Raw genomic sequence first — 57,671 nt, 5'->3', positions numbered from 1 at the left:
ACCGTGCGAACCCCACCTCCGACCCCGAGGCGACGAAGATCGCCATGGATGAAATGGTCGGCGAGGCGGGCGTTCGCGTGCTGTTCCACTGCTGGGCGACCGACGTGGTGATGGACGGTGACCGCCCCTGCGGCGTGGTGGTGGATGGCAAGTCGGGGCGACAGGCGGTGCTGGGGAAGGTGCTGGTTGATGCCACCGGCGATGGCGACGTGTTTGCGGCCGCGGGCGCCGAACACGAACAGCGCCTGCATGCGATCGGGCTGGTGCACCGGCTCGGCAACGTGGATCGGGTGGACCGCGAACGGCTGCGCGCCGCCGGCGTCACCCATCTTGGAGGGGTCACGCCGCTGCCGTCGGTGACGTGGGTCAACCTGCGAGGGCCGAGCGCGAACGCGCTGGACATACGGGAGCTCACACGGCTGGAGATCGAGCACCGTCGCGCGATCTGGCGGCGAGTCGTCTCGCTGCGCCAGAAACCGGGCGGCGAGCCGCTCTTTTTGCTCGACACCGCACCCCAGCTCGGCGTACGCATCAGCCGGATCCTGGCCGGCGAGCAGACGCTTACGCGCGCGGAGGCGCGAACGAGCCGCCGGTTCCCCAACACGATCGGCGTCGGCGGCGACGAGGCAGGGAAAGGGTGCGAATGGCCAATTCCATATGGCGTGCTCGTCCCCAAGAAGCTCGACGGCCTGCTCGCGGCGGGTCGGTGCGTCAGTGTGGACGAGAAGTTGATCGAAAGCATGCGTCTGATCGCCGCCTGCCTCGTCACCGGCCACGCCGCCGGGGCGGCGGCGGCGCTCGCGGTGAAGGACCGATGCGAGCCGCGGCAGGTGGACATTCCGAAGCTGCAGGCGCTGCTGCGCGAGCAGGGCGCCTATCTCGGCTGATGTGCGGGTGGGCGCTCGCCGGCCGCGACCCCACCCCCGCCAGTGGACCGCCCCGCCCTTCTCGCCAGCCCGCGTTCACGCGGCTATCGTAGGTTCACGTTTGCCGCCGGAGAACGCTATGAGCAAACCAGCCATTCGTTCCACCGTGGTCGGTCGCGTGCGGGAGGATGTGCTCGCCTACACCGCGAGTCGCGACGTCGAACTCGACCGCGAGCTGCTCGTCTACGACTGTGCCGGCACCGCCGCGCACGCGATCATGCTCTCGGAAATGAAAATCCGTCCGCCGGTGCTCCGGCGCCGTGATGCGCGCGCGGCCGTCGAGGTGCTCGCCGAGCTCGCGGAGGAGGCCACTCGCGGCCGGTTTCAAATCCGGCCGGAGGACCAGGACGGGCACCTCGCCATCGAGCGACGTCTCACCCAGCGGCTCGGCGAGATCGGACGGCGCATCCACACCGGCCGCAGCCGCAACGACCAGGTGGCGACTGCGCTGCGTCTGCACACCCGTGACCATCTGCTCGCCGCCGCGTTAGAGATTGCAGATCTCGCAGACGCGCTGCTGACGCTCGGGGAAGCGCACCGGGACGTGCCGATGGTCGGCCGGACCCATCTTCAGCCGGCGATGCCGTCGTCCGTTGGCCTGTGGGCCGCCGCGTGGGCCGAAGACCTGCTCGACGACGCCGCGATCGCGCTGGATGCGGCGGACCTCGCGGACCAGTGTCCGCTGGGCTCCGCGGCCAGTTACGGCGTGCCGCTGCCGATTGACCGCGAACGGACCGCGGAGCTGCTGGGTTTCTCCCGAGCAACCCACACCGTGCTCTATGCCAACCACACCCGCGGAAAGATCGAGGCACTCGCCCTGCACGCCGCCGCGCAAACGATGACGACGCTCTCGCGGCTGGCGGAAGACCTCGTTCTGTTTTCGATGCCGGAGTTCGGGTACTTCGAGCTGCCGGAGGGGTTCTGCACCGGCAGCAGCATCATGCCGCAGAAGCGTAACCCCGACGTGCTCGAACTGGTACGGGCGCGCGCCGCGCGCGTCGCCGCCGACGCCGCCGTTACGCTCGAAATCCTGCGAGCGGCTCCCTCAGGGTACCAGCGCGATCTGCAGGAGACCAAAGAACCGTACCTGCGCGGCATGGCAACGACCCGCGCCTCACTGCGGATTCTTGCGCCCCTGGTCCGCGGTCTGAAGGTCTGCGCGGACCGCCTGCGAGCGTCCTTTGATCCCTCTGTGTTCGCGACGGACCGCGCGCTCGAGCTGGTCGCCTCGGGCATGCCCTTCCGGGATGCTTATGGCGCGATCCGGCAGCGCCTCGGGGAGCTGCGCGCGGAGGATCCGGGCGCCGCGATCGCGCGCAAAACTCACCTCGGCGCTCCGGCCGGTATTCGCTGGGACGAGTTGCGCCGCCGGGCTTCGGCCGTCCGTGAAGAGGCAGCAGGTGAACGAGCGCATCTGCACCGCGCGCTCTCTCGGCTGTTCCGGCGGCCATTTGCGGGCGGCGACGATCCCACCTGATGCACGCACCACCTCCCACTGTTCCGCCGCCGTTGGGCGGGGGCGGCCTCCAGCCGGATCCGTTGGAGCGGCTGCGGCAGTTGACAATGCGAGAAGCGGGCGGATCGCCACCCCCCGCTCTACCCGCAACGCCCGCCCCTGCGCCCCCGCCCCTGCCCGTCATGCGCCCGCCGGTGCCGCCCTCCCCCCGCCGGCGCCGATGGCTGTGGACCGCGTTGACTGCCGTGCTGCTCGCCGTCTTCATCGGTACCGCACTGGCCTTTCGGCAGCGCTGGCAGCCGGTTGTTTGGCCGGAGCCCCGGCCGGGTGTGCGCGTTCTGCCCAGCGCCCCGCCGGTTTCCTCGCACGCGCTGCCAAGGGATTCGGCACCCGCTCTGCTCCGTTCTATTCGCGGTGCCGCGCGCGCTCTGGCGAACGTACCGGCCGCCGAACGCAGCCGGTTTCGAACCGACGGTATCGCCGAGGGTTCCGCCGCGCTGTGGACGAGGGCTCTGCAGACGGTCTCGCCGCACCGCCCCGCATGGAGTCGCGCAGCCCGCGCGCGCTGGGTCTACTGCGAAGATGAATCTAGCGATGAGCTGGCCGGCTGGCTGGCCGAAACGGTCGCGATGGCGACGCTCGAAGCCGCGCGCGCGGAGCTGGAGTGGGTCAACGGCCGGACGAACGTCGCCTGGGGGGCTCTCGATGACCTCTTCCACATCGGCAGAGGACTGTCGGCCGGTGGGCCTCTGCCCGAGGTGATCGCGGGGTGGGCGGTCAGCGCGCAGGCACTGCGGGGCGCGCGCCGTCTTGCACGGCGTGCCCCCGCGGTCGCGGAGATTGATCGCCTCGACCAACTGGTGCAATCGATTCCGAGCTCCGCCGCTACCGCGGCGCTGGAGGGTCTGCGGTACGAAGCCGCGATGGTGATGAACGCGGCGCAGCAGATCCACTCGTTGCTGTGGCTGGGCCACCCGCCGGTGGAGGGGGTGCGTCGCCTGCCGCGCTGGTTGCGGGCCATCAACCGGCGGTTGCTCGTTCGTTTCGGCAGCGAGCCCTCGGCAACCCAGCGGCGCATCGTCGCCGCGATGTCCCTGCTGATCGGTGCGATGGAGGGTGCGCCGGAGGTCGAACGCCAGTACCTGGAGCTGCGACACCGTCTGCGCGCGCCCGGAGCACTGTTCAGCGATCCGGTCGCGGTGTCGGTTCTGCGTGCCTTTTTGCCGAACCTCACCGCGTTGCGACAACGCGTGGCGGAAATGGACGAGGAACTGGCCGCCACGCGCTGGGTGCTCGCGGTGCGCCGCTTCGCGCTCGCGGAGGGACGCCTGCCGGCGACTCTGGAAGAGGCCGCCACCGCGATCGCGCACCATGGTGGGCCGCTGCCGCCGGCGAGGGGGTTTTCGCTGCGCACGAGTGGCCGTGCGTGGGTGATCGCCGCCGACAGCGGCCGCGTGTACGGCCTTCGGGACCTCGCGCCGGAGCGCTAACAGCGCAGCGGACCGCGGCACCCTCAGGCTGAAGCGCGTCCTCGCACCACGATCAGCGGCGGGTCCCCCGGGCTCGTTCGGACCTCCGCCTCCACGCCGTAAACTGCCCGCAGCAGCTCGGCGGTTAGCGCGGTGGCCGGCGGCCCGTCCGCGACCAGCCTTCCGCGATCCAGCACCAGCACGCGGTCGGCGAAGCGAGCGGCGAGATTCGGATCGTGCATCACCGCCAGTACCGCGAGCGGCCAGTCGTGAGCCACGCGCCGCAGCATTTCGCCAATGCGCAGCTGCTGATGCAGGTCGAGGTGGCTGGTGGGCTCGTCGAGCAGCAGGATCGCGGGCTGCTGCGCGAGCGCGCGCGCGATCGCGACGCGTTGAAGCTCCCCGGCGGACAACTCGCTCAGCGGCCGGTCCGCGACCGCCGCGGTGCCGGTCATCTCCATCGCGGCCGTGACCACCGCCAGATCCCCCTGGCCCGGCACACCCAGCCACCCCATGCGCGCATGCCGCCCCAGCAGCACCAGATCCCGCGCGCGGAAACCCGGCGCGGCCACTGTCGCTTGCGGCACGTACGCGAGCTGGCGCGCGACCACCGCCCGCGGTAGGCGCCGGATCGGCCGGCCGTCTACCCGCACCTCACCGGACGTGGGCGCGCGCAGTGCGGCCAGACACCGCAACAGCGTGGTCTTTCCTGCGCCGTTCGGGCCCAACAGCGCGGCGAGCTCGCCCGCGCGCAACTCGAAGCTCACCGAATCGAGGATCGTCGCCGCGCCGGCACAAACGACCACCCGTCGTGCTTCGAGTGCCGCGTTCATCCACCGTCGGCTTCCGTTCGAATCGCGGATCTCAGCACGGCGAAAAACAGCGGCGCGCCGATCAGGGCCATCATCAACCCCACCGGCAGCCGGCCAACGCCCAGCCGAGCGCCAAGCCAGCGACAGAACGCGTCGGCCAGCATCATCCATACCGCCCCTCCCCACAACGACCACGGCAGCAACCGACGGTGATCTGGCCCCACCGCCCACCGCCCCAGGTGCGGCACCAGCAGCCCGACGAAGCTCACCGGCCCGGCCAGGGAAACCGCCGCCGCCGTCGTGACGCCCGCGGCAACCGCCGCCGCCCGCCGCACCGCCTCAACCGACACCCCCACCGACATCGCCGTTTCATCCCCCATGGCGATGGCGTTCAGCGGCGCCGCCTGCCCGCAGAGCACCACCGTTCCCAGTGCCAGCATGCCTCCAGCCGCCACCAGCAACACTGGCTCCACGGTTTCGGGCACCTCCCCCATCGTCCAGCGCGCAAACTCGTCGAGCTTCCACGGGTCGCTCCAAAGATATAGCGCCATAATGACCGCGCCGTTCACCACGTTCATCATCACACCGGCCAGTACCAGCGACCACGGGTCCCGCCACCCCCCCCGCCAGGCCACCGCGTACACGATCGCCCCCGCGGCCAGTGCGCCAGCCAGCGCCAGCAGCGGCGTCCGCCATGCGAGCCAGCCCGCCCCCCATCCCAACAGCCCGCCCAATCGCACACCGACGCCCGCTCCACTGGACATTCCCAGCAGGTACGGCTCGCCCAACGGATTACGCAGCAGCCCCTGCATCGCCGCGCCCGCGATTCCCAGCCCGCCGCCCACGATGCCTGCCGCCACCGCCCGAGCTGCTCGAAGCCGCCACACCGGGTCCGCCCAGGGCGACCCCGATCCCAGCGGCAACGGCCCCAGTCGCGTCGCCAGCCAGAACGCGGCCGCCGCCACCGCCAGCCCGCCCACCCATAAGCCCCACCACGAGCGCCACGTCAGCGGAGCGCCCCCCGCCTGTCCGATCCCGCTCATCGCCGCCGCGCACTATCCCAAAGCGGACGACTACGCACACGCCGCGACCACACCTCCCTCACTCCTCCAACACGACCGTGCCAAAGCGGCTCGGATCGGTTGCGTTGTCCTTCGTCCCCTGCCAGACCACCACAGACCGGGCGCCCTGTTCGCCGGCGCCGTCCACCAGCATCACATCCAGCCCGATCGTTCGCCCGGGCTCCATCGGCAAGGGCAGCCCGAGGCCCTTCCATGACACTTCGAACACCGCCAAATACCCCCCCTCGAGCTCCGCCGGATGGCACGCATGACCGAGCGCCGGTCCGATCATCGTCTCGCGGTGCGGATACCGCTGGCCACGCGGATAGGGCAGATACCGATCGTCCGCATTGTATGCCGACTCCCGGTTGTTGAACGCATCCAGACACAGGATCACGTGATCGCCGCGGAGCCGTGAGCCGCCGGGGAACCTGTCGTTCGTCGAGTCCTCCACCCGAACGGCCACATACAGCGCCTCCGCGGTCCATGCCACGTCGAACCGGCCCCCGACAGTCGTCGCTTCGCCCTCCACCCGTTTGTGGATCGGATACTGGAAACACCACGTGCGCTCCGTCACGAGCGCCTCCCGCGCCGGTGCGCTCGCCAAACGTCGCGCACGAGCGATCTCCCGTCGAGCTGCTCCGACCAACACGGCGAACCGCCGCTGCGCCCGTTCCGGTCGCGCGCTGTCGCCGTCCTCCGCAACCACGGTGAACTCGAAGCGGCCCTCGCGGCCCGGCGCGCCCCACAGCCGACCGTCCGGATCCAGCGTCAACCCGGGCGGCAGACGCTCGCCCTCCGCGACCGACCACCGCTGTACGCCGTTGCCACCCTCGCCGTACAGGCGGTGCTCCACAAACTCGCCCAGCGCCAGTTCCGGCATCGGCTGCTCCGGAATCGTCGGCGCACGGTCCGGTTCGACCACCAGTGCCAAGTGCGCGGTCGCCGTGGCGCCGGCGGCGTCGGCAACGCGCACGAGTAGTTCCGCCCGCGTGGCCTCCACAGCGGTTCCCGTGATCACACCCGCACGCGTGAGCATTAGCCCGGCGGGCAATGTCGCGCCGATCGTTGCCCACTCGTACGGCCCCCGGCCGAAAGCGGGCAGCAGCTCCATCCGGTAGGGCTCGCCCGCGACCGCCGGCCCCAGCGCGGGCGTGGCGACCCGCAACGGCGCCGACGACGTCACGCCACTGAGCGGATGCGTCGCGACGACCTCCCACACCGTCTCTTGAATCGTCCGCGCTGTCTCCGGCGAGATCTTTACGCCGTCCGCGCCCAGCCCAGGCCGTCCCTGGTAGCCGGCCACCGGCAGCCCCACCGGACTGCGTCGGAAGATGGTCGCGAAGAAAGTGCAGGCAACGAGATAGGAGCCGTCGTTGTTCACGTGAATGCCGTCGGAATAGAAGTCCCACGGCGTCCGATAGCCCGGCATCATGCCGGCCCGCATTTTCTGCGCCAGCAACTGCATCACGTGACCTGCGGGAATTAGTCGCACCGGCCGGCGCATCGCGCGCTCCGCGTTCAGCGAGACCACGATCAGTTCGTACTCATTGCGCAGCGACCGTTCTGCCAGAAGCTCGCGCCAGGGCGGTGGTGCGGCGGCGGCGCGCACGGCATAGGCGTTCGGGTCAGCCGCACGTGCACGGGCAGTGCGCTCCGGCCCGGCGAACGCCAGCTCCCAGTCGGCCCCGCGCCGGCGTCCGGGCCACTGCGCGTAGATCAGCACTTCCGCGGCCGGACTTCTCCGCGCGATTTCCTCGCAGAACCGCTGCGCATGAGGGAACTCGCTTTCAAACGGGTTGAACGGCTGCAGGGTGACGACGTCCCACTCAAACTCCCGCAGCGCGGTGGTCCACGGGCCGAACGGCCGCTCGGTGAAGCCGTTCGTCGCCCCCCACATCCAGCGGATCGGCGCGCCCGGAATCATGTGCCGGCCCCACACGACCCGTTCGCCGGCCAGCTGCGCCAATGCTGCAAACTCTCCGTACTTTAGCTCGTCGGTGAGGCTGTTGCCGATGTAGTAGATCCGCAGTGCCGTTTCCTCCGCACCGGCCGCGGTGATCGCCGCCATCACGATTGCCAGTCGAAGCGTCCGCATCGAGATCACTCCTTTCCGTCGAGATGTCGCGCTGCCGCAGTTCGCCCGCGCGGTGCCGCTCAGCTCAGCGAAGATCTCCACGACTCCGCCGCCGCGAACACCCGCCGGCGGCGCTCGCGGTCGAGCCGTTCAAACTGCCGCGCCAGCATGCGAAGCCGCGGATGTCGCTCCAGCTCCGCGCGACGGCGCTCCACAAACCGCCAGAACAAACCGTCCCAGACTTCGCACCATCGGCCGGGCACATGATCGCTCATCTGCCGCAGATACGCCGACGCGCTGAAGTAGGGCTTCGTCGCCATCCGGCCACCATCCGCATACTGGCTCATTCCGTACACGTTCGGCACCATCACCCAGTCGTACGCATCCAGGCACATCTCCATGAACCACCGATAGACGGCGTCCGGCGCCACTTCGAGCATCATCATCGCAGCGCCGATCACCATCAACCGCTCGATGTGGTGACACCAGCCGAGCCGCAACAGGCGGCCAATCGCGCAGTCGAGCGGTTCAAGACCCGTCTGGGCGGTGTAGAACGCGCGCGGCAGTGGCGCGCGATGCCCCCAGTGGTTCGCGGTACGCATCGCGACGCCATAGCGGCGGTACATCGCGCGCACGAACTCGCGCCAGCCGAGCACCTGCCGCACAAAGCCCTCCACCGAGTTCAATGGCGCGCGGCCGGAGCGCCCGGCCTCCAGCACCGCCTCGAGCACCTCGCCGGGTCGCAGCAGCCCCGCGTTCAGCAGCGGGGACAGCACCGAGTGACACAGCACGTCGTGCCGCGCGGCAATCGCATCCTCGTACGGCCCAAAACCCGCGAGGCGGTGCTCAACAAAGTCGCCCAGCCAGCGGCGCGCACCGGCAGGGTCCGTCGGGATCCAAAGGTCCGCTGCGCGCCCCGGATTCGCGGAAAACTCCGCCGCGATCGCCTCCGCCAGCGGGCGATCCTCGGGACGCAGCGCCTCGCGCGGGACACACGGCGGCAGGCGGCCCCGCGGCCACCGACGGCGGTTGTCCGCATCGAAACTCCACCGTCCGCCCACCGGCCGGCCCGCATGGTCGAGCAACAGCCCGCGCTCACGCCGTTGCGCGATGTAGTAGTCCGCCAGGCGCGGCCGCGGATGCGCATCGAGCCATCCGTCGTTCCAGGCGTTGGACACCAGAAAGGCCGGCGTATCCAACCATTGGACATTCGCGCCGGTCTCGCGCGCCGCGCGGCGGATTCGCCGTTCGAGCCAGTCATCCACCGGATCCACGATCCACCATCGAGTGATGCCCTCGCGGGCCAGCGCGGAGAGCGCCTCGACCGCAGTCACGCCGGCCGCATGGCGAATCAGCCGCACCGCATAGCCGTTGCGCCGCAGCCGCTCCTCGAAGCGGCGCATCGCAATGCGGTGAAACGCGAGCTTCTGCTGGTGGAACCGCGCCGGCGCGTGCGGGTCGCCGAAGAACAGCGAATCCTCGATCAGCACCACCGGCCGGCCCCGCTCGACCGCGGGATGCCGCTCGAAGAGTTGATGGGGGAACACGATCGCCGCATCGCCACGCGCGACCTCGACGTGCGGTGCGCTCGCCCGCTCGGCCCTGGCGGCGGTCATTGCGGCGCAGCGGCGTGCCCTCGGCCGAGGTCCGCGGCCCACAGATCGTGCGCCCGCCGCAACCGCGCGACGAGCTCCGGTTGCCGCGCGGCAAGGTTCTGCCGTTCGGCCGGGTCGGACCCGAGGTTGAAGAGCCACAACCCCTCCAGACGCACCGGCGGCACCTCGCCGGTATCGTGCGGATTCGCAATGAGCTTCCATTCGCCCTCGATTACCGCCCACTGCTCTCCGTGTTCGAAGTGCAGCACACGGGTGGGCGGCGGTTGCTCACCACACAGCACCGCCGCGAGGCTGACGCCGTCCAACCGGCGCGCCGGCAGCGGCACGCCGGCAAGCTCCGCGAGCGTCGGCAACCAATCCACCGCGTGCGCGGGTGCCGCGATCACCCGACCCGCCGGCACGCGGCCGGGCCACCGTACGATCGCCGGTACGCGGATGCCGCCCTCGAACAGGCTGAACTTCGCCCCCCGGTGCTGCCCCGCCGACCCGCCGCCAAAATGGGCTCGCTCCTCGCGGGAGTGGCCGTTGTCCGACTGGAATACCACGATAGTGGAGCGGGCGAGGCCAAGCTCATCGAGCCGGTTCAGCAGTCGGCCGATTCGCTCGTCCATCGTTGACACGACCGCCGCGTACAGGTTGCGCGGGTACGGCAGCTGCGCGTAGCGACGCAGCCACCGTTCGTCGGGCTGGTAGGGGTAGTGCGGGAGATTGAACGCGACATACAAGAACCACGGATGGTCTCGCCAAGATCGCAGCAACGCCTCCGCCTCGTCAACAATGAGGTCGGGAAAAAAGCGGCCGTCCCGGAGGATTTCCGCGCCGTCGCGGTGCAAATCGTGACGGTTTGGCCCTTCCCAGTAGAAAAAGTGTGACCAGTTGTCAATGCACCCACCCATGTGGCCGACGGAGACGTCGAACCCTTGCGCGTTGGGCATCGTGTCGGGGGTGTAGCCGAGGTGCCATTTGCCCAAATGCGCGGTGCGGTAGCCGGCCGACCGGAACACCTCGGCGAGGGTCAGCTCGTCGCCTGGCATGCCGGCGCGGCCACGCTGGGAGCTAACGTTGGCGGGCACGCCCGCGCGCCGGGGCCATCGCCCGGTCAGCACGCTGGCACGAGACGGCGAGCACACCGGCGCGGCCGCATAAAAACGTTCGAACCGGGCGCCCTCGAGCGCCAGGCGATCGAGTGCGGGGGTCTCGAGGTCCGTCGCCCCGTAGCCGGCGACATCGCCGACACCTTGATCGTCGCTGAGGATGAGCAGCACGTTGGGGTGCCGCGGCGCCGCGTACGCAGCGACCACCACGAACGCCAACGCAAACACGCCAATCAGCGAGGTTCGCCCCTTCATCGCGCTGTAGCTCACCACCCGGGGGCGCTCCCTGACCCTCCACCCGCGCCGCGGCGTGGCGTACCTGGCAGGAGTCGAACCTGCAACCCCCAGATCCGTAGTCTGGTGCTCTGTCCAATTGAGCTACAGGTACGCAGACCGGCTCATTATCCGGCCCGGCTGGCGCACCGTCAAGTTAGGGGACCTCGAGCCATGCGCGAACGCGCTGGATACGAAATCTCCCGTTTGTCAGCACGACCGGCAGTGGCACGGACAACCAGCGGTTCGATCCAATCAGCTCCTCCGCCCCGGACACCGCGGTCCACCCGCCGGTGGACCAGCCCGTCGGCGCACCCTCGACCGCATAACGCCGCTGGAGCCCCTCATAGCCCGCCCCCGTCGCCGCCCGGCCGAAAAACACCACCGCCGGTACTCCATTCGAGAGAGTGATCGAGATGCGAAACAGATCGTTGGAGTCGGCCGGATCGGTGCCGGCCAAATATTCCTCGGTATCCGACATCCCGTCGCCATCACGGTCGAGGCCCGGCGGCTCAAACCGGTCCGGCGCACGTCCCCGCGCCGCCTCCCAGCGGTCGGGCAGGCCATCGCCATCGCTGTCCTCGCGGGGCTTCGGACCGGCCGCGCCGCCGGATGGGCCCGCCGTCCAGTTCGCGGGATCATTCCCAAACTGCGCGAGCCGGATGCGGCGGAGACTCTCGCCCGCCCCGGACAACACCGGCCACGGCGCTTTATCGTTGTACTCGATCTCTTCCACCGTCTCGTACGGCTGCGCGGCAGGGTCAAAGGAAAGGGGGCGTTCGAGCCGGAGCAGATCGCCCGCATTGTCGAGACGGCCGGTGAACGGACCGTACACCGGATAGCTTTCGGGCAGACCACGCATCGCGCGGAACGCGGCCGGATTTGTGCCGGTGAGCACAAACGTGTCAAACGCCCGCGCGACCGCGCCTGAAGGAAACACGAAGGTTCCGGCGCCACGGAAACGCCATCGGTTCGTGGGCGTAGCGGGATCGAACAGCGGGACGTTCGTCGGCGCAAGACAGTAGAACTCCACGTGCTCCGGCACCGCGCCGGTGGGTGCGTACAGAATCTCGGAGATCACAATCGGCCCCACCCGCGGTCCCGCGTTCGGGGCACCGGGCGTCGGCCACTTCTGGATCACGAACACCTCCCGGCCGTCGCTGCGCACATGTCGGCCGAAGGTGGTTTCCCGGTCCGAGGCGCCAAACGAACGAACCTCCCGGTAGCCGGTGGGATTGCCAAACTCGTCCCACGCCGAGGACAGCACCGCCTTCTCGCCGTACTCGCTGAACGAGAACGCGTTCGACGCGCCGGCCGCACCGAAGTGATTTGTGGTGTTGAAGACGAGAAAACCGCCCGCCGGCAGCACGGTGCCGTCGGGTATTCGGTACTTGAACGGCTCGGATTCGCTGTCGCTCAGCCACCATCCGCCAAGGTTCAGGTTGGAGCTGGTCGTGTTATGGAGTTCCACCCAATCGCCGACCGGGGAAGTGTCGGTGTGGGCGAGAACCTCATTGATGACGACCGAACCGGGCGGCGGCACATCGCCGAGATCGGGTCCGCCGGGGCTACCGCCGAGCTTCGCGCTGGCGGCCCACCCCTCCCGCCGGCCCCACATCTGCCGGTCCGCGTGGATCGCCCGGATCACCAGCGAAAACCCTTCGCCATCGGTTTGCGGGTACCAGTCGTCGTCATAATCGAAGGAGTGGATCGCGCCAAAGTACGCATGGCGCAACTCGAGGCGTTCGCCCGCATTGTCGAGACGTCCGGAGAATGTGCCCGCGATCGCGAGCCCGTTGGTATTGAATCGAGCTGCAAACGCGGCGAGGTCCTGGACCACCAGCACATACTGACGGGGCCCCAGCCGGGTGACCGCGCCGGTTGCAAACGAAAACTGGATGCCGGCGGTGAACGAGAGGGGCCAGAGCTCCACCGGTCGGTCACCGGCATTGTAGAGCTCGACGAACTCCCACGCCGCGTTGCCGGGCGGGTGATACATGATCTCGGTGATGTAGATCGGCGGCGGGTCCTCGGTGGAATACACGCCCTCCGTCAGCGCGCTCCACTCGCCACCGGGCGAGCGCACACGCGCAAGCAGCCGCGCCGGTTCGGTAAGCACAACGCCATTGGTGTAGAGCGTGCCCGCGATCGCCCCTCCGGGCGCGCGCGGATCGGTTCCGTCCAGCGTATAGTACACCGCGCCACCGGCGTTCGTGTTCGCGATCTGCACCACCGTGCCGTTCGACACAATCCCCGGCGGCGTCAGCAGCAGCGGCGGTCCCGTCGCAGGCCATACCAGGTTCGTCACAAACTGTGTGAACATGTGCGGCAACCGATAGCTGATCCAGTTTGTAAAAACGGTCATGTGCGCGTTGGTGATCCCGCTGCCGCGCACGTAAATGATTAACGGATCCGCCTCCGCCTTCAGCTCGAGGAACCGGCGCATCGCGTTGTTCGTCGTGAACGCACCATTGTTGAAGAAATGACGATGGATGCGATCGGCCATCAGCAACCGGAACTCGGGGCTTGCCCACAGCGCCCGGTACAGGATCGCCGCGCGCGCCGCGGTGCTCCGGTTGGTCATGCATTCGTAGAGAATGTCAAAGCGGATGTCGTTCTTGAAATTCATACCGAAGGCGCCTTCGGCATCCCACATGTAGAACCGAAACCGGCCGCGGGCGGACCGTTCGCGCGCCATGTAGTAGTTGTTGTGCGGCCAGTCCCAGGTCGCGCCGTAGGCGTTCGCGAGGATATAGTCGGCGAGATTCGTCGGATCGAGCTTCTCGACGATGGCCAGATAGTTCGACAGCACCGCCATGTTGCTGTTCGTCGCCTGCTGGATCAGGGCGGTCAGCGCCACCGCGTCGCCCTCGGTGACACCGCCGTGGCTGATGATGTCCCACCGCCCCGTTCCCCCGTGCCAGTACTGCAGGTAACCCACGTCGTACCGCTCAACGGGATTGTAGTAACAGCGAAAAATGCCATTCACATACAACGCCGCAATGCAGCCCACGCTCGAGGGCTGACCGGTGTCCGCATACAAACGCCGCATCAGCTCGTCGCGAATGAACGGGCGGTCATAGTCATTCTTCCCGGCCCGGAGGCGAAGACTTTCGTACGGACGCACCGGCCACAAAGGTGCATTCAGCGAGATCTGCCAGGGCTCCTCCCCGTACATGCTCCGGAAGTAGGTGTTGAACTGCGGCTTCGACGTCCATGAACCGTACCAGGTGCCGGTCATCTGCTGCAGCTCGTACCGCGACCGGGCGTGGTTGCTGCCGGCGATCCGGACGCCGGCATCGGTCTGTTTCACCGCATTGCTGGCCGGATCCCACCATTCGATCGAAATCACGCGTTCGTACGCTCGGCCGCGCTTCAGCGGGATGTTGTAATCATCCAGCGACGTCGCATTCCAGAGACCGCCGCTCCACACCCCGCCGACGATCGCCATCACTCCGTTGGGCTTGTGCCATGCTGTCTCCCACGGGCCGGCCAACAACACCGCCGGCGAGCCACGCAGCAGTGCCGGCGGATTGACCAAATACGACCGGGTCACCGTCGGCGAGGGGATCCAGCCGGCCAGAAATGCGCGGGCGCGCAGCGTCGCGGTCGTCGTCAGTGTGAACGGACCGCTGTACGCGAAGCCATTCGTCAGGTCCGGCTCCTCGCCATTGATCGTCACCCGGATCGTCGCGCCGGGCACCGCGGAGGTGATCGCGACCGTGAGATTGTTCGTGTAGAGACCCGCGGCGGGCACAAACCCGGGCGGCGCGAGAATCCCCGGCCAGGTCGGGCCGGCGTTCGGCTCGCCCGGCGTCGCGACCTCGAAGTACCGCCAGCCCCCATGCGATTCACTCCACCCGTAGCTGTAAAACGGCGACTGCGGCGGAAATCCGGGAGCTATTTCACTCACCACATTTCCGCTCGCGTCGTACAGTCCCAAGTATTCACCGTGTCGGCTCAGGCCAAAACTCGTGTGCAGCGTTTTGGAGGGATCGCGCAGGTTCCGGCCCGTGCACAAAACGACGAGATAGCCGCCCGGTGGAATCACCACCCCGGCCGGAAACGTCCATCGCGCCGGCGCGCGAGGATCGTCCGTGAGGCTCCAGCCGCTGAGCGAGACCGGCGCGGTGCCGTCGTTGTACAGCTCCACCCAGTCCGCGAAGTCCGGCTCCAACGGCTCGGGGTCATCTTCTCCCTCTTCCTCATCGCCGCTGGCGAGAGGCGCGCGCACGCCGACGAAATAACGCCACAGGTCCCCCGCCGCGACCAGCGTCGGACCGCCTCGCAAACGCAAATACGGGATCATCGAGAGGTCCGAGCTCGTTGCGCTGGTGTTGTGCGTCTGGATCGCCAACAGGTTGGTACCGGCCACCAGAAAGTTCGACGCAATACCGACCGTGATCGTCACCGGCGCCCCCGCCTCTCGGCTGCGGGTCGCCGGCATGTTGTAGGGCACCAGCATCCCCACCGAACCCAGGTTCGACCTCGCAATCTCGACGCCGTTCAGATACGCGACAAAGCCGTCGTCGAAGTCCACCTGAAACTCGAGCAGGTTCGTGGAGGCGGCGGTCGCTCCATCCACCACAAACGCGCGCCGCATGTACAGCGAGACCGCCTTGCCGTACATCTGGTCGTACACATCAGTCGCGTCGTCGCCATCGCCGAAGCCGATGCCCCCCGGACCGACCGGCCAGCCGGAGTCCGGAAAATCCGGAAGCGTCCATTCGAGCCCCCACATCGTCCGTGCCACCTGCGCGACCTCCGGAATCCCACCAGATGGCTCGGTGGTTCCAAAAAAGCATCGCCAGGCCTGATTCGAGGGCACCAGCGTGACGGTCCCCGTCGGCGCCAGCAGATGCAGCGACACCGCGGCCTTGAACGACACATTCGTGAAACCATGCACCTGCACGGCCAACACGTTCGTGCCGGCGCCGAGCAGATTTGTCGCCGCACCTGGCAGATACGTCTCGTTTGTCCCTGAGAGGCGCCAGTTGTAGGCGGGCTGGTCACAGTAGGCGAACGAGTTGCTGGGTCCCAGGTTCCGCCGCGCCACCTCGCGGCCGTTCAAATAAGCAATGAATCCGCTGTCGTAGTCCAACGTCAGCCGCACCGTGCCGCCGCTGGTCAGCAGCGCCGGCGCAACCACAAACGAACCCCGCAGGTACATCGTCAGCGAAGCACCGCTGAGCTGGTCGGCCACGTCGTTGTTGACGTTCACCACGGTGGAACCAAAGCCGAACGAACCGGTGGCACTGAGCCAGTTCGTCGCGATGAATGCCGGCGACATCCAGGGCACTCCGGAACCAAGGCGGGGCACACCGTTGCTGTCGGCCTGCAACAGCCGCGCCGACGGCGCCGCCATCAGTTCGGTGATCCGTACCGCGGCGATGACTCGCTCCCCCCTGGCGGCAATCATCGCAGCCGCAACGCCGGCTCGATAACAGAACCATAATCGATAGCTCACGATGGGCCCACTATCGCACCCGGTCAGCTCCCTCTCAAGACCGTTCGCGCCGGCGAGGCGTGGCCAGATTGCCTCCCGTTCAGGAAGAACTCCCGCGGCAACCCTCACCCCACGCCGGCAGCTGGCGCCGAAGCAGCTCCACGAGCTCCCGCATGTTCGGCACACAGTGGTCTGCCCCGACGGCGTCGGCCTCTGCCCCGACCTTCACCGTCACCGCGCAGCCCGCACGCCGACCGGCCTCGATGTCCTTCGCGGAGTCACCGATCATCCAGGAGCGGCGCAAATCCAGTCGATGCCGGTCGGCCGCCTCCAGCAGCATGCCGGGATTCGGCTTCCGCCGCGGGTCGTCGTCGGTGACGGCCGTACAGACCAGGATGTCCGTCAGATCCAGACCCGCCGCGCGCACCGCCGCGATGAGATTGCCGTGAATCCGATCCAGCATCTCACGCGAAAAGCGGCCCAGTCCGACGCCCCGTTGATTCGTTACAATCACCGCCGCATACCCGCGCTCGCGCACGATCCGCAGCGCGTCCAGAAACTCCGGGATCAAATGGAAATCCTCCGGCCGCTCGACGTATCCCGGCCCGGGACTCACGTTCACAATGCCGTCGCGATCGAAAAACACCGCGGGGCGCGCCCGGCCGGCCTTCATCGCGAGACCCTCCGCCAGACCGACGTCCATCCGTCGCTGATGCGCGCAACGAGCTCGTGTGCGTCCCCCGCCGCGACCGAGCGGCCCCCCTCGCGGAGCCGCTCCGCCGGAAGTTCCGCCAGACAATCGGAAATCGTCACCGCAGCATCGCCGGCCGCAAACCCGACACGACAGAACGGGCGGGCGCTCGCAGCCGGCCAGCGGCACTGCAGCGTATCGTCGGTCCAGCCCTCCAGTGCGCCGTCCTCGGCAACGCGCAGCATCATCCGGACCTCTCCCCCGGCCAGGGCCGGCCGACCGCGAGACACGCGCACGGTCAGATTGCTCTCGGTTAGCGTGCCGAGCACCCATGCGCACTTCTCTTCGCTCCAGCCGAAACACCAGACCACGCCGGTGCCGCCATCTCCGAGCACCGCCGCGGAAACACCCGGCCCCGGCGGCGCCGCGGTGGGCCGCCAGAGTGCCGCGGCGGCCCGGCACATCGGCGCGTCCGCGAGCGCGATCCGATGCAACGGCTTGGGCACGGCGTCGTTCGCACGGGGCCGCATCGCATCGGGAGGGTTCAACGCGATCGGCACCCACCAGCTCCACACGAGCGGGTCCCCATCCGGATCCTCGGCCGGCAGGACCCAGCGTCGCTCACCCTCCCCACCAGCCAGCATGGCCCGCCCGACGCTCGGCGGTCGGTTGCGCGCAACAATGCGCACGCGCACCGGCGCGGATCGGGCCAGCGTACCGTCCGTATACGCCGCCACGGCCTGCAGCTCGACGGGCCCCGGCCCGCCGGGCCATGTGCGCACCTTCAGCTCGCGCGCCGCACCCGGCCCCTCCGCCACCTTGCGCGCCCCCGCAAACAGCGCCACCGCGGACGGCGCGCCGCCCGCTTCCAGAAGAACCGTCGTACCCCGACGCTCGTCCACCTCCGCCCCCTCCGTAGGCGAGAGGATGCGCACGCGGCGCGATGGCGGCCCCCATTCAAACCCGGTCTCCGCGAACGCCTGCACCCGCACGTCACCGCCGCGGTAGAGCACCGCCCGCAAGCGGTGATGGCCGGGCGCCAGCGAGGAGGCCTCCAGTCGCAAAAGGGACGATTGCTGCAACGCCACCGTCCGCCCATCCAGCAAAAACATCACCACATCGTCCTCTGCCTGGCCCCCCTCCACCTCGAGCTCAAATGCCAACAGCTCCGGCCGGTTCTCCTCTTTCTGGGACAACCGGACCTTCGGCGGGGACGCTCGCGGCGCCAGCAGCGGGTCGCCCACAATGAACAACTGCAGCGGACTGGCGACCGACTGATAGTAGGCTTCCAATGCGGTGCAACCGCGGGCGAGGTGCGCGAACAGCCGCGCGGCGGGGAATTTCATCCAGATCGAGTAGGGCTCGGTCACCGTGCCCGCCGCGGCGCTCGCACCGGCCCGCAGCCAAGCCGTCAGCTTCGTCTGCGCCGCACCGTGAAACACCGCCCCGAAACTCGTCAGGTGGTCCGCCACCGCGCCGGGTAGGAACGCGGCGATTCGCGACGGCTCCGGCGCCGCCGCGCCCATCATCAGACCCGCGACGTCGCTGGCGCCGGCCGGAAAGTTCGACGTGACCACCGTGCGGACCCCGAGCTCGCGAATCTCCCGGGCCGCGTCCTCAATTTGCCACTGCCGGCAGCGCGCGCGAATGTCGGTACCGGTCACCAGGTAGACGGTTCCGGACGCCCACGCGGGCCCTGCCGCGGCCGACCGACGCAACAACGCCAGCGCGACGTGGCGGGGCAGACCCCGCGCGCCGGACCACGTCAACGACATTGCCGGCATCAACGCCGCCGCGGCGGGATGCCGCTTCAACTGATCGAGCGTCGCCGTCGGCAACGCGGGTCCGCCGGGCGCCGGCGGACCTCGAAAGAGCGCAGAGATCCAAAGGCCCGTCGCGATCAATCCTCCGCTCGGCAGCTGACCGCCTACCAGCGTCGCGCCGTGGAGCGAGACCGGCGGGGCACCGCGCACCCGTACGGGCAGATCTGCGGAATATACGAACGCCAGAATTCGGTCTTCGATGCCGCGGGCCCGCATCGCGGCAAATACGGGCAGCCGGATGTGCCGCTCAAACTCCTCCAGCGAAAGATCTCCTTCCGCCCGCAGCGCGGAATCCGGCACCTCGACACCAACCAGATTCTCCGGCGGCACACCGCGGAGCACCGCGTACTCGCGCGCCAGCTCCCATGAGTCGCGGGATCGCTCGTTGACGACCACCAGCAGCTCGTGAGGGCCGAGCGCCCCCGCGGCGCATCCCACCAGCCACACCGCTGTCACCAGCTTCAGCTGTCCACCTCTGGTCATTGCAACAGAGTCTGAGCAGCGAAACCGCATTGTGGCGGCGGCAGGGGCGGTCAGTCGAGGTCGCGTTCGGCCAGCGCGTCCTCATCCAGCCCCAGATAGTGGCCCAGCTCGTGCAGTAGCGTCCGCCGCACCTCCATGCGAAACGCCGCCGCGTCTCCCTCTGCCTCGGCCCACAGGTTCTCGACAAACAAGAGGACTTCGGCCGGCAGGGGATCGTCCGCGTCGTCCGCATGACCGCGTCCGACGAACAGCCCCAGCAAGTCGGGGTCATGACCCTCACGGATCAGTTCGGTGGACGGTCGGTCCTCGATCACCACCGGGATCGCGCGTGCCCGGTGGCGCAATGGCGCCGGGAGCGCCTCCAGCACCCGACGCACTTCCTCGGCCGCCGCCGCGCGCAGCCGTCGGCGCACCACCGGATCGAGGCGCCGGCTCATCTCGCCCCCTCCGCGCGGCGGTCCCAGACGGTGTGGCCCTGCGCGTCAATCGCGACGACGGCGGGAAAGCCCACCAGCGTCAGTCGCCGCACCGCCTCCGGGCCGAGATCCTCATATGCGATCGTCTCCGCCCGCTGAACGCAGCGCCCCAGCAGCGCTCCCGCTCCACCCACCGCGAGGAAGTACACCGCGCCGTGCTGGCGGATCGCCTCGATCACCGCGGCGCTCCTCTGCCCTTTGCCGATCATGCCCCGCAGTCCGAGTTGAATCAGACGTGGTGTGTACACATCCATGCGACTGCTGGTGGTCGGCCCCGCCGACCCGACCGGCCGATCGGGCCCCCCCGGCGTCGGGCCCACGTAATAGATCGTTGCGCCGCGAAGATCGAACGGTAGCGGCTCGCCACGGTTGAGCGCCTCCCACATCCGACGATGTGCGGCGTCGCGGGCGGCAACGACCTCTCCATACAGGCGAACCCATTCTCCCGCCCGAAGCGTCCGCCACACGCGATCGTCCGGCGGCAACCGGACATCCCGCCATGCCGGCGGAGACGGGGCGCCCGCCGCGGCGGCGCTCCGCTCACACATGCCGCAGCCCGTCCTTGATTCGCTGTGTGTCCGGGTCGCTCACCAGCCCGCCCGCGTGGCGACCGACGTTCAGCAGTACGCCGATCATCAGCCCCGTCACCGCGAGGCTCGATCCCCCGTAGCTCACCAGCGGCAGCGCAATGCCCTTCGTCGGCAGACAGCCGGTGACCACGCCGATGTTCAGCAGCGCCTGCGCAACGATCGTCAGCGTGATGCCCCACGCCAGCAGGCGTCCAAACGTGTCTGGGGCCCGCCACCCGATCCAGGTCCCGCACAACAGAATACCCAGATAGGCGGCCAGAAACGCGAGCGTCGCCCAAAGCCCAAGCTCCTCACCGATGATGGGGAAGATGAAATCGGTGTGGGACTCCGGCAACCAGAAATGCTTTTGCACGCTGTTGTCTAGGCCCACCCCCGCCACACCGCCCAGCGAGAACGCCCGCATTGCCTCCACCAGCTGATGCGCGGCGCCCTCCACGTGCCGCTCCGGGTGCAGATAGGCCAGCATCCGCTCCATTCGCTCCTGGTCGCTGAACACGAGGACGGCGAACCCGCCGCTGACCAGCGCGCCAAGCACCGCCAAATACCCAACATGCGCGCCGCCCAGGTACAGCAGCAGCACCCCGATCAGAAAGACCAGCATCGTCGTGCCAAAGTCCGGCTCAATCAGCACCAGCCCCAGCACCGTGCCCATCACCGCCATCGGAATCACGATGCCATCCTGCAGCCCCGCCACCCGTCGCTCGTTGCGGTGGATCCACCACGACAGAAACAGCACCATCACGAACTTTGTCAGCTCCGATGGCTGAAACAGACCGAACCCAAGCGAAATCCATCGGCTGGCACCGTTGCGGCGTACGCCGACGCCCGGCACAAAACAGAGAATCAACAGCACCGCGGAGACCACCAGCAGCGGCACCGCCCAGGGCCGCCAGCGATGATAGTCCACGACCGACGCGATCAGCCCCACCACCGCGGCAACCGCCGCCCACATGATCTGCCGCTGAATCAGATACGCGGGATCGCGGAACCGGTGCTCTGCGTACGCGGCGCTCGCGCTGGCCAGAACCATCAGGCCCGCCGCCGCGAGGGAGATCACCAACAGCACCAGAACCGCGTTGACCGCCCTCCTCATCGGCGATCCCGCTTGCTGCCGATCACTGGGAGATCGGAATCAGCAGCGTCATCCCAGGCTTCACCGCGGACGCGTCCGGCAGATTGTTCAGCTTCAGGATCGACTCGGGCGTCACGAGAAAAATCTTCGCGATTGATTCCAGCGTTTCGCCCGCGCTGACAGGGTACCGGATCGGCTGCGCCGATGCGCCCAGCGTCGGCGTCGGCGCGGCAGGAGACGGGCTGGCCGGGGGGGCCGGCGCCGTCGGCGGTGGCGGCGTCAGCTGCGGTGAGGGCTCGGGAGCAGGCGCGGGGGCGGGCGTCGGCACGGTGACCGAGGGCGGCACCGGCGCGGGCGGCGGTGCAACCGGTTTTTCCATCGGTCTGGCTGGCCGCGACTCGGACGTCTTCGCGGCGGCGGGCAGCTTGAGCTTTTGACCAGCGCGCAGCTTGTTCGGATCCGTGATCGCGTTCAGCTCCGCCAGCTCCCGCGCGCTCACGCCGTGCCGCGCCGCAATCTTCGAGAGCGAGTCACCCGGCTGCACCACGTACTCGTCGGCGGCGGCCGCCGCCCGCGCCGACGCGGGCTTCTCGGGCCGGGGCCGGCTCGCATGACCGGGCAGCAGCAGTTTCTGGCCCGCGCGCAGCTTGTTCGGGTCCGTGATCGCGTTCAGCTCGGCCAGCTCCCGCGTGCTCACACCGTGCCGCGCCGCAATCTTCGAGAGCGAGTCGCCCGGCTGCACCACATACTCTTTCGGCGCCAGATCCGCCGACGGCGGCGGGCTGGGACGCTGCGCCGGCGGCGGCACCGGCGCCGGCGGAGGCAGTACCGCGGGCGGCGGCTCCGGTACCGCTGGCGGCGGCATCACCGGCGCCGGCGGAGGCTCAACCGCCGTCGGCCGCGGCGTACCGCAGCCCTGCGACAACACGATCGCGGCCACCGCGACCGCATGCAGCCCCGCGAAAACACCCAGCACCCACAGTTCCTTCGCACTCAGCTTGCGCATGCTTGCTCTCTCCTCAGATCGCCCGCATCGCGCGGGCCCGCACCCACTGTTCGAACGCCTCTCCGCGCTCCTCGAAGTTCCGATACTGGTCAAAACTCGTACAGCCGGGCGATAGCAACACCATTTCGCCCGCCGTCGCCTCCCGGGACGCGCGCTCCAGCGCCGCCTCGAGCCGGTCGCAACAGTGACATGGAACCACATCCCGCCATTCCGACGCAAGCAGCTCGGCCGCCTCGCCGATCAGGTACGCCGCCCGCACGCGAGTGGCGAGCAGCGCTCGCGCCGCCGCAAACGTCGGCTCTTTCGGACGACCTCCTGCGATCAGCCGCACTGGCCGTGACGCGATGCGCAGCGCAGCGATCAGCGCCGCACAGCTCGTCGCCTTCGAGTCGTTCACGTACAGCACGCCACGGATCTCCGCGACGGGCGCGGTGCGGTGCGGCAGCGGCTGAAATGCGCGCGCGGCCGCCTCCAGCGCCCCAGGGTCCACGCCGAGCTCGCCCAGCGCTGCCGCCGCCGCCGCCGCGGTCAGACCGAGCACCTCGTTGTCAAACCATGTGCCGCGCACCGACGCCGGCGCTCGCCCGCCGAACCAGACCGCACCGGCGGCGAAACGCACGTTCGCGGCACCCGCCGCACCGAACGTGACCGTGCACGCGCGCGGCGCTCGCACCCCCCGCAGCTCCTCCGCCTGTTCCGCCGGCAACACCGCCACATCGTCGCCCCGCTGCCACGCCCACAGCCGCGTCTTCACCTCGCGGTACGCCTCATAGGTCCGGTGCCGGTCGAGGTGGTTGGGTTGCACATTCAGCAGCACCGCGACGTCCGGCCGGAACGCGGTACAGGTCTCGAGCTGGAACGAGCTGACCTCGAGCACCAGTACATCGAGCGCGCCGCATCGCCGCGCCACCTCGCAGGCGGGCGGCCCGCCGTTGCCACCCGACGCGACCTTCGCGCCCGCGATCCGCAGCGCGTCCGCGATCAGCCGTACCGCGGTGCTCTTGCCGTTGGAACCGCTCACCGCGATCGTTCGCACCGCGCCACAGCGCCGCCAGCCCAGTTCGATTTCTGCGATCACCGGCACACCTTGCGCGCGAAGACCCGCGATCCATGGCGATGTGGGCGGAATGCCCGGCGCCGCCACCGCAAAGGCCCACCGGCCCTCCGGCACGCGCTCGGGATTCTCCCCCGTGCGCAACTGCGCGCCCGTCCGGCCGATCTCGGCCGCGGCCGCACCCAGCTGTGACGCCGGCGCCCGGTCCACAACCACCACCCGCCGGCCGTCCGCCGCCAGCAACCGCGCCGCGGCGACGCCGCTTTCGCCGGCCCCCAGCACCAGCACCGCACGCTCCTCTGCCACCGACCCTGTTCCGACCGCCGTCACCGAATCTTCAGCGTCGCAATGCCCGCCAGCGCGAGAATCAACGACACGATCCAGAAGCGCACCGTCACGCGCGATTCCGCCAGACCGGGATCCAGACCCTCCCGTGCCAGCTGGTCCTTCGCGTTCCACTCGAAATGATGGTGAATCGGCGCACAGCGGAACACCCTCCGGCCGCCGCTCCAGCGAAAATACAGCACCTGGATGATCACGCTCAGCGACTCCAGCACGAACACCCCGCCCACCAGAATCAACGTGAGCTCCTGGTTGATCAGCATCGCGACCGTCGCGATCGCGCCGCCGAGCGCAAGGCTGCCGGTGTCCCCCATGAACATCTGCGCCGGCCGGCAGTTCCACCAGAGAAACCCCAGACAGGCACCCACCAAGCAGCCGCAGACAACCGCCAGCTCGCCGGCGCCCGGCACATACGGAATCAGCAGATACCGCGCGAACACCGCGTGCCCCGCACAGTACGCCATCACCAGATACGACATTGCCGCGGACCCGCTGCAGCCGACCGCCAGCCCGTCGAGCCCGTCGGTGAGGTTGACCGCGTTCGAGCATCCCGCCAGCACCACGAGCGCGAACAACGCGGACGGCACGGGGCCCAGGTTCGCGATCAGCGGCGTTTTTAAAAAGGGCACCGCCAAATCGCTCGCCATCGGCCGCCATTCCGGCCGCTGCCAGAGCACGGCAACCAATGCGATCGCGCAGGCGGACTGCGCCGCCAGCTTCCAGCGGGCGGGCAGCCCCTTCGCGTTGCGCGCCGTAATTTTGAGCAGGTCATCCGCCGCGCCGACTGCGCCCATCGTCCACATCACCGCGAGCGTGAGCCAGACGAGCGCATTGGAGGGCATCGCCCACAGCAGCGCCGCGACACTGGTCGTGCCGATGATCAGCACCCCGCCCATCGTCGGCACCTTCTTCGCCGCGTAGTGGCGATCGAGCTCCGGCACGTCCTTGAGTCGAGACGGGTGGCGGAGGCGCAGCGCGGTAAGCCGACGGATCACCGCCGGCCCCAGCAACAATGAGAGCGCAAAGGCGGTCGCCGCGCCGCCCAGTGCGCGGAACGTCACGTACTGGAAGAGGTTCAGCGGCCCCCACCAACGGGACCATTCGCTCAAGTAGTAGAGCATCTCAACCGTCCAATGCGCCCGCCCGCCGCCGACGGGCCCATTCCTCGACCACCCGGTCCACGTGCTCCGCGCGCGAGCCTTTCAGCAGCACCGCATCGCCCGGCCGCAGCAGCTCGGCAAGACACTGCGCCGCCTCTTCGACATTCGCGCAGCGGTACAACCGCAGCGCAGGCCGGCCCGACTCCGCCGCGCCCTCCGCGATACCGGCGGCGAGATCGCCCACCGTGATCACCCCGGCCCACTCGCCCCGAGCAACCTCCCGCCCGACCTGCCGGTGCGCCTCCGCCGCCGTGGCGCCCAGCTCGTGCATGCCACCCAGCACCAGCCACTTTCGCGGCGCACGGTCTGCCGCGAACGTCTCCACCGCGGCCCTGACGCTGAGCGGATTCGCATTGTATGCGTCGTTGATCCACCGCACGCCGCCCACAATCTGCTCCTCCCCGCGCATCGGAAGCGGTCGAAACTCCGCAATCGCGACCGCGGCCGCTTCCGGGTCCGCACCAGCCAGCGCGGCGACCGCCGCCGCTCTCAGCGCCGCCCGCGCGAACGGTTCCCCACGAACCGGCAACCTGCATCGCAGCACAAAACCGGCCCCGCCGCGCACTTCCAGCCAAGGGCCCTCCGCCGTGCTCTCGACCCGACCGACGAAATCCGCCGGCGCCTCCAGCGCCACCGTCACAATCCGCGCGCGCGTCGCAGAACGGATCACCTCCAGCCACGGCTCGTCCGCCGCCGCGATCACCGTGCCGCGCGGCGGCAGGTTCGCCGCCAGTTGCGCCTTCTCGCGCGCGATCGCCGCCTCGCTCCCGAAGAACTCGATGTGCGCGGGTCCGATTCGCGTGAACACCACCCAGTCCGGCTGCAGCATCGCCGCCAGCGGTTCCATCTCACCGGGATGGCTGATGCCCACCTCGAAGACCCCCCACCGCAAATCCGGCGGCGCGTTCAGCAGCGCGAGCGGTAGGCCGATGTCGTTGTTGCGGTTGCCCGGTGTACGGGCGGTGCGCCCCTGCGTGGCGAGCACGTCGGCCAGCAGCTCCTTGGTGGTGGTTTTGCCGACACTGCCCGTGATGCCGATCACCCGGCCGCGCCAACGCGCCCGATGACGCGCCGCCATTTCAGCGAGCGCACGCCGGCTGTCCTCCACCACCAGCAGCGGCAGCGACATGTTCAGTCGCGCGGCGGCGCCACGCTCCACCACCGCCCCGACCGCACCCCGGCCCGCAGCGTCCGCCACGAAGTCGTGGCCATCGAACCGGTCGCCACGAATCGCGACGAACAAATCTCCCGGCTCCACCTCGCGCGAATCGTGCACGACCCGACGGACCGGCGGCGCCGGCCGCGTCCACCGCCCGCCGCACCAGCGGGCCAGCATGGAGGAGGTCAACATGCGATCGGTTCACCCGCCGCCCGAAAGAAGCCGCCGTGCGACCTCGCGGTCGTCGAACGGCACCACGTGCCGGGCGAACTCTTGGTAGTTCTCATGGCCCTTGCCGGCGATCAACACCATGTCCCCCGGCCGCGCCAACTCGATCGCCCGCGCAATCGCCTCCTCCCGGTCCGGAATCATCTCGCGACGCGTGCCGGGCGGCATCCCGGCGAGAATCTCCTCGATGATCGCCCGCGGATCCTCGCTCCTCGGATTGTCACTGGTCAAAATCACATGGTCGGCGAGCTCCGCCGCGACGCGGCCCATCACCGGCCGCTTCGCTCGGTCGCGGTCGCCACCGCAACCGAACACCACGATCAGCCGCCGACGGGTCACCGCGCGCAGCGTGGTCAGCACGTTCGCGAGCGCATCGCCCGTGTGCGCATAGTCCACGAACACCTCGAAGCCGCGGTCGCACGGGATGCGCTCGAGCCGGCCGGGCGCGCCGCGGAACTGCTCCAGCGCCGCCACCATCGTCGAGACCGGAACCCCGCGGGCGCCCGCCGCCGCCAGCGCGGCCAGCGCGTTGGAGACGTTGAAGCGACCGAGCACCGCCAGCCGCACCTCCGCATCGCCCCACGGGCTCCGCAGCACAAACCGTGACCCCTCCGCGCCGGTCTCGATGTCCTCCGCACGGACGCTCGCCGCTGGATGCGCGCCGTACGTGATGATCTGCGCCCAACCGCCGATCATGTCGGCGAGCTGATGCCCCCACGGGTCATCCAGATTCAGCACCGCGGCCGCGCGCTTTTCCATCCGGCCCAGCCCCGCAAACAGCCGCGCCTTCGCGGCGAAGTAACGCTCGATCGTGCCATGGTAGTCCAGATGATCGTGCGTGAGGTTCGTGAACACGCCCACGTCGAAGTCCACCCCCCATACCCGCTTCTGCTCGAGCGCGTGCGACGAAACTTCCATCACCGCGGCGCCGCAGCCGGCCTTCAGCATTTGCGCGAGCATCGCCTGCAGGTCCGGCGCCTCGGGCGTGGTGCGCGAAGCCGGAATGCAGCGGTCGCCGATCTCATACTGCACGGTGCCGATCAGCCCGGGCCGCCGCCCCGCCGCGGCGAGGATGTCGCGGATCATGAAGGTGGTGGTGGTCTTGCCGTTCGTGCCGGTCACCCCGATCACCTCCAGCCGCGCGGACGGATGGCCGTGAAACGCGCAGGCGATCTCCGCGAGCGCGCGGCGCGCATCCTCCACCCGCAGCATCGTGACGTCGCGCCGCGGACGCACCGCGGTCTCCGCGACCACCGCGACCGCGCCGCGTCGGATCGCATCATCGATGTACCGCGTACCGTCGTCGTGCGCGCCCCGGATCGCGACGAAGAGGTACCCCGGCCGCACCTGCCGCGAATCGTAGGCGATGCCGGCGATGTCCGGTTCCGTCGGGCCCGCGACGGTCATTGGCTGGATCACACTGAGCAGGGACTCGATCCTCATCGCTTCCTCACAGAGTTGACCAATCCACATCGGCGTCACCCTCCGGCGGCATCTCGATGCCCGGCGCCACCGCGGGCCGCGCTGGCTCCGACGGCGGAATGCCGAGATACCGCACCACGTCCTGCGCGATCTGCCGGAACACCGGCGCAGCGACCACCCCACCGGTGTGTTCCGGCTGCGGCTCATCCACCACAACGATGATGCCCAGTGCCGGCGAATCGGCCGGGATCAGACCCATGAAGGAGGCGATGTTGCGGTGGTGGTCATAGCCCCCCACGCCAGCCTTGATCGCGGTGCCCGTCTTCCCGGCCACCCGGTAGCCCGGCACCGCCGCGCGGCGTCCGGTGCCCTCGGGCGCAGTGACGCCCACCAGCAACTCGGTCATCAGCCGCGCGGAGTCCGCGCGAAGCGGCGTCGCGGCCGCAGTGGGCGAGAACTCATGGAGCGTGCGGCCGCGCGCGTCGGTGACGCGTCGAACGATCACCGGTTTCATCCGCACGCCGCCGTTGCCGATCGCACCGAGCGCGGAAATCATCTGCAGCGCGGTCGCCGCAACACTGTGGCCCATTGCGATGCGCGTCGCAGTCAGTGAGTCCCATTGACGCCGCGGCGGCAGAATACCGGACTCCTCGCCGGGCAGTTCGATGCCGGTGCGCGTGCCGAACCCGAAGTTGCGCAGATACGTGTCCAGCGCGGCGTCGCCCAGCATCACCGCGATCTTGGCCGCGCCGATGTTGCTGGACTTCTGCACGATACCTGCGACGGTGAGCTGGCCGTAGGGGTGAAAATCGCGCAGGGGACGTCCGCGGTAGTACCAGACCCCGTGCTCGCAGTCGAACGGAGTGTCCGCGCGCACGACGCCGGCGTCGAGCGCCGCCGCGATCGTCGCGGCCTTGAACGTAGAGCCCGGCTCGTACACGTAGCCGATCGCGCGGTTCAGGTGGTGGTCGAGGCTGCTGGCGCCGTAGTTGTTGGGGTCGAACGCGGGCCGCGAGGCCATCGCGAGAACCTCGCCGGTGCGCACGTCCAACACGATCGCCCAGGCGCCGAGCGGCCGGTGCAGCCGCACTGCCTCATCGAGCGCGTCCTCCACCACCGTCTGCACGACGGCGTCCAGCGTCAGCTCGACCGTCGCGCCAGGCTCCGCGGGCAGATCGAATCGCCGCTGGTCGGCGATCTCCTGGCGGCGCGCGTTCCGTACCGTCACCCGAACACCCGGCCGGCCCTTCAGCCACCGGTGATAGGCCATTTCGATGCCGGCGGCACCGACGCGCTCGGCGTTCACAAAGCCGACCACATGGCAGGCCAGCTCGCGCAGCGGATACTGGCGCCGCGGCGTTTCCTCCCACCAGATATGGCGGAGCTTGAGCTGGCGGATGTGGTCGATTTGCTCCCGGGTCAGGCCGTCGGCGAGGTACACCTGCCGGCGCTCTGGCTGCTGCAGCCGCCGCTGCAGCTCCACGCGGTCCAGCCCCAGCAATCGTGCAAACAGCTCCGCGTACGCGACGACCAGCCCGTCCAGCACCACCCCCTCGGGATCCGCGTTCAGTCGGTACAACGGCACGTCGAGCGCCAGCGCGGTGCCGTTGCGATCGAGGATCCGCCCCCGCGGGGCGGGCGTCTCGATCCGAACCTCCCGCGTCACTGGGCCACGGAATACCGGATCGAGCTCGCGGGTATGCAGTGAGGTCAGCCGAAACGCATACGCCGCGAACAGCGCCAGCAGTCCCGCCAGCACCACCAGCAGTCGATGGCCTCGACTCCACGCACGCATTTCACGGCTCCCGCCGCACGCGCGCCCAGCGGGTCTCGCCGGTCGCGGCCGGCGCCGGCGCTGCCACCTCCCGCACGAGGTAGACCATCCGCTCGCTGCCGGCCCAGTCCATCGCAATGCCGAACTGCTGCAGCGCCGCGCGGACCGGTTTTAGCGCGCAGAGCTGCGCCCAACGTCCCTCCTCGTTCAGTCGGAACTGCCGCTGGCGCACCAGCGCCTCTTCCGCCGCCGCCACCTCGCGCGCCAGCGCGCGCACCCGCACGCTCAGCTGCACATAGCCCAGCCCCGCCGCGGCCGCGGCCACCAACCACAGCACCACGCCGAGCGCCGCTCCCCCCTGCGGGGCGGCCCGCACCCGAGCTCGACGCCGGCTCAACATGGCGCGGCTGTCCGCTCCGCCACCCGCAGCCGTGCGGACCGCGCCCGGGGATTGGCCGCCACCTCCTCGGCCGCTGGCCGCAGCGCGTGTCGCGTGATCACCTTCACCGGCGGGGGCTCGAACGTCCATCGGACACCCCCCTCCGGCCGCCCCTCGCATCGGGGCTCGTGCGCACGGAAGGTCTGTTTCACGCACCGGTCCTCAAGACTGTGAAATGCGATCACCACCACCCGCCCCCCTTCGCCCACGATGTCCAACGCCGCCGCCAGCCCCCGCTCGAGTTCTTCCAGCTCCCGGTTCACCGCGATGCGCAGCGCCTGAAACACCCGCGTCGCCGGATGCCGCGCGCCTGCTCCCCGCCCCACCGCCTCCGCAACAATCCGGGCCAGCTCGTCGGTCGTCTCAATCGGGCGAATCGCACGGCGCGCGACGATCCTTCGCGCGATCCGCGCCGCGCGCGGCTCCTCCCCCCACCGCCGGAACAGTTCCGCCAGCCGCCCCTCCGGCCACAGGTTCACTATCTCCGCGGCAGTGGGCGCGCTGCGGGGATCCATCCGCATGTCGAGCGGACCGCTCAACTGAAAACTGAAGCCCCGGCGAGGCGTCTCCAGCTGATCCGACGAGACCCCCAAATCCATCAGCACACCGTCGCTCGGCACAAAGCCGTGCGCGGCGGCCACTTGCCGGAGCGATGAGAACCTGGCGTGTACCGTCACCACACGTCCGCCGAATCTCGCCAACCGGGCGGACGCCCGCTCGATCGCTTCGGGATCGGCGTCAATCCCCAGCAGGCGGCCGTCCGGTTCGCTCGCGGTCAGCACCGCCTCCGCGTGTCCTCCACCACCGAGCGTCGCATCCACGTATCGGCCTCCCGGCCGCGGCCGCAGCCACCGCAACACCTCGGCGACCATCACCGGCGCGTGTCGCGTCGGCTCCACCGTCAGAACAGAATCCGGACACCACCACTGCGCACCAGCGGGTCATGGAAGCGCACCGCGCGAGCCGCCGGCCGCCCCGTCGGTTCCCGACGCAGTCCCCAGCGCCCCCACCAGCCCTCCCACGCCCGAACTCCGCCCGCCGGCAGCTCGTACCGCTTCGGCTCCTCAATCGAACTGTCCAACGAACGGTTGATTCCCAGATACCTCGCGATCCTCACCATTGTGTGATCCTCCGTCTCCGCCCGAGCTCAGACGCCGACGTACTGGGAGGCCTCCAGCAGTCCCTGATCGTCAATGCCGGACTCGAACGCCGCCCAGCGCTCCGGATTCCAGAGCTCGAACCCTTCGAAATTGCCCACCAGCAGCACTCCGCTGCTGCGACTCAGCCCCGCGTGCGCCAGCAACTCATCCCGAATGCGAATGCGCCCCTGCGAGTCCCACCCCACCAGCTCCGAGCGCGCCCCCATAATCCGCAGATACGCCCGACCCTTTGCGTCCGCCATCGAAAGGTTGTGAATGTTCCGAAACTTCAGGCTCATCACACGCGCGGGGTACGCGTAGAGCAGCCGCTGTTCGCCGACACTCGGCACGATGAAAAACTGCGGCGGCTTACCGACCTTCTCCCGCCATTCCGCCGGAATCGTCAGACGCAGCTTCGGGTCGAGCTGATGCCGGTACTGACCGCAGAAATACGGCACCGTCTCCATCCCTTCCTGACCCAACGCTGGAACCGAGTCTGACACCTCGCTGCTCTTTCTGACACCATGTGACACTATTCCCCACCACGCGTCAAGAAAAAATTTCGACCGCATTTCAGCGCCCCGTTGTCACCGGCGCGCAAGTTCCGCTCCCGCAATGATTCCTCGGTTTCGGGGACAGACCCTCAGGCTTGCCGGCGTCGCCTTGAATCGGCCATCTGCCCGCACAAAGCCTCCGGACTCCTCCCCCTGCCCGCAAAATCATCCCTGCCGCGATCGCGCACCGCTTGGGACACGATCTCTTCTTGCTCTTCGCGTTCCCATACTCGCAGCCCTCACGCCACTACCGTCCCCCCTGCGAGCTCCACATACGGGCGACAGAAGTCCCGCACCACACTCGCGGTCGGCGCACCGGCAGGCGGCAAGCGGCGCTCCACCGCACCCGTGCGCCGTCCCACCATCACACGCAGCCAACCGTACCGTATGGTCGCGTATTGTCGTTCCAAGCCTTGGAGACTCCGTGGCCGGCGGCTTCCAATCCATGGACGCCGCCATCGTCCGCCCACGCGCGAACAGCAGCGCCCCGCCTTTGCCTCGCGTCCTGTCTCCAAGGAGCCACGCAAAGCCCCCCTGTCTGGCGAGCCGTGCCGGACCGCAAGCCCGCAAAGGCCTCGAGGTCCCTCATCGGCCGCGCGACCGTACGCTTGCGATCCTCACCCCGCCTCCCTAGGATGAGCTCACAGCGATGAGGGCGCTCAAATGAAACTCACGACTTCCGTCGCGGCTTGCACCTGCCTGCTGCTGCCGGTCTTCACCCCGACGATCGCACCGGCGGACGGGGACGGCTGGCGCCCCTTGTTCGCAGCGGATCTCTCCGACGCCGATGCGCCGCCCGGCGTCTGGCGGTGGGAGGATGGCGCGCTCACCGCCTCGGAAGATCGCTGCCTCTGGACGCGGGAGGAATTTGAGAATTTCGAGCTCGAGCTGGAGTTTCGGCTCAGTCCGGGCGCCAACAGCGGCGTGATTCTCTACTGCACCGATCCGGCGAACTGGATTCTAAAGTCGGTCGAAGTGCAACTGCTTGATGACACCGCGCCGCAACACGCGACCGTTCCGCCGACCATGCGGTGTGCCGCGATCTTCGGTCACCTCGGCCCGAAGGAGCCGACCGGCTGCGGGCCTGACCGCTGGCACCGGCTTCGCATTGTCGCGCGGGGCCCGATGATCAGTGTCGCGGTGAACGATCGCACGGTCACCGAAATGGACATGCGCCAGTGGACCTCGCCGGACCGCAACCCGGACGGCTCCGAGATCCCCCCATGGCTGCGCCGCCCGCTCGCGTCGCTGGCGACGCGCGGTCGCATCGGGTTGCAGGGGCGCCATGCGGGAGCTCCGGTTTGGTTTCGCAATCTGCGCGTGCGGCCGGCGCGGAACTGAGGTATGCTCGCCCGCCCTTCTCCGTCTCGGGTATGGCGCTTCCGGCGGCCGATCACGGCCGCGCCGTTGGTCGCCGTCGCGTGGGCCGCCCGTGCCGCGCTCAATGCACCGGAGGTGACGCCGGCGGTTAGCAGCGACCACGCGGCGCACCTTGGTCTCTCGCTCAACGCGGGTAACAGCGAGAGCCTGCGTCTGAACGTCGGTGCAGTCAGCGCCGCCGATCTCAACGACGAGATCTCCTACCACCTCGGGGTCGATTTCAACTACGGCGAAAGCGCCGCCGGCGAGCGCGCGTCGGCCCGCGATGTGGACAACGGCAAGATGTTCGGCAACGTGCGCTGGACCTTCCAGCCGCCGTGGTTCGCCGCACTGGACGCCTCGGCGATGTACGACCGCATGGCGGAAATTGACCGGCGGGTCACCATCGGTCCCGCGCTCGGTGCGGACCTCCTGCGCCGGCCCGGGCTGCGGTGGAGCATCGAAGCCGGTCCCGCGATGCTCTGGGAGCGCGTCGCGGGGATCAACGATGCCTACGTTGCGGTGCGCATCGCCGAGCAGTTCGACTGGCGCCCCGACGAACGACTCCGGATCTGGCAGCGGCTCGAATGGACAGCGGACAGCTCGGATGCGGCAAACGCGCTGTGGAACATTGAAGCGGGCATCGAGTCCCGCGTCGGTCGCCGCACGCGCCTGCGCTCGGTGTTGCAGGACCGGTACGACACCCGGCCGGCAGAGGGGGTGCGCCACAACGACGTCACTCTGCTGACCGGCCTCGCCCTCGAGCTTTGAGACGATGAGCGGTGAAACGCTGACCGTGTCGCGGATTGCGGAGCTACCCACCCAGATCGGGCGCGAGGTGATCGTGCAAGGGTGGGTCCACGGCCGACGCAGCGGCGGAAAAATCGTCTTTCTGCTGGTGCGCGACGGGACCGGCGTCGTGCAGTGCGTGGTGGAGGCGGTGCAGGCGGAGGCGTTCCGTGTGGCCACGGACCTCGGGCACGAGTCGTCGGTGCGGGTCGCCGGCGCGGTTCGTGCGGACCCGCGCGCACCCGGCGGAGTGGAGCTCTCGGTCACGCGCCTTGAGGTGGTCCAGCCGGTCGCGGACTACCCGATCGCACGCAAGGAACACGGCGTGGACTTTCTGCTGCGTCACCGCCACCTGTGGCTGCGTTCGCCGCGCCAGTGCGCGATTCTGCGCATTCGGGACACGCTGATCCGAACCATTCACGAATGGTTCGCGGCGCGCGGGTTCGTGCGGGTGGACACGCCGATCCTCGCGCCGGGCGCGGCCGAGGGCGCCGCGACGCTGTTCCCGGTCGAGTACTTCGGCCAGACCGTTTATCTGGCGCAGACCGGTCAGCTCTACCTCGAGGCCGCCGCAATGGCGCTGGGGCGGGTCTACTGTTTCGGCCCAACATTCCGCGCGGAAAAATCGAAAACTCGGCGGCATCTCACCGAGTTCTGGATGCTGGAGCCGGAGATCGCGTGGGCAGAGCTGGACGAGGTGCTAGCAATCGCGGAGGAACTGGTCGGCGCGCTGGTCGCCCGCGTGCTCGCCGAGCACCGCGCCGAACTCGCTTTACTCGGCCGTGATCCGTCGCCGCTGGAGCGCGTCAAAGCCCCCTTCCCCCGCATTACCTACAGCGAGGCGGTGGAACTGCTGCGCAGCGAAGACACCCATCGGCGCATGCGCGAGGAAATCGAACGCGACCGTGAACGTCTTGCCGGGATGCGCGAGCGGCTCGCCGCGCTCGAACGCGAAGCGGAGACCGCGCGCAAAGGGTGGCCCCAGGACCGGCTGGCCCGCGAGATCGCTGAACTGCGAGAGGACGTCGCCCACCTCGGCCAGGACCTCGAGCAGCGCGCAGCCCGGCTGGACTCCGCGGCACGCTTCCAGTGGGGCGACGATCTGGGCGGCGACGAGGAAACGATTCTCTCCCGTCTGTTTGACCGGCCGCTGATGATCACCCGCTACCCGCGCGGCGTGAAAGCGTTCTACATGAAACCGGCGCCGGATGACCCCCGCGTGGTGTTGAACGTGGATATGCTGGCACCGGAAGGCTACGGCGAGATCATTGGCGGCAGCCAGCGGGAGGACCGCCTCGAACCGTTGCTGGCGCGCATGCGCGAAGAGAAGCTCGATCCGGCCGCCTATGAATGGTACCTGGATCTGCGGCGCTACGGCTCCGTGCCGCACGGTGGGTTCGGCCTCGGATTGGAGCGGTTCATCGCCTGGATCTGCGGTCTCCGTCACATTCGCGAGGCGATACCCTTCCCTCGCATGATGGGCCGCCTCTACCCGTGATCCGCCCAGCGCGCGCCTCCTCGCTCAGTCGCCGCCCTGAGCCAGCCACGACTGCCAGCGCGATTGGGCCGCGAGCAGCCGGACCGCCCAACTTCGAAGCTCCGCGGCTTCCACCCCGCCGCCCCACAGCTCCCGCAGCGCCGCCTCGACGCCCTCGACGGTGAGTGGGGCGCTCACTCCCCCGCCGGTGGCCTCCGCCCGCCAGACCGCCAGACCGCCCAGCGCCGCCGCCTCGAGGTTCGGCGCAGGCACATCATGCTGGTCGCAGACCGCCAGCGCGCCAAAGATGCGGTCGTCCCGTGCCAGCTTGCGCGGAAGATCGCGAAGGACCCGGCCGACCGCGTCGTCCAACCACGGGCAAATCATCCGGTGCACGAGGTCTGCGGCATATTGTTGCAATGTGTCCGACGAAGCGAGTTCGCCGCCCACCGATGGCCACCGGCGCCGAAGTGCGGCGCCGGACTCGCGGTCAATCAGTGCCTGCGCCGCCGCGATCGCGGCCCCGCACCCGCTCAGCTCTGGCATCCGGCGCCGTCCCAGCGCGCGCGCGACCAGGCCCAGCAGCAGGTGCGCCGCATTGTGACCATACAGCTTCAGTTCCTGGAACGGCCGCAGCTCCTCCTCTTCGCGAAACGCGAGGATCCGCCCCCGCCCACACACCGCGGGCACGGGGCCGGCGACGATCCGGTGAAACGATTCCACCAGAAAGGCACGGTCCAGGTCCGGTGTCACCGGCACCAACGCCGTGCGCGTCCGCAACGCCTCGCCGCTGAGCGTCTGGCTCATCTTGCCAATCACCGTGCCGACAAACGCCGTCGGCCGAGCGAACGCCCCCCCGGGCACGTAACGCTCCACCTCGGCCGCTAGCTGTTGCGGCGCATCCGGGTGGTTCTCCGCGGCGTACACCACCACCGGCGGCCCCTCCGCGCACAGCGCCGCCGCGATCCGCGCCGCAACCGAACGCGGGCCACCCGCCCCGTACACGGAAGGAGAGGGCAGCGCGGTCACCACCGTCGTCGCCGCGCGCAATCGCGCGTCCAACACCGCCGCATCCGCCCCGTCACTCGGATCGAGCACCTCGACGCCCGTGATCGTCAGCGTTTCCAGCCCGTCGCAATACGCGACGTTCACGACGTATGTACCGCCGCTTTCCCGCAACGCCCGCACCAGTACGCGGTCAATCTCCGCGATCGTGATCCGGTCGAACCCCTCCGCCCGCGCGGTGGGCACAAAAAGCCCCGCCTGAATCGGTCCGAAACCAAATCCGACCAGCGTCCGGCTCACCCCTGCTGCGTCTCGTCCACTCCCAACGCCGCTAGCAACGTTGGAAGGTCGTCGAACACGCGCCCCCCCCGCACCACCTCCAGCATTCTGGGCAGTGGCGCGATGTAGGCGCACCGATCGCGAAGCGGCGCCTTGATGAAGAGCGAAGCGGTGAGATTGCCCAGCTGAACCGCCTCCTCCAACGCGAGCCGGCCCGCGCGAAAATCCTGCGCGTGTCGCGCCAGCCACGCGATCACACCCGCACGAAACGCGTCCCCGGCCCCCACCAGGTCCACCACCTCGCCGGCGAGAAACCGTGAGCGCACAAACACCACTTCGCTCGCAACCCCATCGGCGCCCACCGCGCGAGCCCAGGCGCCATTCGCAACAGTGACCCCAAACAGTCGCGGCCGCGGCGGATCGCGCCACCGCATCGCGCGCGGCAGCACCCAGTCCAGAAACCCGCGGCAGAGCGCCCCCGTGTCCTCCAGCGGCAGCCGATGCGTGGGCTCGAGCGTGTTCAGGATCATGCGCGCCTCGTCCGCCGACGTGAACAACACGTCCAGCTCCGGCCAGAGCGGCTCGAGCAAACGGTAGGCGGGCACCGGCTCGCGCCGGCGAATGATCTCGGCGGGATTGCCGGCCAGCGTGTGGCTGTCTGCAACGGTCATCGCCCCCAGCGCGCGACAGTCCGCCAGAAAACGCGCCAGGTCCCGCCCGCCGTCCGCATCGCCCCGCGCGGAGAGACCGGAGTACATGTAGTGCACCACCGTCGGGCGCAACCGTTTCACGTGGGCACGAAAGATCTCAAAATCAAAGTCGTCGTTCGCGTTCGGAAAATAGGCGATACCGCCCCGTTCTCCCGCCGGCACCAAGTGGATGAAGGTGGTGCCAGTCGGGAGTGTCGGGTGGGTGACCATCGCCGATAGGTCCACGCCCGCGGCCGCCAGCTTGTCCGCAAATATGCGGCCGGCCGCGTCCAGCCCGCGAAACGGCCCACCGCCAAGCATCGCGCCGACCGCCACCCGCAGCCCGGCACGGGCAAGCAGCGGCGCGACGTTGCCACAGCCGCCCGCCGTCGCCCCACCCTCGCGGTCGAGCGCAAAAATCTCCTCCGGCGCCAGGTGCGGCAGCGCCTCGAGGGGACACTTCGCCAGCCCGCCGGCACCGACCAGCGCGTCCACGAAGTCGAACCCGCGGCTGCGCAGATCGAGCACCGCGGTGTTGAGCACCAGCACGTCCGCGGCCATCGGCCAAGCTCCCCGCGCGTCAGCGGCGCCCCATCAGCGCACGAATGATCAGCAGGTCGAGCTCCTCGTAGTTCCGCTCCGCAATCAGACGGTCCACCTCCGCCGCGTTCAGGCTGCGCACCACGTCCAGCAGCATCAGAAAGAACGTGCGGCTGTTCGAAAGGTGCTGCGTCGCGGGCTCGCCGCGCTGGGTGCGCAACGCCTTCACGTCCAGCCCGACATACTCGCCGCGGCGGCCGTATCCGTGGCGGTCCAGCACGCGGACCTGATTGAACGCGCGCCGCAGATCCACGCTGCCGAAGCTGCGGTCTTCGTCGAACTTCAGGCCGTTCTGGTCGTTCAGATGGACCGTGTAGAGCTTGTCAAACGCGAGCGCAAAGCCCATTTCGTCCGACGGATCCAGCCCCGCCAGCACGGCGTGCGCGGTCTCAATGTTGACCCCAACGCGCGACGGATCGCGCGTGAGATACCCGATCGCCATCGCATGACCAGTGGTCGGAATATAGGCGTGGTCCATCGGCTCGTTGGGCTTCGGTTCAATCGCAATCCGGATCTCCGGGTCATACTCCAGCATCCGGTCGATCGCCTCCACGATCTGCGCCACCGCGCGGCGGCTGTCCTTCGCCTCTCTGAGGTAGGTGCCCTCCCGGGCGAGCCAGACCACCACCAACCTGGTGCCGAGCTCGCGCGCAATATCGATGGTTCGCAGACTGCGCTCGATCGCCCAGCGCCGACAGGCGGCGTCATTCGAGGTGTACGCGCCGTCAATCGTGCGCGGGTCCTCCCACAGTCGGGGCGCGACGAACTCCGCGGCGAGCCCCTCGCCATCCAGTTGTCGTTTGACCTCCGCGGCGCGCCGTCGAATGCCCGCCGCGTCGAGCTGTTCGATCTCCGGCACCACATCGTCGTCGTGAAACTGCACCGCGTCGAACCCGAGCGGCTTGAACAGGCGGAACTTCTCCGCCATCGGCACGCTGCGCCGCACGGGCGGACCGAACGGATCGGCGCCCTCATGGAGGTTCCAGGGTCCAAACGAGAAGCGATACTGTCCGCTCATCACCTCACGTCTCCAGGGGCGACCGAGCCCATCCCGGCCGCCTCGGTCCCGATGCTGCCACCGGCGCCAACGGTGGTCTTGTCCGCCCGGATCAAAATTGTGTGCTAAAGTCTCATGCGGGCGCAGCGCTCCACATGAAACTGCTTGCGGAGAACATTCAGCTGCTGCCGGGGGACTCGTTCCGGCTGCTGCGATGGCGCCGCTCGCTCCGGGAGGTGGAAGTGGTGGATGCCGCGGGACGCGCGCACCCGCTGGCGGGTGCCGGCGACCGCTGGCACTACCACGCGCACACTGAGTTGACCGCGATCGTGCGAGGTTCGGGACTGCGGTTTATTGGGGATGACATCCGATCGTTCCGTGCACCGGACGTCGTGCTGATCGGCGGAGGGTTGCCACACTACTGGCACGAGGCCGGCACGACGGCGGGCTTCGCCGTGCAGATGGGCCCCGAGTTCGAGGACACGCTGGCGCGGTTTGGCGAACTCGCCGCCCTGGGCGAGACCTGGCGGGCGGCGGCGCGCGGCGTTCAGTTCAGCGGCCGCGGCGTGCCCGCGATGCTCCGCGCGCTGCGCGCCCTTGAGCGCGCACGTGGCCCCGACCGTATCGCGCGGCTGCTGGCGGTACTGGCCGCGATTGCGCGTTGGCCCCGCCGTGACTGCCGCCCGATCGCCCGTGCTCCTGTGCCAACGTCACGGCGCGCGCCGCCCTACCGCGGCATCCAAACCGCGGTGCACATCGCGTTCGAACGTTTCGCCGAACCGCTGCAGCTCGACACACTGCTGCCTGAACTGGGCATGAGCCGGGCCACCTTCTGCCGTCAGTTCCGCAGGTTTACTGGCCGCACCTTCAGCCATTTCGTCGCCGAGGTCCGGCTGAACCACGCGGCCCGGCGACTCGCGGAAACCGAGGAACCCGTCGGTGCGATCGCGTTCGCGTCGGGCTGGAACAACCTGTCGCATTTCCACCACCAGTTCCGCGCGATGTACCGGTGTACCCCCCTCGAATTCCGTCGCAAGTTCCAGGCGGCAGACACACCCAGGAGGATCGCATCACCACTACCCCCCTCGGGCGTGCGTCCCAACGGCCAGCCCGCCACCATTCGTAGCCGGTGACCCCCGCGGTGCGCATCGTTTCAAAGGCGGGCACCCCGGGTCGGCGACCCACCCACCCCAGGAACCACAGAGGGCGCGGCCGGCGGCGACAAGCGGGCTGCCGGTTTTCCCGCAGAAAAAACGCCCCTCCGCCTGCCGCCGCTGAACGCCTCGAACACGTCAAAACGGCCGGCTGGGGCAACAGGCGGCGGAGCGCCGCCCACGGTTCAGGGCTCCAGCAGCGTGCGGATGTGCACGTCCCGCAACTGGCGCGGATCGGGCCTCGACGGCGCGCCCATCATCAGATCCACGGCCTTCTGCGTCTTCGGAAACGCGATCACGTCGCGGATCGAGGCGGCACCGGTCAGCAGCATCACCAACCGGTCCAGACCAAGCGCAATGCCACCGTGAGGCGGCGCGCCGAAGCCGAGCGCGCGGAGCAGGTGACCGAATCGCTCTTCGATCTCCGTTTCGGGAAGACCGAGCCGGCGGAACATCGCCCGCTGGAGGTCCGGCTGATGGATCCGGATGCTGCCGCCGCCGAGCTCGACGCCGTTCAGCACGATGTCGTACGCGCGGGCGCGAACACTCAGCGGATCGCTCTCGAGCCGACCCACGTCGTCGGGATGCGGAGCGGTGAAGGGGTGGTGCATCGGCGAAAGCCGGCCCTCCGCGTCGAGCTCGAACAGCGGGAACTCGGTCACCCAGGTGAACGCCATCGCGTCGGGTCGGACCACGTTCGCATGGCCGGCGGCCTCCAGCCGCAGACGCCCCAAAAACGCGTGCACGCGCGCCGCCTCGTGCGCGGCGAACAACACCAGATCGCCCGGCCGGATGTCGAGCCGCTGCTGCAGTGCCGCCCGCTCGCCCTCGCTCAGAAACTTCGTGATCGGCGACTTCCAGCTGCCGTCCGGCTGCACCCGGATGTGTGCCAGCCCCGCGAATCCGGCCGCCTTCGCCGCCTCGGTCCACTCATCGGTCACCCGCAGCGGCACCGTTTCCAGCCCTCTCGCGTTGATCGCTTTCACCACATGGCCGCGGGCGACGGCCTGCTGGAAGACCTTTAACCCGCTCTCCCGGAAGATGTCCGTCAAATCGGTGATCGGCATCCCGAACCTGAGATCGGGCTTGTCGCTGCCATACCGGCTCATCGCCTCCGCATAGGTCATGCGGGGCAGCGGCAGCGAGGGCACCGGCCGACCGGCCGCCGCACAAAGCTCCGCGAGCAGACCATCCACCAGCGCGTAAATATCCTCCGGCTCCACGAACGACATTTCCACGTCAATCTGCGTGAACTCGGGCTGCCGGTCCGCGCGCAGGTCCTCGTCGCGGAAGCAGCGCGCAATCTGCACGTATCGGTCAAGCCCCGCGATCATCAGCAGTTGCTTGTACTGCTGGGGCGCCTGGGGCAGTGCGTAGAAGAGTCCGGGGTTCACGCGGCTCGGCACCAGGTAGTCGCGCGCCCCTTCGGGCGTGCTTTTTGTCAGAATCGGCGTTTCGATTTCGAGAAATCCGAGCCGGTCGAAATACCGGCGCGCGGCCATCACGACCGCGTGCCGAATCTGCAGGTTCCGCTGCATCGAGGGCCGGCGCAGGTCGAGGTACCGGTAGGTCAGCCGCAGCTCCTCGCCCACCTTCTCGGACGCCGCGTCCTCGAGCGGGAACGGCGGCGTCGCGCTCCGGTTCAGAAGTTCAATGAAAGCGCATCGGACCTCGATGTCGCCGGTCGCGAGCTTCGGATTGATCATGTCCGGCGGGCGCGGCTCAACGACACCGCGAACGCGAATCACATACTCCGGCCGCACCTGCTGCGCGAGCGTCCAGGCCTGCATGGAATCCCGCGGGTCAAACACCACCTGGGTGACTCCGTACCGATCCCGCAGGTCAATGAAGACCAGGCCGCCGTGGTCGCGGATTGTGTCCGCCCAGCCGCAGAGCACCACCTCCCGGCCGGCATCCTCCCGCCTGAGCTCTCCGCAGTGATGGCTTCGCATCATGGCACCGGAGTTCCCGTTGTGTAAAGGACCAGCACAGTAGGGGGATGCCGCGGCCGCGTCAATCCGAGCCCGCTGCCGCCGAGCGCGCCGCTAGCGGGCGGACGGCGGCGCGCCCGCGGTCACTTCGATCGTCAGCTCCGTGCCGTCGCGCAGCACCTCGAACCTGACCTTGTCGCCCGGCTCGTGCACATGCATGTACTTCTTGAGCTCGTTGAGCGTCGGCGTCGGGCGGCCATCCACGCGCAGAATGATGTCCCCCACCTTCAGACCGGCGGTCTCTGCGGGGGAGCCGGCGGTCACCTTCGCGATCCGCACCGCCTCGGCGAGCCCCGCCGGCAGGGGCGTCGCGGAGGGCACCATCTGCTCCGGTGCGATCCCGATGAACGACCGGACCATCTGCCCATGCCGTGCGAGGATCTCCGCCACTCGCCTTGCGATCGCGGAGGGCACCACGAAACCGATGCCGACGTTGCCGGCATTCTCTGCGGTGGTCTCGATCATGACGCTGACACCGATCCAGCGGCCATCCGCGTCCAGCACCGGCCCGCCGCTGGTGCCGGGATTGATCGAGGCGTCGGTCTGGATGAAGCTCTCATAGGTGAGCTTGCCGACGCTGCGTCCCTTCTGACTGACGATCCCGAACGTGGCGGTGTTCTCCAACCCGAGGGGCGCGCCGAGCGCGATGACGATCTCGCCGACCCGCACCGCGTCGGAGTCTCCCGCCACCAACGGCGGATACCGCCGTCCCTCCGGCGCCTCCACCGCGAGCACGGCCAGGTCGGTGTTCGGGTCCGCACCGACCAGCCGCGCCGGCAGCACTTCGCCGGAATGCGTCTGCACCACGATCTCGACCCGCCGGCCCTCGACCACATGGTGAGCGGTCAGCACTCGATTCTGGTCATCGAAGAAAAAGCCGGAACCGATCCCGAGCGCGACGCCCTCGGCATCCCTCAGTTCGCCACTCTGGGGATCAACCACCGCGCGCTTCACGTGGCGGGCGACTTTGACCTGCACCACTGACGGCACCGCGCGTTCAATGGCGCCGGCAAGCGCGTCGCCCAGTAGACGCGCGAAGTTCCGCTCGCTCGGCGGGCGAGGCGGCTCCGCCGGCGCATTGGTCGGGTCGGCCACCCCCGCGGTCGAAATCGCCAGCCAGATCGCCGCCCCCGCCGTTCGCACCTTGAGGCTCATCACCCATCCTCCGCCAATCACGCCGCTTCAGCGCGGTCCGCTCTCCTCATACAACAACGCCGCCCCCGCCACCACCACCGCGCCCGTCTGCGCCCGGGCGTGGTCCCGGTCCACCAGCAGCACTGCCTGCCATCGCAGGGGGAGGGTCAGAACGCCATCGCCGTCGCCACCCCACCGGCCTACGCCACTGCCGACAAACGGCAGCTTCACCAGCCGCCAGCCGTCGGCCGGCTGCAGCTGCACAGCGGGTGGCTGAAACACTTCGCCGCTAGAATCTTCGAGACGACAGGTCAACCGTAGCGAATCTCCCTCCACCTTCGCCCACGCCACCAACGCGGCGGGCCGGCCGGCGACCCGCCGGTCCTCTGGCCGCTCCATGGTCACCGGAAAATATTGGAACCCAGCCTCGGTTGCGATCGAGATCCTGACCGCACCGCCCGGTGCCGCCGGGCAGTCGGCAGGAGCCGGCAGGCTCTGCAGGCCGATCTGGTGCGGGAGGGGGGGGTGACGGTCAGTGTTCGCGGCGACCCGCAGCGGCATCTCGCCCCAGCCGGCGACACGCACGAGGCTGAGCGGTGAGCGCAACGCGATGATCACGCCGTCGTCCCGCACCACCTCCAGCGCGACCGGTGTATCCGCCGAAATTGCCAATGGCGCGGCCCGCACCACGCTGGCGCCCTCTCCAGCGGCCCACTCGAGCTCATTCGTCCGGCCGCTGGCGATCGCCCGCAGCCTGCCGCACATTGCCGCCCCATGGCTCTTGCGCAGCTCGGCCAGCAGCGTACCGTCCGCACCGACGCCTAGCTCCACCGACCCGATCCGCGCGTCACTCCAGTCCCACGGGCTCGGACCGCACAGCTCCGCGGCGACTGCAGCATCAAGTTCCGCATAGAGCGGAGCGGTGGTCAGCCGCACCTCCAGTTCGCCGGCGTTGAGGGGGCCGATCTCCTGTCCCACATGGTTCCACAGCTTGCGCAGACCCGGTACCCGCACCACGGCCGGACCGCCGGTCGCGGTCGTCCACATTGCCAGCCGCCATTGGTCCGCACCTCGGAACAACAGCAGCCAGTCTGAAGGATCTGCGGCGCCGGTGACGCGGCGACGGCTAATGCGCCGTACAAACTGGCAGCGATCCAGCGCGCGATGAAAACCCCGCATCGCATACCACGCAGGCTTCGGCTCGAACGGCGGCCAACCCGGTTGCCACCGGTATCGCACCGTGCCGAAATTATGTTCGGCGTCCGCCGGGTCGACGCCGTCGTCGCGCCAGTCGTACCAGATAGAAAGCGGTACTCCGACGGAGGCGTTCACCAGCCACTGGCGGGCCAAAAACATCCCCTGTGCCGACGCATCGATTCCGCGCCACGCAGTGGAATACCCCCATTCTCCCGAAAGGACCGGCACGTCGCGGCCGGCCGGCGCATACCGGCGGATCAAATCTCGCAGCCGACCATAGTCGGCGACAACCGTTTCCGGCTCCGTCTGCCGATAGGGATGCACAGAGATCGCCCACCAGTCCTCCAGCACCCCGCCCCGCAGACAGCCCTCGACGAACTCGAGGTCGATGCCAGAGGTCGCCGGGCCAATCAACCGCTCCCCCGGCGCCACCGCCCGCACCTCGCGCGCCACCGCGCGTGCCAGTGCAACGTAGTTGGAGACATTCGGCTCCGGTTTCCAGAACTGCCGCAGGTTGGGTTCGTTCCAGATTTCCCATAAATAGCCGCGTCCCCGGTAGCGGGCGACCGCGGCGGCCGCCCAGCGCGCGAACGCGGCGCGGCCGGTCTCGGTGTGAGGGGCCAGCCCCCCATCATAAAGAACATTCCCGTAGTCCAGGATGAACAGCGCGCGGAGCTGGTGCTGCTCGAGCGAGCGCACCAGCCGATCATAAGGTTCAAAGTCATACACATCGCGCACCCGCTCCGTGCGCCCCCACGTCAGATCCATGCGCACCCACCGGCAGCCGGAGGCCGCCAGCATCTCCAGCTCTCCCGGCCGCGCGTCGGTGAAGTGGATGTTCACGCCGTATCCGGCCTGCCAGGGCGCGTCCGGAGTCGCCGCACCCGCCAGCGCACGAAAGCCCGTTCCCAGCACCGCCCCCAAAAGCCAGGTCCACCGCGCAGGTTTCATCCTCCAAACTCCGTTGCGGCCATCTCTCCCCCGGCGCGGCGTTGCCGCACGCCGCATTGGCTCATAGAATGCAAGATTATTTGGAGGTTGTTCAAATGCTGACGCCCTTGCTGCCCGCAGTGGCCTGCTGGATTCTTCTGGCCGACATCACGGCGATCGCCGCCACGCCGCCGCTGGACGTGCCCGCGACCCGCCCGGCGGATCGTCTGAAAGAGGAGTGGTGGCGCACCCGCCACGAGGCGCGCGTCGCCGAGGCTCGCGCACGAAATCACGATTTGATTTTCATCGGCGACTCGATCACCCAGGGCTGGGAGACCAAGGCGAAGGCAATCTGGGACACCTACTACGGCCACCGCAACGCGTTCAACTTGGGGTTCAGCGGCGATCGCACCGAACACGTGCTGTGGCGCCTCGACAACGGCGAGATCGAGGGACAGACGCCCAAAGTCGTCGTCATGATGCTGGGTACTAACAACACCGGCCACCGGAAGGACCCCCCCGAGCACACCGCGGAAGGGATCCGCCTGATTCTCGAACGGTTGCGCCGCCGCATGCCCGACGCGAGGGTGCTGCTGCTGGCAGTGTTTCCGCGCGAGGAAACGCCCGAAGGCGAGCTCCGCCGCCTGAACGATCGCCTGAACGAAAAGCTCCGCGCAATGGCCGACGGCGAGCACGTCGTGTTCCTCGACATCAACCGCGAACTCCTGCGGCCGGACGGGACGCTGTCGCGGGACATCATGCCGGATCTCCTGCACCCGAACGAAACCGGCTACCGCATCTGGGCACGCGCGATGGAGCCCACGCTCGCGCGGCTGTTCGGCGACACACCCGTCACCCCGCCCTGAGCCTCGCCCCGCCGACCGGCCCGGCGCTGGGCCCGCCTTCACCCCTTCCCCGCGCACAGGATCCGTTCCATTGCGCCCAGGAACGTGTCCATTTCCGGATCGGTGCCGATCGTCACGCGCAAACACTCGCCAGTCCGCCGACCCGGGAAATATCGCACCAGGATTCGGGCCGCCCGCAGCTCAGCCATCACCTCCGCCGCGGGTCGCCCCGCCGGCCGGAACCACAGAAAGTTCGTCTCCGAGGGCCAAACGCGGCAGCCGAGTTCGTGGAGCCGGGCGCGGACCCGTTCGCGGGTCGCGCGGATCCGCCGAACGTTCTGCCGCATCCACTCGAGGTCGCCCAGCGCCGCCTGACCCAGCGCCGCGGCCAGTCGGTCAACATTGTAGGAGTCCTTCACGGTGGCCATCGCACGGATGAGATCCGGCGGACCGACCACGTAGCCCAACCGCAGCCCGGCCAACGAAAATGACTTGGACAGCGAGCGGAACACCAGTGTGCGATCGTCCTTCCCCACCATCCCCATTAGGTCCCGCGTGGCGAAATCCACGTAGGCCTCGTCCACCGCGAGAATCCCGGAAAATCGCGCGCGAAAGCCCTCGATCGCCTCCGCCGGATACGTGCAGCCCGTTGGCGCATTCGGATGGGTGAGCAGAAACAGCGCGACGTCGTCCACAACGGGCTCGCGCCACTCGAAGTCCGGTCCCAGCTCGGTGGGCACCGCTCGCAGCTCCTCCATCGCCGCCAGAACCGGATACAGCGAGTACGACGGCTCGAACCACCCGATCGCTGCATTGCGCGGCACCAGCGCGCGCACGCACAGCGCCAGCAGTTCGTCCGAACCGTTCCCCACCAGCACCTGTTCGGCCCGCACGCGATGGAGTTCGGCGATGCGCGCGCGCAAGGCGTCGCACATCGGCTCGGGGTATCGCCGCAGTGAGGCGACGTCGAACTCCCGCAGCGCGCGGACCACCGCGGGCGAGGGCGGATAAGGATTCTCGTTCGTGTTCAGCTTGATGATGTCCGGTTCGCGCGGCTGCTCGCCGGGCGTGTAACCCGTCATGGCCGCGATCGCCGGCCGAATGCGAATCGCGTTCATGACCGATCCTTATCAGACTGCCGGCCGCGCTCCAATCCGCCGCCGCGGAGCTTGTCGTGGTCCGCCGCCTCCGTCAGCATACGGCCGTGAACTGGCACGGTGTGATCCTTGCGCGAGTGGCCGGCATTCCGATCCGGTTGCACGGCACCCTGTTGATCGCGCTGCCGCTGATGTTGCTGCAGTTTCCGCTGTCCCTGTGGCCGCTGGGGCTGGCACTGATGGCCGGCCTGTTTGGCAGCGTTGCGCTCCACGAACTCGGCCACTCGCTGGTGGCGCTGCGCTACGGCTGCCGTGCGCAGGAGATCGTGCTGCTGCCGATCGGTGGAATGGCGCGGATGGACTGTCTGCCGCGCTCCCCACGCCACGAGATCCGCATCGCGGCGGCTGGGCCGGCGGTGAGCTTCGCGCTCGCATCGCTGTGCGCGATCCTGCGCGGACCGAACGGCGTGGCGCCCAGTTCCGCGGCCGCGGCCCTGCTGGAGCAACTGCAGCGGGTGAATTTGATGCTGGCGCTGTTCAACCTGATCCCCTCGTTCCCGATGGACGGCGGCCGCATCTTTCGCGCATGGCTGTCGCCGTGGATCGGACGGCTGGCGGCAACACGTCTGGCGGCGTGGATCGGCCAGGGCTTCGCCATCGCGCTGGTGCTTTGGGCACTCTGGCCACCAGTCTCGTTGCTGACCGCCGCGCTCGGTCTGTTCCTCTATCACGCCGCCCGCATGGAATGGGAGGCAACGCTGCACCAGGAGCTGTTCTCATCGTGGTGGAGCGGCATGCACGAGTGGTGGGGTTGGAGAGACGGGGAGGAACCCATGGATCCCGTCGATGAAGTGATCGTGAGTCCGCCGCCCTACCGGCGCCAGTCGCTGTTCCAACGATGGTGGCGTCGCCGCCAAGTGCGGCGGCTGACGCGATGGGAAGGAGACTGACTCGTGCGGGCTCCGCCGTCGGTCCGGCTGCTGGTGGCGCTAGTGGTTCTGCCCGTCGCGGGCGCCCGCACCCCGGCCGCGGAGTTCATCCGCGTGAGCCCCCGGCATCCCCGGTATTTCGAGACCACCGATGGCCGTCCCTTCATTCCGAACGGCCTGAACATGGTTCATCCACTGCACCACGGTCGCGGGCGGGAGCGCGAGACAATGGCCGGCTGGGTGAATGCGCTGGCGGACCATCGCGGCAACTTGATCCGCATCTGGCTCTGGCACTCTTGGTGGTGTCCCGAAACCGCGCCCGGCGTGTTCGACGAAACGATCGCGCAGCGCCTTGGCGAGCTGCTGGAGCTCTGCAGCCGCCGCGGAGTGCGCGTCAAAATCACACTCGACTTTTTCCGCGAGATTGACCCCGCGTCTGCGCGCCAGCCATGGGCGTTGCGCGCAATGTACCACGTTTCCCGCGGCGGACCGCTGCGGTCGATGGACGAGTGGTGGAACGGAGACATCGGGCGGCGTCTGTATCTGGCGCGGCTCGATTGGCTGGCCGCACGCTTTCGTGACCGGCCCGAGATCTTCGGCTGGGAACTGTGGAACGAAATCAACGCCGCCCGCGGCTCGCCGGCAAGCCAAGCGCAGTGGACCGCCGACATGCTTGCCGAGGCGCGGCGGCGGTTCCCCCGCCACCTCGTGATGCAGAGCCTCGGCAGCCTCGAGTCTGAGGGCGACCGATCCCTGTACCGCCGCTATTCGGTGATGAAGGGCAACGACGTTGCGCAGGTTCACCGCTATTTGAATTTGGGCACCGGCCTGGTCGTCTGTCACGGGCCGATGGACGTGCTGGTGGCTGACGCGGTGACGGAGCTCGCCGCGATGACCACCGACCGACCGCTGCTGCTGGCGGAGGGCGGCGCCGTGGAGCCGCGTCACTCCGGCCCGTTTCGGCTGTACGGACGGGACCGCGAAGGCACGCTGCTGCACGATGTGTTGTTCGCACCGTTTTTCGCGGGGGCGGCCGGCAGCGGCCAGCCGTGGCACTGGGACCAGTACGTCGCCGAACTGAATCTTTGGTGGCATTTCGGGCGATTTGCGGCCGCGGTGGAAGAGTTTGACCCCATCACCGAAGCGCCCCAGCCGGTGGTGTGGACCGCAGCGCCACCATTGCGCGTGTACGCGCTGATCGGTCGCCGCACCGCGCTGGCATGGTGCCGCGACGGTCGTGCCGATTGGCGCGCCGAGCTGGAGCGCGGCGACCCCGCCCCCTCACTCATCGGCTTGCGCGTGCCACTCGAGCCGTTGGGCGGGGGACCACCCGACGGTCGCATTGTGCTGTACGACCCGTGGGCCGACCGCCGTGTGACGATCGCAGCGGCTGGTCCCTCGATTGTGCTGCCGGACGCGCGCCGCTCTCTTGTGTTGCGGTGGCGTCGCTCCGGCGGCGCGCCAAAGCCGTGAGGCCGTCCCCTCCAGCGCCCGCCGATGTGCGGCGGATTCTCGTGGTCAAACTCAGTTCTCTCGGCGATGTCGTCCACGCGCTGCCGACGGTCCACAACCTGAGAGCGGTCAGCGGCGCCGAGGTGGACTGGCTGGTCCAGCCCGAGTTCGCCGACCTCGTACGTGCCTGTCCGGACGTCACCCGGATCCTGCTCTTCCCACGCCGCGGTGGCCTACGGGATCGCTGGCGGTTCTTTTGGGATCTGCGGCGCGCACGATACGATCTGGTGGCCGATCTACAGGGCCTTTTGAAGAGCGCGGTCCCGGCATGTCTGGCTCGCGCGCGGCTGCGGGTGGGACCCTCCTTTGCGCGGGAGGGCACTCGGTGGCTCTACACGGCCGTCGCGGGGCCACCCAACCGAAACCGCCACGCGGTGTTGGAGGTCGCCGACCTCATTCGCTGGCTCGGTTGGCCAGAGACGCCCGTCGAGTTTCCGCTGCGATTCCCACCGAGCGTACCGCCAGGCCCGCCACCACGGATTGCGCTGGTACCGTGCTCAAGATGGCCAACAAAAAACTGGCCGGTCGAGTTTTTCCACGCGCTCGCGGCGCGACTGTTGGCACAGGGCGCAACGGTGTGGATCATCGGCTCGGAACAGGACCGCCCGGTGGCCGAGGCGATCGCCGCCGGCACTGCGCCGGCAGAACGCGTGATCAATCTCGCGGGCCGCACCTCGCTCGCGCAGCTGGGAAGTCTGCTCACCCACGCGGACCTCGCGATCACCGTCGACTCCGGCCCCATGCACCTGGCCGCCGCACTGGGGGTGCCAGTGCTGGCGCTCTTCGGCCCCACGGACCCGGTCCGCACTGGCCCCTACGGCGCACGCTCCCGCGTGCTGAGCGTGCCGCCCCTTCCGTGCATGCCGTGCCTGTCCGATCGATGCGCGCGCGGCGATCACGCCTGCCTGCGCAACCTGCACCCGAGCCGCGTCGCAGCAGAAGCGATGCAGATGTTGCACATCGGCTCAACCTGAGATCGCCGCTGACGGGCCCTCGTTCACCGCCACCACAATGTCCTGCAGCGTCGGACCGTCGCGGTCCGCCCAGCGACCGTAGGGAATCGGGTCTCGAATGCGGAGCCCTCGCCTCTCGAACGCCCCCCGCACGTAACGCTCGGGAAACGCGATCGCACCCTCCGGATCCTCGCGGCTGACCACACGGTCCTCGCCGAACCGCTCGGCGAACCGGACCTGTCCACCACCGCGCTCGATCACGGCCTCCGACTCCGGCGTGAGCAGGAAGAACGTCGCGAAGCAACGCCCACCCGGCCGCAGCACGCGCGCGATTTCGTCGAGATAGTGTTCGACCGCAGGCCGCAACATGTGGGTGAACACCGAGGTCAGAACCACGAAGCTGCGATCGCCGTCCGGACAGGGGAAACGGTACGCCTCCGCGCGAATTCGGCCTTTCGGATTGTAGTGCCAGTTGAAGACGTCGGCATGAACGAACTGCATATGCGGAAAGCGCGCCGAAATGTTGCGCTGGCACCAGTGGATGCCCGCCCGCACGATATCAAATCCGAGATAATGGCCCGGTGGGCGCAAAACGGTCGCGAGCGGAATCGCCATCCGGCCAATTCCGCAGCCAACGTCCAGGACGCGGTCCGTCGGCGTCAGGCCACCATACCGCACAAAGAGCTCGAGAAACTCACGGCCCGTGGCTTCAAAATCCGATTCGCCAACGAACCGCAGCCGACGCGGAGGCATCAGCGGAGGACGGCGGCCCGTGAGCGCCTCCCACAGATCGAGCGGCCAGTAGCGCCACCGTCGAATCGCGTCCACCGTGGCCGGCGTCGGCCAACGCCGTCGCCGGCGGTCAGGCGGAACGGCTTGCGGCTCCCCCGCAATCATCGGCCCCATTGCTGTCGCTGATATGACCAGACCAACGCCGCAGCGATCGCCGCCCCCACCAACAAGACGGGCCACACTCGACGGTGTCGTCGAGGTGTGTCTGCGGAGGGTGTCGCGCGCGTCGGCACTGTTGCGGTCGCAGTCGACAACGGAGCTGCGCCCGCAGAGGAGGAGACGACGGTGGAGGTCGAAGCTTGCGGGATCGGCGACGCCGGGGCACCGGCAGCGGGTCGCTTCGCCGAAGCAAGCCCCCGATTCAGTAGTTCGCGGGCGACGCGATCGCGTCCCTCCTTCGTGGTCGATCCCATGACCACCGCGATCACCCGCGCCCCGTCGCGCTGCGCAGTGGCGGCGATCGAATAGCCCGCCGCGCGAAAGTAGCCCGTTTTGAAGCCGTCGCAGCCGGGGAACGTACCCAGCAGGTTGTTGTGCGATTGCATCACCATGTTTGTGCCCCGGAACGGCCGCGTGCGAACCGAGGTGTAACGGAAGACGGCCGGTCGTCGTGCCAGGTAGAGACACAACCGCGCAAAGTCGCGCGCGGTGGTGACATCGGGCGACTGTCCCGCTGCTGGGGGCAGCCCATGGACGGAATAAAATCTCGTCGCCGTCATGCCCAGCTCCGCGGCCCTCCGGTTCATGCGCTCGACGAACGCCGCGCGCGACCCCGCACAGTGAATCGCCACCGCTGCCGCCGCGTCGTTGGCCGACTGGATCATCATCGCGTACAGCAGTTCGTCTAGCGGGAAGACTTCGTGTTCCCGGAGATAGACCTGCGATCCCCCCATGCTCGCCGCCTCCGCGGTCGCCGTCACCGGCTCGTCGAGCCTGCGGCGGCCCGCCTCAACGTCCTCCAGCACCAGCAACAGCCCCATCAGCTTCAGCATGCTGGCGGGGTAGCCGGGTGCGTCCGCGCGGTCTTCGAACAGAACCATGCCGTCCGCCGCGTCCACTACAATTGCACCGGCGTAAGGATCGCGCGCAAGCGTCGGGATCGGCGCACGCTGGCCGCTGGCACTGCCTGCGCAAACCAGACTGATCACCGTGACCCAAAGGATCCGCTTCATGCAGACACTCCGCGATTGCGAGTGCGCCGCACGATGACCCCGCCCTCTTGCGCTGTCAAGCACGCCTCGCCGCGGTTCTGGATTCATGGGTGCGGACATGGGCAGGCAACTTCGCGCCCAATCCACTGGCTGTCTGCCGCGGCACCGCCAAAGCTGCGGCGGCGGCAATCCCTCCCTCTGATTCCCCTCGCTGCAGCCAGCAAACATGGGCGAAGTCGAACGTGCACCGCAGGAGAGAGCACACGCTCACGCGCTCAGCGGAGGCGACGCCGCAACTGCTCGATCGCAAATGCGCAGAGAAATGCCGGAACGATCCGTAGATATCGAGGCGCCAACCGGCGGGGTTCCTGGAGCAGCCGATATGCCCACTGGAGGCCCGACCGCTGGATCCATCGAGGCGCGTCGCGTCTTGCCCCCGCCAGGATGTCAAACGCGGCGCCGACACCGATCACGACGACGCCCCGCCCCCTGCTGGACTCTCGTCGTTCCCGGCGAAGCCGCAACGCAAGCTCGGCCGCCACACGCTCCTGTCGGGGCGTGCTGAGGCCGATCCATACGAGCGAGGCGTCCGTCTCCCTCACACGCCGCACAAAATACTGCCATTCGGCCTCCTCCAGTAGTCGGTACGGCGGGGCCCAGCATCCTGCGATCCGAACTCCGGGCCATTCGCGCCGAACGGTTTCGACCAGTTGCTCCAAACGCTGCTGCGTCGTCCCCGCCCAAAAGTGGCCGGCCGATCGCAACTCATCGGCAGTCGAACACCGGCGGAGCAGATCCCGGACAAGATCGGGACCATACACCCGGCCAACCTGCCGCTGGCCACACCGTCGTCCAATCCAGACCAACGGCATTCCGTCCGGCACCGTGAGGAGGGAGTGGTTGTGAATCTCCAGCAGCACAGGATCCTTCCGACACTCCATCACTCCGTGGACGCCGGTTACACAAACGTGGCCGATGCGCCCGCTGAGCACCGTGTCGAGAATCTGTTGGGCGGCGGAGTCCAGGTTTACCGCGCTGATCCGCACCCCAAGCACGTCAAAGCGCGGTCCGTTGCCGACCTGGGATCCGGCCGCGACGGGCGGCAGCTCACCGGGCGCCATCACCGCGCAGCACCGCCCCCAGAGTGTGGACGAGGATCATCGCATCGAGCCAGACCGACCAGTTGCGAACGTAGTACGCGTCCCAGCGGCCGAGGGTGTCGGCGTCGGTCTCGCTGCGGCCACGGATTTGCCAGAGGCCCGTCATGCCGGGTCGCACACGTTCACGCAGCGAACGCGCGGTTGGCGAAAGCGCGGCGTGATGAGACGGCGGCAGCGGGCGCGGGCCCACCAGCGACATCTCCCCCCGCAGCACATGCCACAGCTGCGGCAGCTCATCGAGCGACCATCGCCGCAGAAACCGGCCCACCGGCGTAATGCGCCAGTCCCGCGCGAGCTTCCCCCGTTGCTCCCACTCGCGCCGCAGCTCGGGATCGCGCAAGAGGCGCTCCGCAAGTTGAGCTTCGGCGTCCGGCACCATCGTCCGCAGCTTCCACATTCGGAACCGTTGGCCACTGCGTCCCACTCGCTCTTGCGAGAAGAACGGCGCATGGCGGTCGCCCGCCCACACAAGCAGCGCCAGCAGCCCGAGCAGCCCTCCCCACACGGGCGCCAGCACCAGCGCAATGACCAAGTCCATCGCCCGCTTCAACGCCCGCGCCCGCAGATCCAGCAGGTTGTTGGTGGCCTCCAGCCCTAAAATTCCAGAAAAATCCCGTGGCTCGACCCAAACTGACGGTGCATCGAGCACGTCGGGCAGCACGATCAGCCGGCGATAGCTCGCGAGCGGGCCCTCCATCAGACGCTCTCGCGTCGTCGCATCGAGGTTCTGGTCCACAAAAAACGCGGTGTCCACCTCCGGTGCCGCATCCATCAGACCGCCAAGGCGAGGCAGGCCGGCAATGCTTTCCACGCCGAAAACGCCCCGAAGACGATAGCCGAGCGCCGGCTCGGAGATTAGCACCTGCGCGATCGCCTCCGCGAGAGGGCCATGCCCGTATAGCACCGCGTGCGCACCCCACCACGGCTGTCGCGAGAGGAACGCGCGCAATCCCGCCCGCGTCGCCGGCATCAGCACCGCCGCCGACGCGTAGGCGATCAGGTACGAACCACGGCTTGCCGCATCGCCCATTCGTCCGACGAACACCGCTACGGCGACAAAGCCGAACAACAGTGCGAGCGATTGCTCCAGCTTTCGAAGCTCCGAAACCGCATTCAGCCCCCACCCCGGTGCGGTCCGGCTCCACAGCGCGGTGAGCCACCAGGCGGGGATCACCAACAGGCTGTAGCGCAGCGCGATCGGCGAACCGGCGACCCATCGCATAACGCCGTCGCCCACCAGCAGCGATACCAGTAACACGACGGAATCTGCCGCCAGCATCGCCAGCGCGCTCGCCCACCATCGCCGAAGATTCATCGATTCCCGCTCTGCAAATCTATCCTGTCGTTCCGCCCCCCCCTGTGCAACCGCGGCGGGCCGCTCCGGCGGCCAGAGCCTCGGATCGTTGACGCACACTCCTTTCCGGCGTAATGTTTTTGCAATGGGTTGGGCTCTCAAGCGTTGGAGCCGCGCGGTTGTTTACCTCGTGCTCACCGACGTTGCGGCCGTCTTCGGCGCGTTCGGCGTCGCGATGCGCCTTCGGTTCCGACCGTTCATCAACGTGATCGAGATCCGGGAGGGCTATCTTCTGCCGGAAGTGGCGCTGGTGGCCCTGTTCGCGGCGGTGGGGGTGCCGCTGGTGTTTCGCGCCTACCGGCTGTATCAGCGCCGCGTCTGGTTGTCCCGATCCTGGACCGCGGTTCAGTTGGTGAAGGCCATCGGCGTGCTGCTCGGTGCGTATCTGATCCTGCAGTACCTAACCAAGTCGTCGCTCTTCGTTGAGTCCCGGCTCGTGATCCTGATGTGGGGCGGACTTACGCTGCTTGCGACCGGCGCCAATCGCCTCCTCGTGTTCCCCGCCCTGCTGGCATTCGCCGCGCGCGGCGCATTGCACCGGCGGATCGCGCTGGTGGGGGTCAACGAGTCGAGCATCGCCTTTGCGCGCCGCGTGCGGCAAGAAAAGCACCGGGTCTTCCTCAATGTGGTGGGCTTCATTGACGAGCACCGCAAGCCCGGGGAGGAAGTCGCCGACAGCCTTCCGGTGCTCGGCTCGCTCCACCAGCTCGAACGCCTCGTCGACCTCTACAACCTTGAGGGCGCGGTGCTGATCGCGGACGAGACCACACCGGAAGCGCTGCTGGACGCGATCGAACGGTGTGTGCACGTGTTTGGATGGGTCGATGTGCACACCGATCGGACGCGGCCGCTCGCTTCGCGGCTGGATCCTGACACGTACTTCGACATCCCGTTTCTGCGCATGCGGAGCATTCAGAGCGGGCCCGTCGTGTTGCTGCAGAAACGGCTGTTCGATGTGGTGGCCTCGGCGCTGGCGATCGTGGTGCTCTCGCCATTGCTGTTGGCGATCGCGCTGGCGGTGCGGCTCTCCTCGCCCGGACCCATCCTGTACGTCAGCGAACGAGTGGGCATGAACGGGCGTCCGTTCCGGTTCTACAAGTTCCGTTCCATGTACGTCGGGGCAGATCGGGACATGACTCGCACCGCGAAACTGGCGGAAGGGTACGCGAACCCCGACAAACCCATGCCGACGAAACTGGTCAACGCCTCGATGGTCACGCCCGTGGGTCGCTTCCTGCGCAAGTGGGCGCTGGACGAGTTGCCGCAGCTGTTCAATGTGTTGCGCGGTGACATGTCGCTGGTTGGCCCGCGACCTTTGCCGCCCTCCGAATATAATCTTCAAAACGAGTGGCAAAAAACGCGGTTCCGCGTGAAACCTGGCTGCACCGGCCTCTGGAAGGTGCATGCGGCGCACGACCCAACGATGCCGTACAGCACTTCGATCCTGTACGACATCTACTACGCCCGGAACGCAAATCTGCTGCTCGACCTCGCCATTCTCTGGAAGACCGCCTGGGTGATCCTCAGCGGGCGTGCCGACGGTCCCGTCCCCTCGAGCGATTCTTCCCCCCCCACGGTGACACCGGCCGCGGTGGCAGGTTCCCCCACCCCTCCGCCAGCCGAGCCCCGCCACCGCCAGAGCTGAACTGTCGGCCCTTGCTCACCCGCCACGGTCGAAGAACTCGCGGACTGCCGCCGTCACCGCTTCGACTTGCGGCTCCGTCATCTCCGGATAAATCGGCAGCGAAAGCACCTCCCGCGCCAGTTGCTCGGCGATGGGAAACTGGCCCACGCGCCAACCGTAGCCGCGGTAGGCCGGCTGCAGGTGAATCGGAATCGGATAGTGGATCAAGGCGCCGATCCCGCGCGCACGCAGGAACTCCAACAGCGCATCGCGACGGCTGGTGCGGACCACATACAGGTGCCAGACATGTTCCACCTCTGAGCGAGCCACGGGGAGGCGCAGATCACCCACCCCCGCGAGCAGATCGCGATAGTGGGCCGCAATGCGCCGTCGCGCCGCATTCCACCGATCCAGGTGCGGCAGCTTCGCGTTCAGCACCGCCGCCTGCAACGTGTCCAGCCGGCTGTTTTCACCAAGCACCTCATGTCGGTACTTCACCCTCGAGCCGTAGTTGCGCAGCGTTGCAACGCGGTCGGCCAGCGCGGCATCGTTCGTCGTCACCGCACCCCCATCCCCGTAGGCGCCCAGATTCTTGCCGGGATAAAAACTGAAGGCCGCAATACGCCCCAGCGACCCGCAACGCCGGCCGCGGTACCGCGCACCGTGCGCTTGCGCCGCATCCTCGACCACCTCCAGACCGTGCCGCGCGGCGATCGAGCGGATCGCATCCATCTCTGCCGGATGACCGTATAGGTGCACTGGCAGGATCGCGCGCGTGCGGGATGTGATCGCCCCCTCAATCTCCGCGACGTTGATGGTGAACCCCTCGGGCTCACAGTCCACGAGCACCGGGCGCGCGCCGACAGCGGAGACCGCCAGCGCAGTGGCGACGAAGCTATTCGCGACGGTGATCACCTCATCGCCCGGTCCAATCTCAAGAGCTCGCAATGCGAGCTTCAACGCGTCGAGGCCGGAGGCGACCCCGATCGCCCGGTCCGTTTCGCAGTACGC

General features: G+C 68.5%; 45 protein-coding genes, 1 tRNA gene and 2 pseudogenes (1 of these 48 running past the window's edge). 12 read left to right on the top strand and 36 right to left on the bottom strand.

The annotated features are described in order from the left end of the window. The 3 genes from N2652_09390 to N2652_09380 form a co-directional block, all read left to right on the top strand. Window positions 1-887 carry the 3' portion of an FAD-dependent oxidoreductase gene (locus tag N2652_09390; GenBank protein ID MCX7819401.1) on the top strand. 481 nt of this gene lie to the left of the window's left edge, so 887 of the gene's 1,368 nt are visible here — the last part of the coding sequence; the start codon falls outside the window, past its left edge; the stop codon is at window positions 885-887. A 118-nt stretch (window positions 888-1,005) separates the two neighbouring features. Continuing rightward, complete coding sequence (gene argH / locus N2652_09385; GenBank protein ID MCX7819400.1) at window positions 1,006-2,403, top strand: argininosuccinate lyase; 1,398 nt, start codon at window positions 1,006-1,008, stop codon at window positions 2,401-2,403. Then, entirely contained in the window at window positions 2,403-3,872 is a 1,470-nt protein-coding gene (locus N2652_09380) for a hypothetical protein (protein MCX7819399.1), read from the top strand. Before argH ends, N2652_09380 begins: the two co-directional genes overlap by 1 nt. A 23-nt stretch (window positions 3,873-3,895) precedes the next feature. On the opposite strand, the gene N2652_09375 is transcribed toward N2652_09380, so the two are convergent. The 23 genes from N2652_09375 to N2652_09265 all read right to left on the bottom strand — a co-directional run bounded on the left by N2652_09375 (window position 3,896) and on the right by N2652_09265 (window position 32,052). Beyond that, window positions 3,896-4,684, bottom strand: a complete 789-nt coding sequence (locus N2652_09375; GenBank protein ID MCX7819398.1) for an ABC transporter ATP-binding protein — start codon at window positions 4,682-4,684, stop codon at window positions 3,896-3,898. Further along, on the bottom strand, window positions 4,681-5,706 hold the full coding sequence (locus N2652_09370) for an iron ABC transporter permease (GenBank protein ID MCX7819397.1): 1,026 nt from the start codon (window positions 5,704-5,706) through the stop codon (window positions 4,681-4,683). Before N2652_09370 ends, N2652_09375 begins: the two co-directional genes overlap by 4 nt. A gap of 58 nt (window positions 5,707-5,764) precedes the next feature. Continuing rightward, a complete protein-coding gene (locus tag N2652_09365) occupies window positions 5,765-7,822 on the bottom strand; it encodes a putative Ig domain-containing protein (GenBank protein MCX7819396.1) in 2,058 nt (685 codons plus the stop codon). A 59-nt stretch (window positions 7,823-7,881) separates the two neighbouring features. Next, window positions 7,882-9,417 carry a cryptochrome/photolyase family protein gene (locus N2652_09360; protein ID MCX7819395.1) on the bottom strand — a complete coding sequence of 512 codons (1,536 nt, stop codon included), beginning with the start codon at window positions 9,415-9,417 and terminating at the stop codon, window positions 7,882-7,884. Beyond that, entirely contained in the window at window positions 9,414-10,766 is a 1,353-nt protein-coding gene (locus tag N2652_09355) for a sulfatase-like hydrolase/transferase (GenBank protein ID MCX7819394.1), read from the bottom strand. The genes N2652_09360 and N2652_09355 overlap by 4 nt, the downstream gene beginning before the upstream one ends. Window positions 10,767-10,822: 56 nt before the next feature. Further along, window positions 10,823-10,899, bottom strand: a tRNA-Arg gene (locus N2652_09350). Between the two features lie 42 nt (window positions 10,900-10,941). Next, on the bottom strand, window positions 10,942-16,203 hold the full coding sequence (locus tag N2652_09345) for a lamin tail domain-containing protein (GenBank protein ID MCX7819393.1): 5,262 nt from the start codon (window positions 16,201-16,203) through the stop codon (window positions 10,942-10,944). Between the two features lie 127 nt (window positions 16,204-16,330). Beyond that, window positions 16,331-16,903, bottom strand: a complete 573-nt coding sequence (locus N2652_09340; GenBank protein MCX7819392.1) for an HAD-IIIA family hydrolase — start codon at window positions 16,901-16,903, stop codon at window positions 16,331-16,333. Then, entirely contained in the window at window positions 16,900-19,227 is a 2,328-nt protein-coding gene (locus N2652_09335; protein MCX7819391.1) for a TIGR03790 family protein, read from the bottom strand. Before N2652_09335 ends, N2652_09340 begins: the two co-directional genes overlap by 4 nt. Before the next feature lie 50 nt (window positions 19,228-19,277). Then, the gene (locus N2652_09330; protein ID MCX7819390.1) at window positions 19,278-19,664 is read right to left on the bottom strand and encodes a metallopeptidase family protein; all 387 of its coding nucleotides are present in this window, start codon (window positions 19,662-19,664) and stop codon (window positions 19,278-19,280) included. Then, window positions 19,661-20,251, bottom strand: a complete 591-nt coding sequence (locus N2652_09325) for a FumA C-terminus/TtdB family hydratase beta subunit (protein MCX7819389.1) — start codon at window positions 20,249-20,251, stop codon at window positions 19,661-19,663. Before N2652_09325 ends, N2652_09330 begins: the two co-directional genes overlap by 4 nt. Continuing rightward, window positions 20,244-21,386: a putative lipid II flippase FtsW gene (ftsW, locus tag N2652_09320; protein ID MCX7819388.1), complete on the bottom strand. Its 1,143-nt coding sequence runs from the start codon at window positions 21,384-21,386 to the stop codon at window positions 20,244-20,246. Before ftsW ends, N2652_09325 begins: the two co-directional genes overlap by 8 nt. Before the next feature lie 22 nt (window positions 21,387-21,408). Next, a complete protein-coding gene (locus N2652_09315) occupies window positions 21,409-22,371 on the bottom strand; it encodes a LysM peptidoglycan-binding domain-containing protein (protein ID MCX7819387.1) in 963 nt (320 codons plus the stop codon). 13 nt (window positions 22,372-22,384) lie between these two features. After that, window positions 22,385-23,731, bottom strand: coding sequence for a UDP-N-acetylmuramoyl-L-alanine--D-glutamate ligase (gene murD, locus N2652_09310; GenBank protein ID MCX7819386.1), 1,347 nt, complete (start codon window positions 23,729-23,731; stop codon window positions 22,385-22,387). A 20-nt stretch (window positions 23,732-23,751) separates the two neighbouring features. Beyond that, a complete protein-coding gene (mraY, locus tag N2652_09305; GenBank protein ID MCX7819385.1) occupies window positions 23,752-24,876 on the bottom strand; it encodes a phospho-N-acetylmuramoyl-pentapeptide-transferase in 1,125 nt (374 codons plus the stop codon). A 13-nt stretch (window positions 24,877-24,889) separates the two neighbouring features. After that, a complete protein-coding gene (locus N2652_09300) occupies window positions 24,890-26,278 on the bottom strand; it encodes a UDP-N-acetylmuramoyl-tripeptide--D-alanyl-D-alanine ligase (GenBank protein MCX7819384.1) in 1,389 nt (462 codons plus the stop codon). A 9-nt stretch (window positions 26,279-26,287) separates the two neighbouring features. Then, window positions 26,288-27,757 carry a UDP-N-acetylmuramoyl-L-alanyl-D-glutamate--2,6-diaminopimelate ligase gene (locus N2652_09295; protein ID MCX7819383.1) on the bottom strand — a complete coding sequence of 490 codons (1,470 nt, stop codon included), beginning with the start codon at window positions 27,755-27,757 and terminating at the stop codon, window positions 26,288-26,290. A gap of 7 nt (window positions 27,758-27,764) precedes the next feature. Beyond that, the gene (locus tag N2652_09290) at window positions 27,765-29,531 is read right to left on the bottom strand and encodes a penicillin-binding protein 2 (protein ID MCX7819382.1); all 1,767 of its coding nucleotides are present in this window, start codon (window positions 29,529-29,531) and stop codon (window positions 27,765-27,767) included. A 1-nt stretch (window position 29,532) separates the two neighbouring features. After that, window positions 29,533-29,910 carry a hypothetical protein gene (locus tag N2652_09285; protein MCX7819381.1) on the bottom strand — a complete coding sequence of 126 codons (378 nt, stop codon included), beginning with the start codon at window positions 29,908-29,910 and terminating at the stop codon, window positions 29,533-29,535. Next, window positions 29,904-30,821 (bottom strand): 16S rRNA (cytosine(1402)-N(4))-methyltransferase RsmH, encoded by a 918-nt coding sequence (rsmH, locus tag N2652_09280; GenBank protein MCX7819380.1) that lies wholly within the window; start codon window positions 30,819-30,821, stop codon window positions 29,904-29,906. The genes N2652_09285 and rsmH overlap by 7 nt, the downstream gene beginning before the upstream one ends. Before the next feature lie 29 nt (window positions 30,822-30,850). Continuing rightward, window positions 30,851-31,066 (bottom strand): hypothetical protein, encoded by a 216-nt coding sequence (locus N2652_09275; protein MCX7819379.1) that lies wholly within the window; start codon window positions 31,064-31,066, stop codon window positions 30,851-30,853. Window positions 31,067-31,096: 30 nt separating this feature from the next. Beyond that, a complete protein-coding gene (locus N2652_09270) occupies window positions 31,097-31,555 on the bottom strand; it encodes a hypothetical protein (protein ID MCX7819378.1) in 459 nt (152 codons plus the stop codon). Window positions 31,556-31,881: 326 nt separating this feature from the next. Beyond that, window positions 31,882-32,052, bottom strand: coding sequence for a hypothetical protein (locus tag N2652_09265; GenBank protein ID MCX7819377.1), 171 nt, complete (start codon window positions 32,050-32,052; stop codon window positions 31,882-31,884). Between the two features lie 253 nt (window positions 32,053-32,305). Between N2652_09265 and N2652_09260 the strand changes: the two genes are divergently transcribed. Genes N2652_09260 through N2652_09250 form a run of 3 tightly spaced genes read left to right on the top strand, consistent with a single transcriptional unit; the run spans window position 32,306 to window position 35,288 of the window. Next, window positions 32,306-32,983 (top strand): DUF1080 domain-containing protein, encoded by a 678-nt coding sequence (locus N2652_09260; protein ID MCX7819376.1) that lies wholly within the window; start codon window positions 32,306-32,308, stop codon window positions 32,981-32,983. A gap of 3 nt (window positions 32,984-32,986) precedes the next feature. Continuing rightward, a complete protein-coding gene (locus tag N2652_09255; protein ID MCX7819375.1) occupies window positions 32,987-33,772 on the top strand; it encodes a DUF481 domain-containing protein in 786 nt (261 codons plus the stop codon). Between the two features lie 4 nt (window positions 33,773-33,776). Then, window positions 33,777-35,288, top strand: coding sequence for an OB-fold nucleic acid binding domain-containing protein (locus tag N2652_09250; protein ID MCX7819374.1), 1,512 nt, complete (start codon window positions 33,777-33,779; stop codon window positions 35,286-35,288). Window positions 35,289-35,312: 24 nt separating this feature from the next. Here the strand turns inward: N2652_09250 and N2652_09245 are convergent, their stop codons facing one another. Genes N2652_09245 through N2652_09235 form a run of 3 tightly spaced genes read right to left on the bottom strand, consistent with a single transcriptional unit; the run spans window position 35,313 to window position 38,858 of the window. Continuing rightward, window positions 35,313-36,572 (bottom strand): hypothetical protein, encoded by a 1,260-nt coding sequence (locus tag N2652_09245; protein ID MCX7819373.1) that lies wholly within the window; start codon window positions 36,570-36,572, stop codon window positions 35,313-35,315. Next, window positions 36,569-37,801 carry a carbohydrate kinase family protein gene (locus N2652_09240; GenBank protein MCX7819372.1) on the bottom strand — a complete coding sequence of 411 codons (1,233 nt, stop codon included), beginning with the start codon at window positions 37,799-37,801 and terminating at the stop codon, window positions 36,569-36,571. Before N2652_09240 ends, N2652_09245 begins: the two co-directional genes overlap by 4 nt. A 19-nt stretch (window positions 37,802-37,820) precedes the next feature. Continuing rightward, window positions 37,821-38,858 carry a TIM barrel protein gene (locus tag N2652_09235; GenBank protein MCX7819371.1) on the bottom strand — a complete coding sequence of 346 codons (1,038 nt, stop codon included), beginning with the start codon at window positions 38,856-38,858 and terminating at the stop codon, window positions 37,821-37,823. Window positions 38,859-38,992: 134 nt separating this feature from the next. Between N2652_09235 and N2652_09230 the strand changes: the two genes are divergently transcribed. Beyond that, the gene (locus N2652_09230; GenBank protein ID MCX7819370.1) at window positions 38,993-39,970 is read left to right on the top strand and encodes an AraC family transcriptional regulator; all 978 of its coding nucleotides are present in this window, start codon (window positions 38,993-38,995) and stop codon (window positions 39,968-39,970) included. Between the two features lie 206 nt (window positions 39,971-40,176). Here the strand turns inward: N2652_09230 and aspS are convergent, their stop codons facing one another. The 4 genes and pseudogenes from aspS to N2652_09210 all read right to left on the bottom strand — a co-directional run bounded on the left by aspS (window position 40,177) and on the right by N2652_09210 (window position 45,081). Further along, window positions 40,177-41,946 (bottom strand): aspartate--tRNA ligase, encoded by a 1,770-nt coding sequence (gene aspS / locus N2652_09225; protein MCX7819369.1) that lies wholly within the window; start codon window positions 41,944-41,946, stop codon window positions 40,177-40,179. Between the two features lie 90 nt (window positions 41,947-42,036). Further along, entirely contained in the window at window positions 42,037-43,137 is a 1,101-nt protein-coding gene (locus N2652_09220) for a trypsin-like peptidase domain-containing protein (GenBank protein ID MCX7819368.1), read from the bottom strand. Further along, window positions 43,076-43,243 (bottom strand): annotated as a pseudogene (locus tag N2652_09215) (RNA-binding protein). Before N2652_09215 ends, N2652_09220 begins: the two are co-directional and overlap by 62 nt. 1,382 nt (window positions 43,244-44,625) lie before the next feature. Beyond that, window positions 44,626-45,081 (bottom strand): annotated as a pseudogene (locus N2652_09210) (hypothetical protein). Window positions 45,082-45,359: 278 nt separating this feature from the next. Between N2652_09210 and N2652_09205 the strand changes: the two are divergent. Next, window positions 45,360-46,109 (top strand): GDSL-type esterase/lipase family protein, encoded by a 750-nt coding sequence (locus N2652_09205; GenBank protein ID MCX7819367.1) that lies wholly within the window; start codon window positions 45,360-45,362, stop codon window positions 46,107-46,109. Window positions 46,110-46,147: 38 nt separating this feature from the next. Here N2652_09205 and N2652_09200 read toward each other — a convergent pair whose 3' ends face one another. Beyond that, complete coding sequence (locus N2652_09200; protein ID MCX7819366.1) at window positions 46,148-47,206, bottom strand: aminotransferase class I/II-fold pyridoxal phosphate-dependent enzyme; 1,059 nt, start codon at window positions 47,204-47,206, stop codon at window positions 46,148-46,150. 86 nt (window positions 47,207-47,292) lie between these two features. Here N2652_09200 and N2652_09195 point away from each other — a divergent pair, with 86 nt between their 5' ends. From N2652_09195 to N2652_09185, 3 genes are read left to right on the top strand one after another with little or no spacing between them, the layout of a single operon-like run. Next, complete coding sequence (locus N2652_09195) at window positions 47,293-48,135, top strand: site-2 protease family protein (protein MCX7819365.1); 843 nt, start codon at window positions 47,293-47,295, stop codon at window positions 48,133-48,135. A gap of 3 nt (window positions 48,136-48,138) precedes the next feature. Beyond that, on the top strand, window positions 48,139-49,587 hold the full coding sequence (locus N2652_09190) for a hypothetical protein (protein MCX7819364.1): 1,449 nt from the start codon (window positions 48,139-48,141) through the stop codon (window positions 49,585-49,587). Further along, window positions 49,584-50,600 carry a glycosyltransferase family 9 protein gene (locus tag N2652_09185; protein ID MCX7819363.1) on the top strand — a complete coding sequence of 339 codons (1,017 nt, stop codon included), beginning with the start codon at window positions 49,584-49,586 and terminating at the stop codon, window positions 50,598-50,600. Before N2652_09190 ends, N2652_09185 begins: the two co-directional genes overlap by 4 nt. Here the strand turns inward: N2652_09185 and N2652_09180 are convergent. The 4 genes from N2652_09180 to N2652_09165 all read right to left on the bottom strand — a co-directional run bounded on the left by N2652_09180 (window position 50,592) and on the right by N2652_09165 (window position 54,997). Beyond that, complete coding sequence (locus N2652_09180) at window positions 50,592-51,485, bottom strand: class I SAM-dependent methyltransferase (protein ID MCX7819362.1); 894 nt, start codon at window positions 51,483-51,485, stop codon at window positions 50,592-50,594. The genes N2652_09185 and N2652_09180 overlap by 9 nt on opposite strands. Further along, on the bottom strand, window positions 51,473-52,543 hold the full coding sequence (locus N2652_09175) for a serine hydrolase (protein MCX7819361.1): 1,071 nt from the start codon (window positions 52,541-52,543) through the stop codon (window positions 51,473-51,475). The genes N2652_09180 and N2652_09175 overlap by 13 nt, the downstream gene beginning before the upstream one ends. A 254-nt stretch (window positions 52,544-52,797) precedes the next feature. After that, window positions 52,798-53,643 (bottom strand): WecB/TagA/CpsF family glycosyltransferase, encoded by an 846-nt coding sequence (locus N2652_09170; GenBank protein ID MCX7819360.1) that lies wholly within the window; start codon window positions 53,641-53,643, stop codon window positions 52,798-52,800. After that, window positions 53,630-54,997: an exopolysaccharide biosynthesis polyprenyl glycosylphosphotransferase gene (locus N2652_09165; GenBank protein ID MCX7819359.1), complete on the bottom strand. Its 1,368-nt coding sequence runs from the start codon at window positions 54,995-54,997 to the stop codon at window positions 53,630-53,632. The genes N2652_09170 and N2652_09165 overlap by 14 nt, the downstream gene beginning before the upstream one ends. Window positions 54,998-55,121: 124 nt before the next feature. Here N2652_09165 and N2652_09160 point away from each other — a divergent pair, with 124 nt between their 5' ends. Next, on the top strand, window positions 55,122-56,681 hold the full coding sequence (locus N2652_09160) for a sugar transferase (GenBank protein MCX7819358.1): 1,560 nt from the start codon (window positions 55,122-55,124) through the stop codon (window positions 56,679-56,681). Window positions 56,682-56,696: 15 nt separating this feature from the next. On the opposite strand, the gene N2652_09155 is transcribed toward N2652_09160, so the two are convergent. Further along, window positions 56,697-57,671, bottom strand: a 975-nt coding sequence (locus N2652_09155) for a DegT/DnrJ/EryC1/StrS family aminotransferase (protein MCX7819357.1), incomplete at its 5' end; no start/stop codon positions are given.

This window comes from Kiritimatiellia bacterium, from assembly GCA_026417735.1.
Classification (GTDB): Bacteria; Verrucomicrobiota; Kiritimatiellia; order PWTM01; family PWTM01; genus CAACVY01.
The sequence above is the reverse complement of the archived record's forward strand: the minus strand, read 5'-3'. Positions and strand labels throughout refer to the sequence as shown.

Bases quoted from the DNA above. Each gene is read 5' to 3' on its own strand.
- N2652_09250 (MCX7819374.1), top strand. From the start codon at position 33,777: ATGAGCGGTGAAACGCTGACCGTGTCGCGGATTGCGGAGCTACCCACC.
- N2652_09345 (MCX7819393.1), bottom strand. From the start codon at position 16,203: ATGATTGCCGCCAGGGGGGAGCGAGTCATCGCCGCGGTACGGATCACC.
- N2652_09355 (MCX7819394.1), bottom strand. From the start codon at position 10,766: ATGAAGGGGCGAACCTCGCTGATTGGCGTGTTTGCGTTGGCGTTCGTG.
- argH (MCX7819400.1), top strand. From the start codon at position 1,006: ATGAGCAAACCAGCCATTCGTTCCACCGTGGTCGGTCGCGTGCGGGAG.
- N2652_09160 (MCX7819358.1), top strand. From the start codon at position 55,122: ATGGGTTGGGCTCTCAAGCGTTGGAGCCGCGCGGTTGTTTACCTCGTG.
- N2652_09230 (MCX7819370.1), top strand. From the start codon at position 38,993: ATGAAACTGCTTGCGGAGAACATTCAGCTGCTGCCGGGGGACTCGTTC.
- rsmH (MCX7819380.1), bottom strand. From the start codon at position 30,821: ATGGTCGCCGAGGTGTTGCGGTGGCTGCGGCCGCGGCCGGGAGGCCGA.
- N2652_09375 (MCX7819398.1), bottom strand. From the start codon at position 4,684: ATGAACGCGGCACTCGAAGCACGACGGGTGGTCGTTTGTGCCGGCGCG.
- N2652_09335 (MCX7819391.1), bottom strand. From the start codon at position 19,227: ATGACCAGAGGTGGACAGCTGAAGCTGGTGACAGCGGTGTGGCTGGTG.
- N2652_09255 (MCX7819375.1), top strand. From the start codon at position 32,987: ATGCTCGCCCGCCCTTCTCCGTCTCGGGTATGGCGCTTCCGGCGGCCG.
- N2652_09365 (MCX7819396.1), bottom strand. From the start codon at position 7,822: ATGCGGACGCTTCGACTGGCAATCGTGATGGCGGCGATCACCGCGGCC.
- N2652_09165 (MCX7819359.1), bottom strand. From the start codon at position 54,997: ATGAATCTTCGGCGATGGTGGGCGAGCGCGCTGGCGATGCTGGCGGCA.
- N2652_09270 (MCX7819378.1), bottom strand. From the start codon at position 31,555: ATGGAGACGGTGCCGTATTTCTGCGGTCAGTACCGGCATCAGCTCGAC.
- N2652_09295 (MCX7819383.1), bottom strand. From the start codon at position 27,757: ATGAGGATCGAGTCCCTGCTCAGTGTGATCCAGCCAATGACCGTCGCG.
- N2652_09285 (MCX7819381.1), bottom strand. From the start codon at position 29,910: ATGTTGAGCCGGCGTCGAGCTCGGGTGCGGGCCGCCCCGCAGGGGGGA.
- N2652_09180 (MCX7819362.1), bottom strand. From the start codon at position 51,485: ATGGGGCCGATGATTGCGGGGGAGCCGCAAGCCGTTCCGCCTGACCGC.
- N2652_09175 (MCX7819361.1), bottom strand. From the start codon at position 52,543: ATGAAGCGGATCCTTTGGGTCACGGTGATCAGTCTGGTTTGCGCAGGC.
- N2652_09240 (MCX7819372.1), bottom strand. From the start codon at position 37,801: ATGGCCGCGGACGTGCTGGTGCTCAACACCGCGGTGCTCGATCTGCGC.
- N2652_09200 (MCX7819366.1), bottom strand. From the start codon at position 47,206: ATGAACGCGATTCGCATTCGGCCGGCGATCGCGGCCATGACGGGTTAC.
- N2652_09205 (MCX7819367.1), top strand. From the start codon at position 45,360: ATGCTGACGCCCTTGCTGCCCGCAGTGGCCTGCTGGATTCTTCTGGCC.
- N2652_09235 (MCX7819371.1), bottom strand. From the start codon at position 38,858: ATGAGCGGACAGTATCGCTTCTCGTTTGGACCCTGGAACCTCCATGAG.
- N2652_09325 (MCX7819389.1), bottom strand. From the start codon at position 20,251: ATGTGTGAGCGGAGCGCCGCCGCGGCGGGCGCCCCGTCTCCGCCGGCA.
- N2652_09380 (MCX7819399.1), top strand. From the start codon at position 2,403: ATGCACGCACCACCTCCCACTGTTCCGCCGCCGTTGGGCGGGGGCGGC.
- N2652_09220 (MCX7819368.1), bottom strand. From the start codon at position 43,137: ATGAGCCTCAAGGTGCGAACGGCGGGGGCGGCGATCTGGCTGGCGATT.
- N2652_09260 (MCX7819376.1), top strand. From the start codon at position 32,306: ATGAAACTCACGACTTCCGTCGCGGCTTGCACCTGCCTGCTGCTGCCG.
- ftsW (MCX7819388.1), bottom strand. From the start codon at position 21,386: ATGAGGAGGGCGGTCAACGCGGTTCTGGTGCTGTTGGTGATCTCCCTC.
- N2652_09330 (MCX7819390.1), bottom strand. From the start codon at position 19,664: ATGAGCCGGCGCCTCGATCCGGTGGTGCGCCGACGGCTGCGCGCGGCG.
- N2652_09340 (MCX7819392.1), bottom strand. From the start codon at position 16,903: ATGAAGGCCGGCCGGGCGCGCCCCGCGGTGTTTTTCGATCGCGACGGC.
- N2652_09315 (MCX7819387.1), bottom strand. From the start codon at position 22,371: ATGCGCAAGCTGAGTGCGAAGGAACTGTGGGTGCTGGGTGTTTTCGCG.
- N2652_09370 (MCX7819397.1), bottom strand. From the start codon at position 5,706: ATGAGCGGGATCGGACAGGCGGGGGGCGCTCCGCTGACGTGGCGCTCG.
- N2652_09170 (MCX7819360.1), bottom strand. From the start codon at position 53,643: ATGGCGCCCGGTGAGCTGCCGCCCGTCGCGGCCGGATCCCAGGTCGGC.
- N2652_09290 (MCX7819382.1), bottom strand. From the start codon at position 29,531: ATGCGTGCGTGGAGTCGAGGCCATCGACTGCTGGTGGTGCTGGCGGGA.
- aspS (MCX7819369.1), bottom strand. From the start codon at position 41,946: ATGATGCGAAGCCATCACTGCGGAGAGCTCAGGCGGGAGGATGCCGGC.
- N2652_09360 (MCX7819395.1), bottom strand. From the start codon at position 9,417: ATGACCGCCGCCAGGGCCGAGCGGGCGAGCGCACCGCACGTCGAGGTC.
- N2652_09300 (MCX7819384.1), bottom strand. From the start codon at position 26,278: ATGTTGACCTCCTCCATGCTGGCCCGCTGGTGCGGCGGGCGGTGGACG.